The organism is Streptomyces sp. NPDC004752 (assembly GCF_053601275.1).
In genome coordinates this window covers 1-55,919 of the sequence record NZ_JBSGBN010000015.1, presented here as the reverse complement: position 1 = coordinate 55,919, position 55,919 = coordinate 1, and the positions used below count along the sequence as shown (strand labels likewise).

53 protein-coding genes and 7 pseudogenes (1 of these 60 running past the window's edge) are annotated in these 55,919 nt (G+C 67.6%); 37 read left to right on the top strand and 23 right to left on the bottom strand.

Going from position 1 to position 55,919, the window contains the following annotated elements; genetic code table 11:
* Nucleotides 1–22 carry the 3' portion of an integrase core domain-containing protein gene (locus ACWEKM_RS09130; protein ID WP_451620502.1) on the top strand. 485 nt of this gene lie to the left of the window's left edge, so the window shows 22 of its 507 coding nt (coding positions 486–507); the start codon falls outside the window, past its left edge; it ends in the stop codon at nt 20–22.
* Nucleotides 23–26: 4 nt separating this feature from the next.
* Here ACWEKM_RS09130 and ACWEKM_RS09125 read toward each other — a convergent pair whose 3' ends face one another.
* Together ACWEKM_RS09125 and ACWEKM_RS09120 are read right to left on the bottom strand one after the other, a co-directional pair.
* The gene (locus ACWEKM_RS09125) at nt 27–227 is read right to left on the bottom strand and encodes a hypothetical protein (protein ID WP_451620537.1); all 201 of its coding nucleotides are present in this window, start codon (nt 225–227) and stop codon (nt 27–29) included.
* A gap of 42 nt (nt 228–269) precedes the next feature.
* Nucleotides 270–1,160 carry a phytanoyl-CoA dioxygenase family protein gene (locus tag ACWEKM_RS09120; RefSeq protein ID WP_451620501.1) on the bottom strand — a complete coding sequence of 297 codons (891 nt, stop codon included), beginning with the start codon at nt 1,158–1,160 and terminating at the stop codon, nt 270–272.
* 43 nt (nt 1,161–1,203) lie between these two features.
* On the opposite strand from ACWEKM_RS09120, the gene ACWEKM_RS09115 reads away from it, so the two are divergent.
* Complete coding sequence (locus ACWEKM_RS09115) at nt 1,204–2,121, top strand: helix-turn-helix domain-containing protein (RefSeq protein ID WP_451620500.1); 918 nt, start codon at nt 1,204–1,206, stop codon at nt 2,119–2,121.
* A gap of 68 nt (nt 2,122–2,189) precedes the next feature.
* On the opposite strand, the gene ACWEKM_RS09110 is transcribed toward ACWEKM_RS09115, so the two are convergent.
* Nucleotides 2,190–2,384, bottom strand: coding sequence for a hypothetical protein (locus ACWEKM_RS09110; RefSeq protein WP_451620499.1), 195 nt, complete (start codon nt 2,382–2,384; stop codon nt 2,190–2,192).
* A 446-nt stretch (nt 2,385–2,830) separates the two neighbouring features.
* Between ACWEKM_RS09110 and ACWEKM_RS09105 the strand changes: the two genes are divergently transcribed.
* Nucleotides 2,831–3,070, top strand: a complete 240-nt coding sequence (locus ACWEKM_RS09105; protein ID WP_451620498.1) for a hypothetical protein — start codon at nt 2,831–2,833, stop codon at nt 3,068–3,070.
* 336 nt (nt 3,071–3,406) lie between these two features.
* Here ACWEKM_RS09105 and ACWEKM_RS09100 read toward each other — a convergent pair whose 3' ends face one another.
* From ACWEKM_RS09100 to ACWEKM_RS09080, 5 genes are all read right to left on the bottom strand, one after another.
* On the bottom strand, nt 3,407–5,668 hold the full coding sequence (locus ACWEKM_RS09100) for a discoidin domain-containing protein (protein ID WP_451620497.1): 2,262 nt from the start codon (nt 5,666–5,668) through the stop codon (nt 3,407–3,409).
* 85 nt (nt 5,669–5,753) lie between these two features.
* A complete protein-coding gene (locus ACWEKM_RS09095) occupies nt 5,754–6,641 on the bottom strand; it encodes a carbohydrate ABC transporter permease (RefSeq protein WP_451620496.1) in 888 nt (295 codons plus the stop codon).
* 5 nt (nt 6,642–6,646) lie between these two features.
* Nucleotides 6,647–7,636: a carbohydrate ABC transporter permease gene (locus tag ACWEKM_RS09090; protein WP_451620495.1), complete on the bottom strand. Its 990-nt coding sequence runs from the start codon at nt 7,634–7,636 to the stop codon at nt 6,647–6,649.
* Between the two features lie 34 nt (nt 7,637–7,670).
* On the bottom strand, nt 7,671–8,966 hold the full coding sequence (locus ACWEKM_RS09085; RefSeq protein ID WP_451620494.1) for an extracellular solute-binding protein: 1,296 nt from the start codon (nt 8,964–8,966) through the stop codon (nt 7,671–7,673).
* Nucleotides 8,967–9,038: 72 nt separating this feature from the next.
* Nucleotides 9,039–11,582 carry a beta-glucosidase gene (locus tag ACWEKM_RS09080; protein WP_451620493.1) on the bottom strand — a complete coding sequence of 848 codons (2,544 nt, stop codon included), beginning with the start codon at nt 11,580–11,582 and terminating at the stop codon, nt 9,039–9,041.
* A 154-nt stretch (nt 11,583–11,736) separates the two neighbouring features.
* Between ACWEKM_RS09080 and ACWEKM_RS09075 the strand changes: the two genes are divergently transcribed.
* Nucleotides 11,737–12,372 (top strand): TetR/AcrR family transcriptional regulator, encoded by a 636-nt coding sequence (locus ACWEKM_RS09075; protein WP_451620492.1) that lies wholly within the window; start codon nt 11,737–11,739, stop codon nt 12,370–12,372.
* A gap of 235 nt (nt 12,373–12,607) precedes the next feature.
* Here ACWEKM_RS09075 and ACWEKM_RS09070 read toward each other — a convergent pair.
* Nucleotides 12,608–12,783, bottom strand: a pseudogene (locus ACWEKM_RS09070) (ABC transporter ATP-binding protein); the annotation flags it as partial.
* 177 nt (nt 12,784–12,960) lie between these two features.
* Here ACWEKM_RS09070 and ACWEKM_RS09065 point away from each other — a divergent pair.
* The gene (locus ACWEKM_RS09065) at nt 12,961–13,032 is read left to right on the top strand and encodes a tryptorubin family RiPP precursor (protein WP_451620535.1); all 72 of its coding nucleotides are present in this window, start codon (nt 12,961–12,963) and stop codon (nt 13,030–13,032) included.
* Nucleotides 13,033–13,114: 82 nt separating this feature from the next.
* Nucleotides 13,115–13,300: pseudogene (locus ACWEKM_RS09060) on the top strand (cytochrome P450); the annotation flags it as partial.
* On the opposite strand, the gene ACWEKM_RS09055 reads toward ACWEKM_RS09060, so the two are convergent.
* Nucleotides 13,278–13,457, bottom strand: a complete 180-nt coding sequence (locus tag ACWEKM_RS09055; protein WP_451620536.1) for a hypothetical protein — start codon at nt 13,455–13,457, stop codon at nt 13,278–13,280. The pseudogene ACWEKM_RS09060 and the gene ACWEKM_RS09055 overlap by 23 nt on opposite strands.
* A gap of 303 nt (nt 13,458–13,760) precedes the next feature.
* Here ACWEKM_RS09055 and ACWEKM_RS09050 point away from each other — a divergent pair, with 303 nt between their 5' ends.
* From ACWEKM_RS09050 to ACWEKM_RS09015, 8 genes are all read left to right on the top strand, one after another.
* Nucleotides 13,761–14,969 carry a M20 family metallopeptidase gene (locus tag ACWEKM_RS09050; protein WP_451620491.1) on the top strand — a complete coding sequence of 403 codons (1,209 nt, stop codon included), beginning with the start codon at nt 13,761–13,763 and terminating at the stop codon, nt 14,967–14,969.
* Nucleotides 14,966–15,367, top strand: coding sequence for a cobalamin B12-binding domain-containing protein (locus ACWEKM_RS09045; protein ID WP_451620490.1), 402 nt, complete (start codon nt 14,966–14,968; stop codon nt 15,365–15,367). The genes ACWEKM_RS09050 and ACWEKM_RS09045 overlap by 4 nt, the downstream gene beginning before the upstream one ends.
* A 6-nt stretch (nt 15,368–15,373) precedes the next feature.
* Nucleotides 15,374–16,966 carry an acyl-CoA mutase large subunit family protein gene (locus tag ACWEKM_RS09040; protein WP_451620489.1) on the top strand — a complete coding sequence of 531 codons (1,593 nt, stop codon included), beginning with the start codon at nt 15,374–15,376 and terminating at the stop codon, nt 16,964–16,966.
* A 2-nt stretch (nt 16,967–16,968) separates the two neighbouring features.
* Nucleotides 16,969–18,126, top strand: coding sequence for a CaiB/BaiF CoA transferase family protein (locus tag ACWEKM_RS09035; RefSeq protein WP_451620488.1), 1,158 nt, complete (start codon nt 16,969–16,971; stop codon nt 18,124–18,126).
* 2 nt (nt 18,127–18,128) lie between these two features.
* Entirely contained in the window at nt 18,129–19,262 is a 1,134-nt protein-coding gene (locus ACWEKM_RS09030; RefSeq protein WP_451620487.1) for a M20/M25/M40 family metallo-hydrolase, read from the top strand.
* Between the two features lie 23 nt (nt 19,263–19,285).
* Nucleotides 19,286–20,290 (top strand): LLM class flavin-dependent oxidoreductase, encoded by a 1,005-nt coding sequence (locus ACWEKM_RS09025; protein WP_451620486.1) that lies wholly within the window; start codon nt 19,286–19,288, stop codon nt 20,288–20,290.
* Nucleotides 20,291–20,381: 91 nt separating this feature from the next.
* Complete coding sequence (locus ACWEKM_RS09020) at nt 20,382–21,251, top strand: hypothetical protein (protein WP_451620485.1); 870 nt, start codon at nt 20,382–20,384, stop codon at nt 21,249–21,251.
* Nucleotides 21,252–21,395: 144 nt separating this feature from the next.
* On the top strand, nt 21,396–22,082 hold the full coding sequence (locus tag ACWEKM_RS09015) for a GntR family transcriptional regulator (protein WP_451620484.1): 687 nt from the start codon (nt 21,396–21,398) through the stop codon (nt 22,080–22,082).
* 77 nt (nt 22,083–22,159) lie between these two features.
* Here ACWEKM_RS09015 and ACWEKM_RS09010 read toward each other — a convergent pair whose 3' ends face one another.
* The gene (locus tag ACWEKM_RS09010) at nt 22,160–22,531 is read right to left on the bottom strand and encodes a transposase (RefSeq protein ID WP_451620483.1); all 372 of its coding nucleotides are present in this window, start codon (nt 22,529–22,531) and stop codon (nt 22,160–22,162) included.
* Between the two features lie 140 nt (nt 22,532–22,671).
* On the opposite strand from ACWEKM_RS09010, the gene ACWEKM_RS09005 reads away from it, so the two are divergent.
* The 7 genes from ACWEKM_RS09005 to ACWEKM_RS08975 all read left to right on the top strand — a co-directional run bounded on the left by ACWEKM_RS09005 (nt 22,672) and on the right by ACWEKM_RS08975 (nt 30,535).
* On the top strand, nt 22,672–24,090 hold the full coding sequence (locus tag ACWEKM_RS09005) for an amidohydrolase family protein (RefSeq protein WP_451620534.1): 1,419 nt from the start codon (nt 22,672–22,674) through the stop codon (nt 24,088–24,090).
* A gap of 56 nt (nt 24,091–24,146) precedes the next feature.
* Nucleotides 24,147–25,136 (top strand): BMP family ABC transporter substrate-binding protein, encoded by a 990-nt coding sequence (locus tag ACWEKM_RS09000; protein ID WP_451620482.1) that lies wholly within the window; start codon nt 24,147–24,149, stop codon nt 25,134–25,136.
* 3 nt (nt 25,137–25,139) lie between these two features.
* Nucleotides 25,140–26,693, top strand: coding sequence for an ABC transporter ATP-binding protein (locus ACWEKM_RS08995; RefSeq protein ID WP_451620481.1), 1,554 nt, complete (start codon nt 25,140–25,142; stop codon nt 26,691–26,693).
* Nucleotides 26,690–27,778 carry an ABC transporter permease gene (locus ACWEKM_RS08990; RefSeq protein ID WP_451620480.1) on the top strand — a complete coding sequence of 363 codons (1,089 nt, stop codon included), beginning with the start codon at nt 26,690–26,692 and terminating at the stop codon, nt 27,776–27,778. The genes ACWEKM_RS08995 and ACWEKM_RS08990 overlap by 4 nt, the downstream gene beginning before the upstream one ends.
* A gap of 1 nt (nt 27,779) precedes the next feature.
* A complete protein-coding gene (locus ACWEKM_RS08985; protein ID WP_451620479.1) occupies nt 27,780–28,856 on the top strand; it encodes an ABC transporter permease in 1,077 nt (358 codons plus the stop codon).
* A 1-nt stretch (nt 28,857) separates the two neighbouring features.
* The gene (locus tag ACWEKM_RS08980) at nt 28,858–29,283 is read left to right on the top strand and encodes a VOC family protein (protein ID WP_451620478.1); all 426 of its coding nucleotides are present in this window, start codon (nt 28,858–28,860) and stop codon (nt 29,281–29,283) included.
* A 418-nt stretch (nt 29,284–29,701) separates the two neighbouring features.
* The gene (locus ACWEKM_RS08975; protein ID WP_451620477.1) at nt 29,702–30,535 is read left to right on the top strand and encodes a hypothetical protein; all 834 of its coding nucleotides are present in this window, start codon (nt 29,702–29,704) and stop codon (nt 30,533–30,535) included.
* 93 nt (nt 30,536–30,628) lie between these two features.
* On the opposite strand, the gene ACWEKM_RS08970 is transcribed toward ACWEKM_RS08975, so the two are convergent.
* Nucleotides 30,629–31,066 (bottom strand): winged helix-turn-helix transcriptional regulator, encoded by a 438-nt coding sequence (locus ACWEKM_RS08970; RefSeq protein WP_451620533.1) that lies wholly within the window; start codon nt 31,064–31,066, stop codon nt 30,629–30,631.
* Between the two features lie 140 nt (nt 31,067–31,206).
* Between ACWEKM_RS08970 and ACWEKM_RS08965 the strand changes: the two genes are divergently transcribed.
* Nucleotides 31,207–32,079, top strand: a complete 873-nt coding sequence (locus ACWEKM_RS08965; RefSeq protein WP_451620476.1) for an aldo/keto reductase family oxidoreductase — start codon at nt 31,207–31,209, stop codon at nt 32,077–32,079.
* On the opposite strand, the gene ACWEKM_RS08960 is transcribed toward ACWEKM_RS08965, so the two are convergent.
* Together ACWEKM_RS08960 and ACWEKM_RS08955 are read right to left on the bottom strand one after the other, a co-directional pair.
* Nucleotides 31,987–32,367, bottom strand: a complete 381-nt coding sequence (locus ACWEKM_RS08960) for a helicase associated domain-containing protein (RefSeq protein WP_451620532.1) — start codon at nt 32,365–32,367, stop codon at nt 31,987–31,989. The two genes, ACWEKM_RS08965 and ACWEKM_RS08960, sit on opposite strands and share 93 nt — an antisense overlap.
* Nucleotides 32,364–32,852 (bottom strand): hypothetical protein, encoded by a 489-nt coding sequence (locus tag ACWEKM_RS08955; RefSeq protein WP_451620475.1) that lies wholly within the window; start codon nt 32,850–32,852, stop codon nt 32,364–32,366. Before ACWEKM_RS08955 ends, ACWEKM_RS08960 begins: the two co-directional genes overlap by 4 nt.
* A 769-nt stretch (nt 32,853–33,621) precedes the next feature.
* Here ACWEKM_RS08955 and ACWEKM_RS08950 point away from each other — a divergent pair.
* From ACWEKM_RS08950 to ACWEKM_RS08935, 4 genes and pseudogenes are all read left to right on the top strand, one after another.
* A complete protein-coding gene (locus ACWEKM_RS08950) occupies nt 33,622–35,259 on the top strand; it encodes a thiol-activated cytolysin family protein (protein ID WP_451620474.1) in 1,638 nt (545 codons plus the stop codon).
* A 132-nt stretch (nt 35,260–35,391) separates the two neighbouring features.
* The gene (locus ACWEKM_RS08945) at nt 35,392–36,426 is read left to right on the top strand and encodes a hypothetical protein (RefSeq protein WP_451620473.1); all 1,035 of its coding nucleotides are present in this window, start codon (nt 35,392–35,394) and stop codon (nt 36,424–36,426) included.
* Between the two features lie 243 nt (nt 36,427–36,669).
* Nucleotides 36,670–37,125 (top strand): hypothetical protein, encoded by a 456-nt coding sequence (locus tag ACWEKM_RS08940; protein WP_451620472.1) that lies wholly within the window; start codon nt 36,670–36,672, stop codon nt 37,123–37,125.
* A gap of 457 nt (nt 37,126–37,582) precedes the next feature.
* Nucleotides 37,583–37,961 (top strand): annotated as a pseudogene (locus ACWEKM_RS08935) (pyridoxal-phosphate dependent enzyme); the annotation flags it as partial.
* Between the two features lie 229 nt (nt 37,962–38,190).
* Here ACWEKM_RS08935 and ACWEKM_RS08930 read toward each other — a convergent pair.
* The 4 genes from ACWEKM_RS08930 to ACWEKM_RS08915 form a co-directional block, all read right to left on the bottom strand.
* The gene (locus ACWEKM_RS08930) at nt 38,191–39,294 is read right to left on the bottom strand and encodes a Gfo/Idh/MocA family protein (RefSeq protein ID WP_451620471.1); all 1,104 of its coding nucleotides are present in this window, start codon (nt 39,292–39,294) and stop codon (nt 38,191–38,193) included.
* Nucleotides 39,291–40,037, bottom strand: coding sequence for a sugar phosphate isomerase/epimerase family protein (locus ACWEKM_RS08925; protein ID WP_451620470.1), 747 nt, complete (start codon nt 40,035–40,037; stop codon nt 39,291–39,293). The genes ACWEKM_RS08930 and ACWEKM_RS08925 overlap by 4 nt, the downstream gene beginning before the upstream one ends.
* Nucleotides 40,038–40,116: 79 nt before the next feature.
* The gene (locus tag ACWEKM_RS08920; RefSeq protein WP_451620469.1) at nt 40,117–41,037 is read right to left on the bottom strand and encodes a sugar phosphate isomerase/epimerase family protein; all 921 of its coding nucleotides are present in this window, start codon (nt 41,035–41,037) and stop codon (nt 40,117–40,119) included.
* 1 nt (nt 41,038) lies between these two features.
* The gene (locus tag ACWEKM_RS08915) at nt 41,039–42,184 is read right to left on the bottom strand and encodes a Gfo/Idh/MocA family protein (protein ID WP_451620468.1); all 1,146 of its coding nucleotides are present in this window, start codon (nt 42,182–42,184) and stop codon (nt 41,039–41,041) included.
* Nucleotides 42,185–42,301: 117 nt separating this feature from the next.
* Here ACWEKM_RS08915 and ACWEKM_RS08910 point away from each other — a divergent pair, with 117 nt between their 5' ends.
* On the top strand, nt 42,302–43,477 hold the full coding sequence (locus ACWEKM_RS08910; RefSeq protein ID WP_451620467.1) for an ROK family protein: 1,176 nt from the start codon (nt 42,302–42,304) through the stop codon (nt 43,475–43,477).
* Between the two features lie 49 nt (nt 43,478–43,526).
* Nucleotides 43,527–43,934 (top strand): annotated as a pseudogene (locus ACWEKM_RS08905) (aminoglycoside phosphotransferase family protein); the annotation flags it as partial.
* A 34-nt stretch (nt 43,935–43,968) separates the two neighbouring features.
* On the opposite strand, the pseudogene ACWEKM_RS08900 reads toward ACWEKM_RS08905, so the two are convergent.
* Nucleotides 43,969–44,614, bottom strand: a pseudogene (locus ACWEKM_RS08900) (IS5 family transposase); the annotation flags it as partial.
* A 264-nt stretch (nt 44,615–44,878) separates the two neighbouring features.
* Nucleotides 44,879–46,336, bottom strand: a pseudogene (locus tag ACWEKM_RS08895) (IS1380 family transposase).
* 346 nt (nt 46,337–46,682) lie between these two features.
* Between ACWEKM_RS08895 and ACWEKM_RS08890 the strand changes: the two are divergent.
* The 4 genes from ACWEKM_RS08890 to ACWEKM_RS08875 are packed head-to-tail and all read left to right on the top strand — an operon-like array spanning nt 46,683 to nt 49,637.
* A complete protein-coding gene (locus ACWEKM_RS08890) occupies nt 46,683–47,273 on the top strand; it encodes an RNA polymerase sigma factor (protein ID WP_451620466.1) in 591 nt (196 codons plus the stop codon).
* Nucleotides 47,270–48,196, top strand: coding sequence for a hypothetical protein (locus tag ACWEKM_RS08885; RefSeq protein WP_451620465.1), 927 nt, complete (start codon nt 47,270–47,272; stop codon nt 48,194–48,196). The genes ACWEKM_RS08890 and ACWEKM_RS08885 overlap by 4 nt, the downstream gene beginning before the upstream one ends.
* Before the next feature lie 38 nt (nt 48,197–48,234).
* Nucleotides 48,235–49,038, top strand: coding sequence for an AAA family ATPase (locus ACWEKM_RS08880; RefSeq protein WP_451620464.1), 804 nt, complete (start codon nt 48,235–48,237; stop codon nt 49,036–49,038).
* A gap of 41 nt (nt 49,039–49,079) precedes the next feature.
* A complete protein-coding gene (locus tag ACWEKM_RS08875) occupies nt 49,080–49,637 on the top strand; it encodes a hypothetical protein (RefSeq protein ID WP_451620463.1) in 558 nt (185 codons plus the stop codon).
* Here the strand turns inward: ACWEKM_RS08875 and ACWEKM_RS08870 are convergent.
* A complete protein-coding gene (locus tag ACWEKM_RS08870; protein WP_451620462.1) occupies nt 49,555–50,511 on the bottom strand; it encodes an IS5 family transposase in 957 nt (318 codons plus the stop codon). The genes ACWEKM_RS08875 and ACWEKM_RS08870 overlap by 83 nt on opposite strands.
* Nucleotides 50,512–50,670: 159 nt before the next feature.
* Between ACWEKM_RS08870 and ACWEKM_RS08865 the strand changes: the two genes are divergently transcribed.
* The 3 genes and pseudogenes from ACWEKM_RS08865 (at nt 50,671) to ACWEKM_RS08855 (ending at nt 51,875) form a co-directional block, all read left to right on the top strand.
* Complete coding sequence (locus tag ACWEKM_RS08865) at nt 50,671–51,501, top strand: IS5 family transposase (RefSeq protein ID WP_451620461.1); 831 nt, start codon at nt 50,671–50,673, stop codon at nt 51,499–51,501.
* 3 nt (nt 51,502–51,504) lie between these two features.
* A pseudogene (locus tag ACWEKM_RS08860) lies at nt 51,505–51,621 on the top strand (IS5/IS1182 family transposase); the annotation flags it as partial.
* A 107-nt stretch (nt 51,622–51,728) separates the two neighbouring features.
* Nucleotides 51,729–51,875: a hypothetical protein gene (locus ACWEKM_RS08855; protein ID WP_451620531.1), complete on the top strand. Its 147-nt coding sequence runs from the start codon at nt 51,729–51,731 to the stop codon at nt 51,873–51,875.
* A gap of 435 nt (nt 51,876–52,310) precedes the next feature.
* On the opposite strand, the gene ACWEKM_RS08850 is transcribed toward ACWEKM_RS08855, so the two are convergent.
* Both ACWEKM_RS08850 and ACWEKM_RS08845 read right to left on the bottom strand, forming a co-directional pair.
* Nucleotides 52,311–53,060: an SDR family oxidoreductase gene (locus ACWEKM_RS08850; RefSeq protein WP_451620460.1), complete on the bottom strand. Its 750-nt coding sequence runs from the start codon at nt 53,058–53,060 to the stop codon at nt 52,311–52,313.
* Nucleotides 53,061–53,217: 157 nt separating this feature from the next.
* A complete protein-coding gene (locus ACWEKM_RS08845) occupies nt 53,218–54,123 on the bottom strand; it encodes an AraC family transcriptional regulator (RefSeq protein ID WP_451620459.1) in 906 nt (301 codons plus the stop codon).
* A 143-nt stretch (nt 54,124–54,266) separates the two neighbouring features.
* Between ACWEKM_RS08845 and ACWEKM_RS08840 the strand changes: the two genes are divergently transcribed.
* Both ACWEKM_RS08840 and ACWEKM_RS08835 read left to right on the top strand, forming a co-directional pair.
* Nucleotides 54,267–54,584, top strand: a complete 318-nt coding sequence (locus ACWEKM_RS08840; RefSeq protein WP_451620530.1) for a putative quinol monooxygenase — start codon at nt 54,267–54,269, stop codon at nt 54,582–54,584.
* 102 nt (nt 54,585–54,686) lie between these two features.
* Nucleotides 54,687–55,655: an alpha/beta hydrolase gene (locus ACWEKM_RS08835; protein ID WP_451620458.1), complete on the top strand. Its 969-nt coding sequence runs from the start codon at nt 54,687–54,689 to the stop codon at nt 55,653–55,655.
* The last annotated feature ends 264 nt before the right edge of the window (nt 55,656–55,919 follow it).

Below are 55,919 nucleotides of genomic sequence, written 5' to 3'. Positions count from 1 at the left end.
CCAAGTCCCGCAGTCCGCCTGAACCATCAAGGTCGGACTCTGCGAAACTCGGGGCAGCTCACCTCGTCGTCATAGCGGGAGCAGGTCGCAACCCAGCGCATCATGGAGCGTACGTTGCGGTTGCCGACATTGAGGTAATGCGTCTCGTAGTCGACGCGTGCGGACAGCACGGCGTCGGCTCCGGCCGGGATCACGGCCGGCAGGATCAGCGGCAGGCTGCAGGGCACCGGGACCGCTCACTCCTTGGCGTCATACGCTGCCGGTTGGGTTCACAGTCCATCCTGGTCATGCCAGTGCTTCTGCCAGCGCTGGTCGATCGGGTCCGCCGCGGCCTGGTAGCGGAGATCGGTGGAGAGCCGGAACAGGCCATGCGGGTCGGTGTTGTCGAGAGAGGCGTGGATGATGTGGGCGTTGTGGACCATCAGGTCCCCGGCGGCGAAGTCCGTGATCAGCCAACGGCTGTCATACTCTTCGGCCAGCCCCGGCAAATCGGCCGTCATCGAGGCAGCGGGCCGCTTGAGTCTTCCTGCGGCCTCCTCTCGGAGCACTCGGTGGTGGCTGCCCTCCAGGTAGATCAGCGGCCCGCGTGCGAGTGGGACATCGCCGAGTGGGATCCAGGACGAGACTACGCGGTCGGTCCCTTCGCGGAGGTAGACCAAGTCGTAGTGTGCCTGGGTGGCAGTGCCGATACCGGTCTCCCCTGGACCAATGTGCCGAATGATCTTCCGCCTGTGCAGGTGAAGGCCCTCCGTGCCGAGGAACCACCGGTAGAAAGCAACCAGTCGTGGATGCCGGCACAGGGCCTCATACTCAGGGCCAGGCACGAGATCGTTGAAGAGGATCCGCCGCAAGGCGGCGCGATCGAGCCGGTCCGAGGTGCCGGCAACACCTTCTCCCGGGTCAGTACCTGGACGGGTAAGCCCGCTGGGAGCCAATTGGGCAAAGTAGTGGCGCCGGAAATCCAGAACAGTCTCAGCCTCGAAGAAGCCAGGAAACAAGAGATAGCCCTCGCGGCGAAACCGCTCGTGCAGGGCACCGAGGTCCTTGCGCTCCTCCTCGGGGACAGGCATCAGGCGACCAAGCCGACGAGGGCTCGGGTCGAGGACGTAGCCGTTCGAGGTCAGGACTCCCGTCGACCGGGATGCGTCGCTATTCTGCATGCCTGACATGCTGCTGCCTGTGATGTCATGAGGACCATGGAGTATGTCCCCCAGTACTTGGACATCTGTCGACAGGAGGCCCGTGGGTAGTCCAGTCCCGCCCTCCAGTCGCTATCTGACCCCGCCGGCGGAGGTACGGGCACTGGGTCTGGCTGTCACCGGAGTCGGTCGGATCCCCGAGCAGCGCCGGACCTGGTCACATCGCACCCTGACTACTTACGCCGGCGTCTATGTCACTGCGGGCTCGGGCCGACTGTCCCTCCAGGGCTTGCCTGGCTTTCGGGAAGTGAGTCCAGGCTCTCTCTTCTGGCTTCCACCCGGCATCCCTCACCACTACGGCCCTCTGCCGGGTACAGCCTGGGCCGAGTACTGGGTCCTCTTTGAGGGTCCAGCCACGACAGGATACGAGGCATTGGGCCTTCTCGGCTCCGGATCCCATCTCGTCGCTGCAGCCGACACCAAGCTGATCCAGGCCACCTTCGTGAAACTGCTCGAAACCGCCGGACAACCAGAGTCGGTGCCCGCACACGTCCGTGCCGCCGCGCTCCTGCACACCCTGATCGCTGCCATCGGCGCCTCACCGCATGCTGAGGGAACTCGAGTCAACAGCAGCATCGGCCGACGTGCACTGGAAATCCTGGCCCGCGATGCCCATCTGCCAGTCAGAATCTCGGCAGTCGCGGCCGAACTTGCCGTCTCGCGGGACACCCTGGCCACTGAGGTACGCCGCTGCACTGGCTCCACGCCCATCGAATACCTGACGCGATACCGCATGACCAGGGCCAAAGCACTGCTGGCCGGCAGCGACCAGTCCGTCGCAGCCATCGCCCGGACCGTCGGCTACGCCGACCCGGCGTACTTCTCCCGCGTCTTCACCCGCACAACAGGCGTCGCCCCAACCCAGTTCCGACAGCAGGAGCATGCACAGTCCGGCGTCCTGGATTCGGGCACCACCTCGTGAGGGTCAGCACAACCCCGGGTGGTTGGGGTTGATGACTCAATCTTGCGAGGGCGGTCGGCGAGGTTACGTCAGGGGTGGTGGGCCGACGCAGACGACGGAAACCGTTCCGTCCGGCGCGAGTTCGTTGAACAGGCCCGCAGGTCGCCCATCATGGTGGCGAAGTTGCGGACGTGGTGGGTGACGGCGTCGAGTTCGGGGTAGCTGGTCCGGATCTCCTTGAGATCGGCGGCATCATCGGCTGTCAGGTCTCCGAGGGCGGTCATGATCCAGCGGACGATGCGGCGGGGCTGTGGAGCCGGGCGGGGGAGTGTCCAATCGGGTCTTGACCCCGAATCCTGACGCGGGTTATGCGGCTGATGCCCAACACCGCGTAGTCAGGGGTTTGTTGACTTCGTCAAGGGGCGGATATCCAGGTGTCGGCACGTACGTATGTGCCATGGCTGATCTTACGGAGGAGTCCGTCGGCCACCCACTGGCCCATCTGTGTCGCAAAGCTGTGGGCGTTGCGGACGTGAAGGGCGGTCGCGACTGCGCGGGGAGTCCAGGTTCGGTCGGGATCTACGGACATGAAGTGCAGAACATCAGCACATTGCGGGGGTCCGGCCCGTGCCCGGCATTCAGGACAACCGCGTCGCGGGCGGTCTCCCGGGCGATGGTGAAACTGGCGCGGTCCGGATCCGTTCCTGGCCGTGACTCGACCGCGTCGACCATGGCCATCCGCAGGGCCACGCGTCCGCAGGACCGGCTCTCCCGTTGCCTGCACCTCAAGCGGATCGCGTGGAAGTTCCGGGAAGAGGGCGGCTTCTTCAACCCCCGTCGCGGAGTCGTCTGCGGCCCGCACTCCTGCGGCTACACCATGGTGGACGTCACCCGGGGCCTGGCCTGCACAGTTGACTCGTCCTGGCTCACATTGGCCTACCGGAAGCCCTCCCTTTTCGTTCGGCTGTGAGTTGTCACCCCCTGATTGCCGGCGCGGTTCTGCTCCGGTGAGCGAGGGCCACAGTGCTGGTGCGGTTCGACGATCTCAGCCTTGGACTTCTGGCCATCTTCACTGGCCCGTTCCTGTGCGGGGTACCCACCGCGCGTGACCCACCAGCCACGTCAGGCACGGACGTCGAGGAAGCGTGCCGGCTCGGTGACCTGACCCCGGACCGCCCGGCGCGGAGCGGGATGGGTCGAGTGTTCTTGGCCAGGCCCGCCGTGGGGACCCCGCAGGTTGGGCTGTCCAGTTCTTCCTCTCTGTGGTGGTTCCGGTGAACTTGCTATGGCAGCGTGGGGGGGCGGGTCAGGCTGAGCGGGTGGTGAAGATCGCGGCGGCGCCGGGGGGCAGTCGGTAGCTGTACGTCGTGTCGCCCCACGGGACGTCGAACGTGGCGGTGCTGTTGCCGGAGTTGTAGACAGCTGTCAGCTGGGTGCCGTCGGGCAGCGCCGCAGTTTTGCGCTGAACAGCCATGGTCTCGCTTGCACTTGAGGCAGTCTTGCCGCCCGGAGCGAGGACGGACAATTCGTGGATGGACCACCAGCTGCCGGAGCTGGTCTTGTTGGTCACCCGGAGGTAGCGGGCGGTGGTCTTGGGCAGCAGGATCCGGGCCACGGTGTTGCCCGCCCCGGTCGCGATCGGCTTGCTCCACGTGGTGCCGTCGTCGGAGGTGGACACCTCGTACTGGCGGACGTAGTCGCCGGACGAGGCGGTGGTGTCCAGGACGACCTGGTTGAAGGTCTGGGTGGAGCCGAGGTCGACCTGGAACCAGTCTTGCGACTGCATGGCGTGGCCCAGGCTCCAGCGCGTGGCCGGGTCGCCGTCGATGGCCTGGGACGGCGGGTCGTCCGGGCCGCTCGCGGAGGCTGTTGCCTGCCAGCCGTCGCGGGACAGGGCCGTCTCGCCGGTGGGCGGGGTGAGGGAGGCGCCGGCGGGCAGGGTGTAGCCGGCCCAGTTGCCGCCGAGGCGGACCTGGTGCTGCCGGGCCACAAGGCTGCTGTCGTAGCTGATCAGGGCCTTGCTGCCGTCAGGGTTGCGGAAGGGGATGTCGACGGAGCCGATGGCGGCGGGGGCGGTGCTTCCGCTCTGGTTGCCCGTCCAGGTGAACGTCGCGGCGGCTCCCGCGGCCAGCGTGTAGCTGAAGTGGCGGCTTCCCCAGCCGACGGTGAAGGTGCGGTCGGTGGTACCCGAGTTGTAGGTGACCAGTGCGGTGGAGCCGTCGGGGTTGGTGAAGGCGACGTCCTCGATGCTGCCCTTGCCGAGGGTGTTGGAGGCGACCCGGCGCGCGCCCGGCTGGACGAACTTGCTGGCCTGCGCCAGCCCCCAGTAGTCGGCCGTCGGCGTGTACGTCCACTTGCCGTCGGTGTTCGGTGCGACCGTCACCACCGGGCGGCAGTCGGTGCATCCGTTGTTGGTGGGGCCGCTGTCGGCGTCAAGGGCCATGTTCCAGCGGACGCTGCTCTGCGCCCAGTTCCGGGGGGCGTTGATGACGTTGTCCATCGTGCCGGCGAAGCCGTCCTGTTCGTCGCCCTCCCAGGCGCCGCCGGAGCACTCGGTCTGGAAGGCGGGCTTGTTGGGGTAGTCGTTGTGGGCGACGGTCTGCGCCGTCACGTCACCGGCGTAACAGTGCCAGGCCGTACCGGCGAAGCTTTGGGCTGCGGTCGGGTCGGTGTACAGGGACTCGGGGTAGCTGGTGACGTCCCAGTTGTGGTCGTAGCCCAGGATGCGGGTGGACAGGCCCTGAGCCTTGAGCGTCGGGGCGAGGTAGTCGGTGGCGAAGGTCTTTTCCTGGTCGGCGGGCATGGCCATGCCTGGGTAGGTGGAGGGCTCGTACAGCGGCTCGTTCTGCGGGGTGACGTAGCGCACCGGTACCCCGGCCGCCGCATACGCCTTGAGGAATTTCGCGAAGTAGTCGGCATACGCCTGATAGGCGTCCGGCTTGAGCTGCCCCGTGACCATCGAGCCGCTGGTCTTCATCCAGCCCGGTGCGCTCCACGGGCTGGCCATGACGGTCAGCTGCGGGTTGATCCGGCCGGCCTGCTTCAGCAGGGGGATCGTGTACGCCCGGTCGTGGTCGACGCTGAAGTGGGCGAGTGCGGGGTCGCTCTGGCCGGCGGGCATGTCGTCATAGGAGTAGTTGCCGCTCACGGTGAAGTCGCTGGCGCCCATGGGCTGACGCAGGAAGCTCAGGCCGATGCCGTCGCGGCGGCTGAACAGGTCGTGCATCAGGGCGTTGCGCTGCGTGGTGTCGAGTTTGGTGCCGACCAGCCAGGCGGAGGAGTCGGTGAACGAGGCCCCGAAGCCGGCTATGGACTGGTACGCGCGGTTGGTGTCCACGGTGATCGCCGAGCCGGAGGAACCGGCCGGTGCGGGGCCGGCCTTCCAGGTCACTGGTGACTGCTTGGCCAGGTGGGTGTCGGTGGACAGGTCGGTGAGCCAGACCTGTGCCTTGCCGGGTGCGGGAGCGGCCAGGACGGGTGTGGCTGCCGACAGGACGGAGAACGTGGTGAGCAGGGTCGTGGCGGCTGCGAGAGCGGCCCGGCGCCGTCCCCGGAGGGTGGGTTTCATGGTGCGGCTCCTTGCGTGGGTTGCAGAGGTGGACTGCGGTGTGCGAAACCGGCGGGTGGGGGCGGAAAGGGCGTCGGAGCAGGGGTCACTTCAGGCCGGTGGTGGCGATGCCGGCGACGAAGTGGCGCTGGAAGAGCAGGAAGACGATCATCACCGGGAGCAGGACGCCGACGCTGCCGGCGAGCAGGACGCCGAAGCGGGTGAAGTCCTGTCCGCTGCTGGCCAGGGCGAGGCCGACGGGGAGGGTGTACTGGTCCTCGTTCTGGGCCACGACCAGTGGCCACAGGAAGTTGTTCCAGGAGCCGAGGAAGGTGATGATGCCCAGGGTGGCGAGGGCCGGCCTGGTCAGCGGCAGAATGATCTTCCAGAAGATGGCCAGTTCACGGCAGCCGTCCACGCGGGCGGCGTCGATGAGTTCATCGGGCAGGGTGGAGATGAACTGCCGCATCAGGAACACCCCGAACGGGGCGGCCAGGAACGGCAGGATCAAGCCGAGCAGCGAGCCGGTCAGTTTCATGTTGGCCACCAGCACATACAGCGGCACGAAGGTGACCAGACCCGGCACCATCAGTGTGGCGATGACCAGCGTGAACACCGTGCGCCGACCGCGGAATTCGAGCTTCGCCAGGGCGTAGCCCAGCATCGAGCAGAAGAGCAGGTTGCCGGCGGTGACGGCCAGGGCCACGATCACCGAGTTGGTGAACATGGTCGTGAAGTCCAGGCTGCTGAACAACTGCCGGTAGTTCGTGAACGTGGGGTGCCTGGGGATCAGGTCGGGCGGGAACTTGCGGATGTCGGCCTCGGGCTTGAGGGAGCCGGACAGCATCCACAGGAACGGTGTGATCATCAGCAGCAGGCAGCCGAAGAGCGGCCCATACAGCCAGGGCCGGCCCCAGGCCTGTCGGATGCGGCGACGGCGCAGGGCCCGGTCGGTGTCCGCGGGTGCGGTGCGAGGGCGGGTGAGGGTACTCATGGCGGTCAGTCCTTGTCTCGCAGCACGCGGAACTGCAGGACGGTCAGAGCGACGATGAGGACGAAGACGACGTAGCCGGCCGCGGTGGCCATGTCGTAGTTGCCGTTGCCGAACTGTTTGTAGGCGTACAACGTGGCCGACAAGGTCGAGTCCAGGGGCCCGCCGTCGGTCATCACGAACGGCTCGTCGAAGAACTGCAGATAGCCGATGCCGGTGGTCACAGCGGTCAGCAGCAGAGCGGGGCGCAAGAGCGGGAAGGTGACCCGCCAGAACCGCTGCCAGGCTCCGGCGCCGTCGAGTTCGGCCGCCTCCATCAGGGACTGGGGCACGGACTGCAGACCCGCCAACATGATGATCATCACCGTGCCGAGGTTGCGCCACACCGCCATCACGATCATGACGGGCAGCGCGAATCGGGTGTCCGCCAGCCAGGCCGGCCCGTCGATCCCGAACCAGGCCAGCACGGTGTTCACCAGCCCCGCCCGCGGTTCCAGAAGCGTCTTCCACACCACGGCCACGGCCACGACGCTGGTGATCACCGGCAGGTAGAAGCCGACCCGGAAGAGGGCCCGGAAACGGCGGATGCCGCTGTTCAGAACGACCGCCGCGGCCAGCCCGGCGGCCAGCGTCAGCGGCAGACCCACCAGGACGAACACGGCCGTGTTGCGCAGCGCATGAACGAACTGCTCGTCCGCGAACAGCCGGACGTAGTTGTCGAGGCCGATGAATGACACGTTCAGCGGGGTCCGCAGGTCGGCGCTCTGCGTGTCGGTCAGGCTCATCAGCATCGACCAGACGACCGGCAGCAGCATGAAGGCGAGGAACAGGACGAGGAACGGGGCCGCGAGGGTCCACGCGGCCCGGCTCCGGCGACCCTGTGCGGCGCGCCGCAACCGCGGTGAGAGGGTTCGGCGGCGGGCCGCCGACTGCTCGCCGCCGGGGTCGCGCTTCTTGGTGCCCTGCCCGGCAACGGTGCTCGTGGGCATGGTTGTCATCCGTCCGTACGAGGGATAGGCGCGCGTCGCCGGTTCAGCGGCCGGTGCCGATACTGGCGGCCTTGGACTGCAGGGTCTTCTGCGTCTCGGCGAGGGTGGACTTGCCGTAGGCGAGCTTCTCCAGCTCGCTGTCGATCGTGTCGGCGATCTGCTGCCAGGTGGTGATGGACGGCGGGGCCTTGGTGACCTTCAACTGAGTTTCGAAGGCGGCCATCTTGGGGTTCTCGCTCAGCTTGCCCTCCGACCAGGACTGGGCGGCGGCGGGCAGGTTGCCGGTGGCGTCCGCGTACGTGGCGAGGTTCTCGGGGGCGGTGAGGAACTGGACGAACTTCCATGCCGCGTCCGGGTTCTTGGCGTCCTTGAACACCGCCAGGTCGCTGCCACCGGCCAGCCCGGCGGTCTGCTCGCCCTTGGGCAGGGGCATGGTCTGCCACGTGCTGTCCAGCGCGGGGGCGTTGAGGTGGAGGTTGCCGCTGGTGCTGGCGCCCTGCTGGACGGTGCCGATCAGTCCGTTCTGGAAATTCTGCCCGGAGTCGGTCTTGTCGTTCGGTGACAGACCGTCCTTGAAGATGCCGCTGTAGTACTCCAGTGCCTTGGTGACCGCGGGCGAGTCGAACGTGAACTTCTTGGTGCCCGGGTCGTAGATGTCCCCGCCCTGCTGCCACACCAACGGCAGCCAGAACAGCCAGGAGTTGAAGCCGGTCTGCAACTGCGTGGCGTGGCGCAGCTTGGGGTTCTGCTTGCCCGCGGTGGCCTGGATGGCCTTCAGGTCCTTCAGATAGCCGGCCCAGTCATCGGCCGGGGCACCCTTGATCCCGGCCTTCGCGGTGATGTCGGTGCGGTAGTAGATGACGGAGGTGTCGGCGATGAATGGCACGCCATAGGAGGCGTTCTTGTACTTCGTGGTGTCCCACTGGCCAGGGAAGAACGCGGATGCCTTGAACGAGGCGGGGGTGGCCTGGAAGCCCTTCATGGCCGCCATTTCGGCCATCCAGGTGGAGCCGATCAGCGACAGGTCGGGGGTGTTGCCGCCGGCGATCGCGGTGGTCAGCTTCTCGTGCGCGGCGTCCCACGGCACCGCGGTGACCTGCACCGTGACGCCCGGGTTCTGCTGCTCGAACTTCTTCGCCAGGCTCTGCAGGTCCTTGTCGGCCTTGTCGCCCATGGACCACATGACGAGCTTGCCCTTGGCCTTGCCGCTGCTGATCGTCGCCGGCGCGTCGGCGGCCGCGGAGTCGTCGCTGCGGCCGCAGCCGGTGGCCAGCAGGGCGGCGGCGACGGTGGCGCAGGCCATCTGGAGGGTTCTGGTGGTGGGACGGGTCGTACGCATGGGTGCGGCTCCTTGCCGTCGAGCTGGTGAAGAAGCAGGGGGTGGGGGAGGGGTGAGCAGACGACGGGTGGGTCAGCGGGTGGCGTGGAACTCGCCGTCGTGGACGGTCACTTCGGCCGTGAGACGCAGATCGCGGCTGGAGCGTCCGACGTGCAGCCGGTAACGGCCCGGCGGGGTACGCCAGCGCCTGCCGGTGTCCCAGACCTGAAAGGCGCGCGCGGGCACGTCCAGGTCGGCAGTGGTGCGCTCGCCTGCCGCCGCCTGGACGAGCGCGAAGCCGGCGAGCAGGTGCACCGGCCGGTCGAGCCCGTCCTGGGGCGGCTCCAGATAGACCTGGACGACCTCACGACCAGCCCGTGGCCCGGTGTTGGTCAGATGCACGGTGAGTGTGAGCCCGTCTCCGCCCGCGGGGTCGGGCAGATCGGCGGAGACGGACGACTGTGAGAGGTCCACGGACTCGTACGACCACCGGGTCCAGCCGAGTCCGTGGCCGAACGGGAAGGCCGGGACGAGACCGCCCTTGTCCCAGGCCCGATGGCCGATGTGGACGCCCTCGCTGTAGTGCACGATGCCGTCACGGGGGCGAGCGTCGGGGACGGGGACGTCCTCGGCGCGGGCGGGCAGCGTCCAGGGCAGCCGGCCGGACGGCTCGATGCGGCCCAGCAGGACGTCGGCGAGGGCGTGCCCGGCCTCCTGGCCCGGCAGCCATGCCCAGAGCAGGGCGGGTGCCTCGTCGGCCCAGGGCAGCAGTACGGGGGCGCCGGCGTTGACGACCACGATGGTGCGCGGGTTGGCGGCGAGCACCTTGCGGACCAGTTCGTTCTGGTGGGCGGGCAGGTCGAGAGTGGTGCGGTCCCAGCCCTCGGACTCGACCTCCTCATTGGTGCCCACGACGACCACAGTCGCATCGGCGGCCTGGGCCGCGGCGGCGGCTTCGGTGATCTCCTCGTACGGCGTCGGCCCCGGCGGGGCGTGGCGCAACTGAGCAGTGACGAAACGGTCGTAGCCGCCCGGTTCCACCACCGTGAGGTCGATGGCAAGGGCGATCCGACGGGGCTGCGGTCCCACCACGAGGTCAATGCCGCGCAGCGGCGGGTTGCTGTGGGTGGAGTCGAGGATCAGCTCCACGCCCCGGTCGTCGTCGCCCGTAAGGACCTCCTCGCCGTCGACGCTCACCTGGTAGCGGCCGACGCACCCGATCTCCAGGCGGTGCGTCCCCGGCTCGGTGAGGGTCAGCAGCGTGTGCAGCACCACGCGGTGCGTCTTTGGCCCGAAGCCGCGGTATCCGCTCCAGTCGCCGGAGGGGCGGATCTCGCCGCCGACACGGTTGCCGCCGACGGTGAGATGGTCGGCGCGCACGCCGGCGGCGCCGGTCTCGGGATCGGTGATCAGCGCGGCGGACAGGTACGGCGGGCGCTGACGGGAGTCACCGCCCCGGTGCACCCGCAGACGGACGTGCTCGGGGAGCGCGGCGCGCAGCCCGTCCTCGAACGACACCGTGCGCACCGCCGGAACGAAGGCGCTCCCGCCACCCTGGAGGTACGGCGCCACGGCGTTCGGGCCGATCAGCGCGACACTGCGGATGCCTTCCGGCGCCAGCGGCAGCAGGCCCGCCTCGTTGCGCAGCAGCACCATGCCGCGGGCGGCGACCTCGCGCAGGAGACGGAAATCGGCCTCTCCCGGTGCCTCCGGGACGGCAGGCGGTGGCGAGTCGGTCCTGGGTGCGCCGAGCCGGCCGGTGTGCCGGGCCAGGCGCAGCAGCCGTAACACCTTGTCGTCGATGAGCCGCTCGTCCACCTCGCCCGCACGGACGGCTTCGATCAGGGGCTCGCCCCACAGCGGGTCGGGTCCGGGCATCACCAGGTCGAGGCCGCCGAGCGCCGAGGCGACGGTCGAACGGGTGGCGGCCCAGTCACTGACCACGACCCCGGAAAGACCCCACTCCTCCTTCAGCACCTCGCGCAGCAGCCGCGCGTTCTCGGTCATCGGCGCCGACTCGATGCCGTCGTCGACGCCCGAGTAGGCGGCCATCACGCTCCACGGCTCAGCCTCGGTGAGGACCTGCTCGAACGGGGCGAGGTAGACCTCGCGCAGGGTCCGCTCGTCGAGCCGTGAGCGGTAGCGGGTGCGGTCGGTCTCGGAGTCGTTGGCCACGAAGTGCTTCAGGCACGCACCCACGCCCTGGCCCTGCAGACCGCGTACGAGGGCGGCGGCAAGGGTGCCGGTGAGGAGCGGGTCCTCGGATAAGTACTCGAAGTGCCGCCCGGCCACCGGGGTGCGCTGCAGGTTCACCACCGGGCCCAGGACGACGTCGACACCCTTGCGGCGCGCCTCCGTGGCGAAAAGCGTGCCCAGCCGCTCGGCGAGCTCGGTGTCCCAGGCCGCTGCCAGTGCGCTGGGCGCCGGGGCCAGCAGTCCGGTGGCGGCCGGATCGTCACCGGTCCCGCGCACTCCCTGCGGGCCGTCGGACATAGTCACCGCCGACAGTCCGAGGCGGGGCTCGGCCGGAAGTCTCCACAGGCTCGCACCCGTCAGCAGCCGGACCTTGGACTCGAGATCCAGGGCCCGGATGCGGTCGGACAGCTCGGTGTCATCAGGGAGGGCAGGGCGGCTCATGCTCGTCCTTCCAGGCCGCAACGCGGCACGCAGCGGGCGGAACGGGAGCAGGAAAGCACACTTACTAAGTACTTAGTAAGTCCTTGTCCGTAAGATATTTCCCGGGTTTGATGGGCACGTGAGCACTGATGGACAGCCCCGTAGACCCCGCACGATGAGTGAGAGCAGGACGAACGAGGAGCGGCAGCCCCGCACAGGAAAGAGCCTCAAAGCGCAGCAGCGGCGGCAGGAGATCCTGCGGATCGCCATGGACACCTTCGCCGCCCGCGGCTACAACAACGCCTCCCTGCAGGAGATCGCCGACCGCGCGGGAGTCACCCAGGCCGGCGTCCTGCACTACTTCCGCTCCAAGGCCCAACTGCTCACCAGCATCCTGGCACTGCGCGACGAAACCGACATCGAACAGCTCGGCCCAGAACGCCCCCAGGGCCTGGCCTTCCTGCGCCACCTTGTCGACACCGCCCGCCGCAACACCGAACGGGAAGGCATCGTCCGGCTGTACGCCGTCCTGTCGGCGGAGAGCGTGACCGAAGGCCACCCCGCGCAGGACTACTTCCGCGACCGCTACGCCGGACTGCGTATCTTCGTCACCGAAGCCCTCGCCGAAGCACGCGAACTCGGCGAGATCCAGGCGGACTCGAACCTCGAAGACGCGGCCAACGCGATCATCGCGGTCATGGACGGCCTGCAGGTCCAATGGCTGCTCGCCCCCCAGTCGGTCGACATGGCCGCCTCCACCGACCGCGTCATCAACGCACTCCTGGCAGACCTCACCGAGTCGGGCGGCTGAGAGCGTCGCCACCTTGACCATCGCTTCCGAGGTGGCGGTGAGCCGTCCTCACGGTACCGAAAAGATCACCAAGACCGGCCTGCTTGCCGTCGACCTCGGCGGTCCGGCGCGGTAACGCCCAGGGCCGCACAGGGGGCCGGTTCGGTGTGGTGGTCATGGCCGGGGTTCCCCGTGTCTCTCGGTGAGAGAGTCCCCTACGGATGGCAAACGTGTCGTCACAGAGGACGTCACCCCGGGTGTCCGCGTCCAGGGGGCCGTCGAGGATCTCGACCCTTCGGGGCAGCCGCCGGGCGATTTCCTGGTCGTGGGTGATGATCGCGATGGTGGTCCCTCGTCGTTCAGCGAGGTCAACAGGTCCGGCGCGGCACGGCCGTTGATGGTGTCGAGGGCGCCGGTGGGCTCGTCGGCGAGTCGCTGTTCACGGGGCACTGCCCTGCTGCCGCAAGAGCCATCAGGAACTACAGGGTCTGCCTGAACTGGGCGTATATCAATCGTGAATCGGAGAGATGAAGTCTCGAGGAGCCAAGCTGCGCACGATCTCGACAAGGGGGGCGTGCGTACCGTCTTCACCCTGAAAGGGGGTGCGTGATGAAGATTCTCTTCGCCATCCGCCACAAGGTGTCCGCTCGAAAGAGCCTCAAGGCCAGCGCCTGGTACTAAGCCGGCGTATCAAGCCGATTCGTACCCACAGGTACTGGTAGACATCGGTGAGGTCGTCCCCTCGGCCTTCCCGGAGACCCCCATGCGTACCACGGTGTTCCCACCTCGACTTGCCGCCCTGCTCCGGGATCACGCCGGGCAGGACGTCTTCCGCCTCGAACCCGACACGGTAGGAGTCGCCGGGCACGAGGTCGCCGACAGGATCCTCGTCGCCCGTCGGGCCACCGAGATCGAACGGCCCACATTCAAGCCGTTGCACGGACGCTCCACTGCTCTGCCGCGGACTCGGTGAGCGGGAGCCCGTAGGCACCGAACCTGTCGAAGCCGAGCGGGTTCACACAGCTGACGACGATCTTCCCGGCCAGAGCGGGCGCGATCGCTGTTATGGCCTCTTCGTGGCCGTCCCACGGGACCGCGACCTGCATGAGCTCGGACCAGGCCGCCGCTCTCAGGTGAAGCCATGGTTCACCCCTCGCATGTTATATTTCAGATACGATCTTTGGAAGCATACGTGTTGTCGTCATGTTTGCCCAGCCCTCAATGGGGCCGCCGGTCGACCGAAGCCCCCCCCCCTGCGAAGCCGTCCTTGCCGACTCAAGGGCTTTGCGTGCCAGATCGCAATCCATGCCGCGAGGGGTAGCGTGTTGGTTCGAACCTCGCTACATTGCATATCAGATCTCAAATCATAGGTTCTGTTCACCGCCTTCGACGTAAGAAGGGACCACCACATGACTGACGCCATCGACGCCGCGGCCCGGAAGGCTGTGGAAGCAATCAACTACGCACGGCTGAACGAACTCGTGCAGGAGGTGTGCCGCATCCCGAGCATCCTCGGAGATGAAGGCCCTCTCGCGAAGTTCCTCGCCGACTACATGAAGAACGCCGACTTTGAGAATGCCGGCCTCCAGGACGTCATCGGCGACCGGCCCAACGCCATCGGCGAGCTCAGCTTCGGCAAGGGCAAGCGCGTCGTGATGACCGGCCACCTGGACACCAAGCCGGTCTCCATCGGTTGGAGCAAGACCGAACCGTTCTCCGGAGAGATCATCGACAACGCCATCTACGGCCACGGCATCATGGATATGAAGGCAGCGCTCGTCTGCCAGATCGTCGCGATGGAGGCCTTGCGCGACTCCGGCGTTCAGTTGAACGGCACTGTCGGCATGGCGGCCGTCTCCGACCACATGGGCGACCAGCTTGGTTCGATCCGCTACTTCGACGAGTACAACGCCGACCTCGCCGTCCTCGGTGAACTCTCCGGCAACGAGATCTTCCTTGGCCACCGCGGCCGCTACTACTTCGACATCACCGTCCAGGGCAAGTCGGCGCACACATGCCACAAGCCCCTCGCGGTCAACGCGAACATGCTCGCCTCGCACGCGATCATCGAGCTCGACCTCTCTCGTCTCACCCCGGCTATCGAGGACTGGGTCGCCGACCTGTTCGGCGAGGAGACCTACATGGCTCCCGGTCGCGTCTACGGCGGCCTGCCGCCGGGCGGCCCGTCGATGATTCCCGACGAGTGCGTCGTCCGCGTCGACTGCCGTCCGCAGCCCGGCGTCACAGTCGAAGAGGTCCAGGCCGAGATCGAGCGCTGCCTCGCGGCCGCCCGCAAACGCGAGCCCCGCTTCCGTGCCAAGCTTGAGCTGGTCGACGTCAAGAGCGGCTACTTGGCCAAGCCCGGCGACGACGTAGTGGAACTGATGCGCGCCTCGGTCAAGTCCGTCCGCAATGGCGCCGAGCCGCCGCTGCAGGCCGCCAGCTGGCTCGGCGATACCGCGAGCTTCGGCCACAAGGTCCCGACCGTCATCTTCGGCCCCGGTGGCGAGCCGGTTTACTGCCCCGACGAGCACCTGTCGATCGACGACATCGTCGAGGCCACGCGCGTGTACGCCGAGTTCGCTGTCCGAGCACTCAGCCCTCAGGCGTCGGCGTGAACAGCTTTCGTCCGAGGATCCTCCTTGCCAAACCGGGCCTCGACGGGCACGACCGCGGCGTGAAGGTCGTGGGCATGGCGTTGCGTGATGCTGGAGCCGAGGTGATTTACCTCGGCCTCCAGCAGACTCCACAGCAGATCGTCGGCGCAGCGGTGGACGAAGACGTCGACGTCATCGGGCTCTCGGTGCTCTCAGGGGTTCACGTCGACGCCTCTCGGCAACTGCTCGACGCCTGTAGGGAGGCGCACCTGGACGACGTCGCGATCGTCGTCGGCGGGACTATCCCGCCGAGCGACGTCGTCCGCCTGCGCGAGCTGGGCGTCCGCGATGTGTTCCCCGTCGGGACCTCCATCGACGATCTCGTCTCCCGCATCTTCGACATCGCATCGGAGGAGTAGCGAGCAATGAACGACGAGGACAACATCGTCACCACCGACTCCGGCATCCCGGTCGACCCGATCTACTTCGCGAGCTCGGTCGCACCCGGACTCGAGGACCGGCTCGGGCTTCCGGGGCAGGCGCCCTACACCCGGGGTCCGTATCCGACGATGTACCGCGAGCGTCTGTGGAGTATGCGGCAGTACGCCGGCTACGGGTCGGCCGAGGACACCAATGAGCGTTACCGGTACCTGCTCTCCCAGGGGCAGACCGCGCTGTCGGTGGCGTTCGACCTCCCCACCCAGCTCGGCTACGACTCCAGCGACGAGCAGGTCTCCGCCGAGGTCGGCCGAGTCGGCGTCGCGATCGACACCGTCGAGGACATGGAGACCGTCTTCGACGGACTCCCTATAGACAAGCTGTCGGTCAACTTCACCATCAACGGCACCGCGCCCATCATCCTCGCGTTCTACCTGGTCGCCGCTGAGCGACAGGGCGCACGCATGGAGGACGTCGCCGGCACCCTTCAGAACGACATCCTCAAGGAGTTCCTGGCGAGGAAGACGTTCATCTACCCGCCCCAGCACTCCATCCGGCTCGTCGCCGACGTCGTCGAGTACGCCTCCGAGCACCTGCCTCGGTTCAACGGAATCTCCATCACCGGGTACCACGCCCGAGAAGCCGGCTGCGACGCCATCCAGGAAGTTGGCCTGACAATGGCCTCGGCCATCGCTTACACCGAGGCGTTCCTGGCCCGGGGCCTCGACTTCGACTTCTTCGCGCCGCGGCTCTCGTTCCACTTCTCCAGCCAGCTCGACCTGTTCGAGGAGACGTCGAAGGTCCGGGCGGCCCGCCGGATGTGGCATCACCTGGCCACCACTCGGTTCGGGGCGAAGAAGGAGAACTCGGCTCGCCTACGATTCTTCTCCGGATGCTCCGGTGCAACTTTGACCGCGCAGCAACCGCTGAACAACGTCGTCCGGTCCACCCTCCAGTGCCTCGCTGCGGTCCTCGGGGGTGCGCAGTCGATCCACGTGATGGGTTACGACGAAGCCCTTGAGATCCCGACCGAGGAATCGGTGCGGCTCGCGCTCCGGACACAGCAGATCATCGCGCACGAGTCCGGTGTAGCGAAGGTCATCGACCCGCTCGCCGGCTCCTACTTTGTCGAGGCCCTCACCGACGAGCTGGAGGCACGCGCCTGGGACCTGGTGAAGAAGGTCGAGGACGGCGGTGGCCTGGTGGAGATGCTCGCCAAGGGCATACCGCAGCGTTGGGTCGCCGAGTCGGCCTACCGGTACGAGCGTGAGGTCCAGTCCGGCGAACGCATCAAGGTCGGCGTCAACAAGTACGTGGACGACGACGAGGTCGCGCCGCCGCTGTTCGAGATCGACGCGACCGCGGCCGACCGGCAGCGTGAGCGTCTCGCTGAGCGGCTTGCATCGCGTGATGAGAACAAGGTGGCCGATGCTCTGGCGGCACTCCGCGACTCGCTCGTGAAGAACACGAACAGCATGCCGCACATCATGCAGGCCGGCCGTGTCGGCGCCACGCTCGGCGAGATCGCCGACACCATGCGTGACGTCTTCGGCGTGTACCGGGAGCCGCTGCCATGGTGAACATGACTCGTCCCCTCGAAGGCATCCGCGTCATCGACCTGACCAGGTTCGTTTCCGGTGCCTACACCGGCACGCTCCTGGCGATGCTCGGCGCCGACGTCATCAAGGTCGAGGTCCCGACCGAGGGTGACCCGTACCGCAATCAGGGCACCGCATTCGTCGACGGGGAAAGCGCCCTGTTCACCGCGCTCAACGTCGGTAAGCGCTCCGTCATGCTGGACCTCCGCTCGGTCGACGGGCTGTCCGCACTCGAGGCGCTCCTCGCCACAGCCGACGTCTTCATCGAGAATGGGCGACCAGGGTCGCTGAAGAAGCTGGGCCTTGACTCGGCAAGCGTCACCGCGCGCTACCCGAACATTGTGTACGGCTCCATCTCCGGCTATGGCCAGCACGGGGCCGACGCGGGGCGCGGCGGCTTCGATCTCATCCTCCAGGCCGAAGGCGGCCTGATGAGTGTCACCGGTGAACCCGACAGCGGCCCGGTCAAGGTCGGCGTCCCCGTCCTCGACATCGGCAGCGCCGTCTCCTGCGCTCTGGGCATCGTCGCTGCCCTCTACCGGCGGACCGCCAACGACGGCACTGGTGCGGTCGTCAGCTCCTCGCTGCTTGAGTTCGCGGTCTCGACTTTCAGCAGTATCGCCCCGGCCTACTTCGTCAACGGAGACGTGCCTGGGCGGATCGGCAGTCACTCGCCGACTTTTGCGCCCTACGGCGCTTACCGAGCCAGTGACGGGCACGTCGTCCTCGCCGGCGCGGGCAGCGAGGACCTGTGGCACCGGCTGTGCGAAGCCATCGAAGCTCGCGAACTGCTCGAAGACTCCCGGTTCACGACCAATGCCGACCGCGTAGGCCACCTTGAAGACCTCATCGCCGAGCTCGAGCTTCGCTTCGTCAGGCACAACCGGACGTACTGGATAGCCAAGCTCTCCGAGTTCGGCGTTCCCGCGGCAGAGGTCCGCGACCTCGGACAGGTCCTCGCCTCTGCCCAGGTCGAGGCTCTCGGTCAGGTCCAGGTCGACCCCGCGAACCCCGGCGGTCAGAAGATCATCGGTGCCCCGGTCCAGATCGACGGCCCGCTTCCCTTCCCCGGTCCGGCACCGCGCCTTGGCGAGCACACCGACCAGGTCCTGGCCGAGCTTCATGTCCTCAAGAGGCCCTGACGATGGCCAAGGCAGCACGCAAGCCCGATCGAGACCTTCTCGCCGCCTGCGAGAAGCAGGCGCCCACCGTACTTGAGCGGACGTTCGAGCTCTCCAAGATCCCGGCGCCCCCACTGGACGAGATCGACCGAATTCGCCGTGTCCGACAGTGGTGGGAGTCCGATGGCCTGACTGCGACTCAGCGCGCCGTCGGCAACCTCTGGGCTCAAGTCCGCCCCGGTAGCGGCGGTTTCGGACCGGCCATCGTCGTGGCCGCCCACCTCGACACCGTCTTCAGCCGCGACGTCCACCATGGCCTCCGCTACGACGCAGAAGGCCGGGTTGTCGGTCCGGGCTGTGGAGACGACACCGTCGCGGTGGCAGCTCTCTCCGTCCTCAACGAGCTGCTTCCTGCTGAGGTCGCGCTCCCGGTCTGGATCGTCGCGACCGTTGGCGAGGAGGGCCTTGGCGACCTCGCCGGCGCCCGGGACGCCCTGGCACACCCGCCGGTCGGGGTCGGCACCTTCATCGCCTTGGAGGGCAACTATCTTGGCCGGGTGAACACCATCGGGGTCGGCTCTGAACGGCGCCGAGTGAGGCTCACCAGCCAGGGCGGGCACGCCTGGGAGGAGTCGACTGCGCCGAGCGCGGTTCACACTGCGGCCGAGATGGTGCACGCCATCGAGCAGATCCAGATCGACCACACCGCCAAGACCTCACGCAACGTCGGCATTCTCAGCGGCGGCGAGTCGATCAATTCCCGTGCCATCAACGCCAGCTTCGACCTCGACCTGCGCTCCGAAGACCCCGATGCGCTCGCCGAGCTGGTTACCAAGGCTGAGGCAGTCCTCACCGCCGGCTACGAGGGCACCAAGGTCGATATCGAGCAGCTCGGATCGCGGCCCGCAGGTCGGATCGCCGCTGACCACGAGCTCGTAATTGCGTCGGCGGAGGCACTCGCCGAAGTCGGACTGACAGCCCGCTTCACTGCCGCCAGCACCGACGCCAACGTCGCGTACTCGGTCGGTATCCCCGCCGTGACTCTGGGCATTACCTACGGCGACGGCACCCACACCGAAGACGAGTGGATCGATCCCAACGCGATCAACTTCGGCCTGTACGCACTTGTTCGCACCATCATCAAGTGGTCAGCTTGACCATCGGATAGGAGGAAAACCCCATGCTTAGTGGCGTTGCGCTGCAGCCGGTCGACTCCCCAGTTGATTTCGAGAACGTGGTCGAGGAGATCGAACAGTCCGGCTTCGATGAACTGTGGCTCACGGACTCGTCCCTTCACGCTCGGTACGTCTACTCCTACCTGACGCTCGCAGCATGTCGCAGCAGTCGTCTGCAGCTGGGCACCGCGGTCACGAACCCGATCACACGTCACCCGGCCGTCACCGCGACCGCCGCGACCACGATCGACGACGTCAGCCAAGGTCGCTTCCGCCTCGGTATCGGTGCAGGCGACCGTCCCCTCCTCGCGCTCGGCTCAAAACCCGCGACCCTCGCGCGCCTCGAGTCATCCATCGACGCGATCCGTCAGCTCTGGACCGGTAAACACGTCACCATGGAGGGCACCGGCTTCAAGCTCGACGACGCCCACATGCGTGCGCCGGCCGAGCGTCAGGTGCCGATCTACATCTCCTGCAGCGGCCCGAAGACCCTTGAGCTCGCGGGCCGAGTCGCCGACGGCGTCATCCTGCTCGCAGGCCTTCACCCCGAAGGCCTGCAATGGGCGCTGAACCACATCGACCGCGGTGTCGACGCCGCTGGCAAGAGCGAGCGGCCCAAGATCACCGTCTTCGCCTATGGCGCCATCGACGACAACGAAGAGGCAGCGTTCGCGGCCGGTCGCACCATCGCAGCCTGGTTCCCACAGACCGCCCCGGGCTACTGCGAGATGGCCGGTCTCTCCGCCGAGCTGGTTGAGAAGGTCCGCAAGATGTACGAGGGCGGTGAGTTCCAAGAGGCCGAAGAAGCCGCCAAGTTGCTCCCCGACGACTTCGTCCACCGGATGGCCCTGGCCGGCGGTCCCGAACGCGCACGCCAGCACATCAAGAACATGATGGAACTCGGCGTCGACTGCATCTCCGTCTTCCCGCTCGGCGACGACCGGTTCAAGACGATGCACAACTTCAAGAGGACCTTCAACGAGGTCTCCAAGGTGAAGAATGCTTCCTGAACAGACTCTTTCCACGGTCCTCGACCAGTGTCTCGGGGTTCGTAGGCCGGAGGAGGTCATCCTCCTCATCGACGACGAAACCGACACTGCGGTGGTCGAGGGCCTGGTGCGCGGCCTCGATGACCGAGGCTGTGTCCCAGTCATCACCCGCATGCCGCGCTACGTCGTTCCCGGCAGCGAACCACCCACCGCGGTAGCCCGAATTCTTCAAGGCGCGACGGCTGCCATCGAGCTCACCTCGACCTTCATCGGGTCGAGTCAGGCACGCCAGAACGCAACCGCCGGCGGCACGCGCTATCTCTGCATGCCGGGGGTCGTCAAGGATACGTTCCGTCTGGAAGGACCACTCGACGTCGACTTCGACGAGTTGAAGGCCGTCACCGAGGCGCTCGCGACCGCCTGGGCCCGTGCCGATGTCTACCGCCTGACGACGCCGGCGGGCACCGACCTGTCCGGTTCGGTTCGAGGCCGGGATGGCCGTGCTCTGTTCGGCATCGCGAGAGATCGCGGCGCGTACATGTGCCCACCTGACGTCGAGTCCGGAACGGCGCCGGTCGAGGGCAGCACCAGCGGTGTCGCGGTCATCGACGGCGACTTCCTGTTCATGGGACAGGGACCGATCTCCGAGCCCGTCGCCCTTCACATCGAGCACGGTGAGTTCAAGGGCGCCGAGGGCGACGAGTCCGCCCGACTGCTGGAGATGATCGGCCGCTGCGGTGACACACGCATGTCGAACCTGGCCGAGGTGTCGATGGGTCTCAATCCGAACGGACGAGTGTGCGGCGTCCCGATGGAGACCGAAGCGACGCTTGGGAGCGCCCACATCGCGTTCGGGAATTCGATCGCGTACGGGGGAGCCGTCGATGCGGTGGCCCATTTGGACTGCGTGATGCAGCACGCGACGTTGGAGCTCGACGGTCGACCGGTCCTGGTTGACGGCGAACTCGTCCTGAAGGCCTGACCGCGCGGACTTGCAAGATCCGGCAGAGTCCGCGACACGCGCTCCGATTTTGGAATATCGTATGCTACTTACGAAGGTAAGTCGGTTACGCCATCCTGCGGCGTGACGCACGCCGCACCATCACCGTGGAGCGAGGTACAGAGAGTGACTGCTGAATCACCGGCCACCGCTGAGATCCAGCACGTGCAACTGAAGGACCGCGTCTACGAGTACCTGCGGCGCGCGATCATCAACGGTGACTTCGAGGTGGGGGCGGCACTCCGGGAGATCGACATCTCCAAGTCGCTCGGCGTCAGCAAGACTCCGGTCCGTGAGGCGTTCGTACGTCTGCAGAAGGACCGCTTCGTCGAACTGTTCCCTTACCGCGGCGCGATCGTCGCCGGCTACAGTCGGCGAGATCTCCGAGAGCTGTACGAGGTCCGCGAATTGGTCGAGGGTCGATGCGCCGCACGCGCGGCATCGTCGCGCAACGACGATCTGTGCGAAGCGCTCCAACGCAACGTGCGAGACAGTCGCGCGGCCATCGACAACGGCAAGGTTGAAGACGTGATCGCATTGTTCGAGCACTTCGACGGCTTGATCTACTCCCAGTCGGACAACAAGTGGATCAACGACATCATCTATGACCTGGAGGGGCATCAGCGCCGCATCGGGCGCCTCACGGTCGACATCCCGGGCCGGATCGAGCACTCCCTCTCCGAGCACCAGAAGATCTGCACTGCCATCGTCCGCCAGGACCCGGCAGCGGCTGAGAAGTACATGCGCGCTCATGTGATGTCGGTGATGAGCGACCAGCTCGAGAGCTTCGTCGGCGACGAGATCAAGCGCTGACCGAGCCGCACCGCGACAGTCACCTGCACTCCACTGGTGTTGTTGATCACCCGGGCGCACAACAGCCTGTCCAGTACCTACCCGTTCCTGAGTTGGGTGCATCCTGGCCGTCGCGCCACCCGCCCTTGAATCAGTCCCCATCTCGAGTCTTCTTTGCGCCGTATGTAGTGCACCCCGACGCGAGGACGCCAGCTGCAGGGCTCGAGTGACAACGCCGCCGAGGGCGTCGCGGCGGAGCGGCCGGTGTGGACAGTCGTTCGCAGGCCGTAGCGTTCCGGCGGGTCACGCCAGGAGATCCTGGTCCGGATCCTGTAGACCATCCCGTTGATGACCTGCCGGTCCGCAACGCGGGTACGGCCCGTTGTCGCAACCCGAGATATCGGCGGAGCGAGCAACTCCCGCTCCCGGTCACTGAGTTCATGACGACGTATCACCCCACCATGGTCCATCAGCCGATGATCTTTGAAGATGGGCCTTCCAGTGCGTCATCTGAAGAGACCTGTCCCAACCTATTGACCGTGGCGAGAGCCACGGTTAGCGTCGGCGCATTGAATATCAGATATAAAATCTGAGAAGGGTGGAGTTGAGCGTGCTGCCCGAGAACAATGCTATTCCGAAGCAGGTCGACGTCGTCGTCGACGGCGGCTGGGTTGTGACGGTCGACGGGACCCGAAAGATCTACCGCGACGGATTCGTCGCCGTCGACGACACCAAGATCGTGGCCGTAGGCCGCCGCGAGGACCTCGCAAGCCAGTACTGCGGCCGCAAGACTATTGACGGCTCGAACAAGGTCACCATCCCCGGCATGTCGAACGGCCACCGTCACCTGCTGTGTTGCGCGAAGGGCGCGATGCCCGAAGGCGGCACCACCCTGGAGGCACTCCGCCGATTCATCTACCCGTCGTTCTCCCGGCTCACTGAGGAGGACATGCACACCTACGCGCTGCACGCAACGGCCGAGATGGTCCGCTTCGGCACGACCAGCTTCGAGGAGCCGGGCTGCAACCACCTCGAGGCCGTCCTCGAAGCCGTCGCCACCTCCGGCATGCGTTGTCGCATCGGACCCTGGACCTGGGACCAGGCCGGCTCCGCCGGCGACACGGACCTCCCAGACTGGCTTCGGTTCACCGCCCCAGAAGCGGCCAAGCGTCTTGAGTGGGGCGTCGAGACCGTCAGGAGGTTCAAGAACCCCCGAATCCGGGACGCAGTCACCATCGAGGGTGTCGGAACCTGCTCGGACGAGCTCACCGTCGCCGCAGCGAACCTCGCCCTTGAGGCCGAGTCCCTGATGGTCCTCCACAAGTCAACCAGCGAGCGTGAGGTCGCGCTTGAGTTGAAGGCATACGGACACCGACCCATCGAGCACATGCACAAGATCGGCGCCCTCAACGAGCGAGTCTTCATGAACCATGTCACCAGCGTTGCCGACTGGGAAGTGGAGCTCATCGCCGACAGTGGCGCCCGCATCTCCAAGAACCCGAGCACGGCCCTGAAGCTCGCCAAGGGCACCACGCACTTCGGCAAGTGGCCCGAGCTCCTGGACGCCGGCGTCCGGGTCATGCTCGGCACCGACGCCGAGAACTGCTCCAACCACCAAGACATCACGCGGGCGATCTACCTCGCGGCGCTGCTTCCGCGTGATGCTCGGCAGGACCCGAACGCGGTCTCGGCCGAGCAGGCAGTGGAGATGGGCACCATCAATGGCTCCCGTGCGCTCGGGTGGGACGACGTTGTCGGTGGCATTGAGGTCGGCATGGAAGCCGACATCACCATCTTCGCGGCCGAGGACTTTGACTGGCGGCCGCTGCACAACCCGATCGCGAACCTCGTCTACGGCGCCACCGGCCACTCGGTCCACACCGTCCTGATCGCAGGCGAGGTCGTCCTCGACAACAAGCAGCTGACGAAGGTTGATGAGCTGGCCCTGCGTGAAGACGTCGAAGCCATCGACCGACGCGTGCTGAAGGAGATCGGGATCGACCCGGTCCCCGCCTGGCCAGTTCTCTGAGCCATCCCACGCCCTACCGAGAACCGTCCTCGGCATTGGAGAAAAGGAGATGTCAGGTGAGAGTTCGCTTCCTGGTCGCAGCCACGACAGTCGCGACCCTGACCCTGGCCGGAACCGCCGCCTGCGGCAGCTCCGACAGCAAGTCGTCCGACAGTGGCGCCGTCAAGGTCGGTGTGGCACTCGCGGGCCCCCGCAACGACGGTGCGTTTTACCAGACGTACCTCGAAGGAGTTCAGGCGCTCGAGAAGAAGCTCAACCTCAAGGTTTCGGTGGTCGACAACCTGACCGACCCGTCTGACATAGCCGACGCGCTCAACAACCTTGCTGCTGACAACGACCTGGTCATCGGCGGCGGCAGCGCCCTCGTCGCCGGCGCCAACAGCGTCGCGCCGCAGCACCCCGACACCACATTCGTCATGAGTGGTGTCGTCCAGGACGGTATCTCCAACCTGCACGCCTACCAGATGCTCCAGGGCGTGCCCGCCTACGTCGCCGGTGTCATCGCAGCCCAGGTGTCCAAGACCGGTGCGGTCGGCTTCATCGGCGGAGCAGCTATCCCGCCGACCAGCCAGTCCGACATCGACTTCGAGGCCGGCGCCAAGGCCAAGCGGGCCGACATCAAGTACTCGCACGTGACCGTCGGCGACTTCAGCGATGCTGCCAAGGCCAAGCAGGCCGCAGCCGCCCAGATCGCCGACGGTGTCGACGTCATCTACGCCTTCGTTGACGCCGGCCTCCCGGGCGTCCTGCAAGCCATTAAGGATTCCGGCAAGGACGTCAAGGTCTTCAATCCGACGACCGACCGGTGCAACGAGGGCAACCAGATCATTGGGTACGACTACCAGAACAACCAGCAGCTCGTGGAGACCATCCTCAACGACTACTCCGCCAAGAAGCTGCCCGCAGGCACGAAGAAGTATGCCCTAGAGGAACCGAAGATCCAGAAGCTGACTATGTGCCCGAACAGCACGGCGTTCCAGTCTGTGGCGGATCAGGTCACCAAGAAGATCAACTCGGGCCAGATCACGATGCCGGAGGGTGGCTGACCCATGTCCGATCCCGCATCCGCCGTTGACCATCGCCGCACGACCTGCCTTGAGCTCGTGGGAATCCACAAGGCCTACCCCGGTGTCGTCGCCAACAATAACGTCAGCCTCCAGGTTTTTGAGGGTGAGGTGCTCGCACTGTTGGGTGAGAACGGCGCCGGCAAGACCACCCTGATGAAGATCGTGGGGGGCGTGGCATCGGCGGACGCGGGATCAATCCGCGTGCGGGGGCAGGATGTGAGGATTCGCCGCCCACGCGATGCCCAGAGCCTGGGCATCGGCATGGTCCACCAGCACTTCATGCTCGTTCCGGACATGACCGTTGCCGAGAACGTAGCCCTCGGCGTCCAAGGCAAGCTCGCTGCCGGCTCCGACCTCGACCGGGTGCGAAGCCGAATTCGTGAACTCGCAGATGCCTACCAGTTCGGAGTGGACCCCGATGCGTTGGTGGAGGACCTGTCCATCGGCGAACGCCAGCGCGTCGAGATCCTCAAGCTGCTCTATACGGAAACTGAGATCCTCATATTCGACGAGCCGACCGCAGTGCTCACGAAGAGCGAATGGCAGCACCTTTCCAAGGTGCTGCGCTCATTGGCGGATGCGGGCCGTACGATTGTGCTCATCACCCACAAGCTCGACGAAGTCTTCAGCGTCGCCGACCGCTGCACCGTCCTTCGCGACGGACGACTTATCGGGACTGTGCCCACCGGCGAAACCACGCCTGACGACGTCATCCAGATGATGGTGGGCCGCGAAGTACGCCTCCGGCAGGACCGCCGGCCTCCCGAACTCGGCGCGCCCGCCCTCACATTCACCGACGTGTCCGTCACCGACCGCGACGGCCGGCTGCGCCTCCAGAATGTCTCTCTCGAAGTCCGCGACGGCGAGATCCTCGGAATCGCCGGCATCGAAGGAAACGGCCAGTCCCATCTTGTGGACGTCGCCTGCGGTTTCCGTCACGCCAACTCGGGGACCGTGGTCTTCGCCGGCCACGAAGTTGGCCGCTCGACACCCGCCGAGCTCGCGGCTCACGGAGTCGCGGTCATCCCCGAAGACCGCCACCGTAACGCCATCGCCCTCTCGCTTTCGGTGTCTGAGAACCTGCTCGTCAAGGAACTCAACAACCCGAGCCTCTTCCACCGCGGACTCCGCAGGCGTCGTGCCATACAGGAGCGGCATCAGCAGCTGGTCGCCGAGTACGACATCCGCGTTCCTCATACCGGCGTGCGCATGCGGCAGCTGTCCGGCGGCAATCAGCAGAAGGTTGTCATCGCTCGCGAACTCAGCCGCCACCCGCGCCTGGTCATCGCCTCCCAGCCGACCCGCGGACTCGATGTCGGCGCGATGGAGTACGTGTACAGCGAACTGAACGCACACCGGGCCGCAGGTGGTGCAACCCTCCTCGTCTCCTCCGAGATGGAGGAGCTCCTCACGCTCTCCGACCGTATCGCCGTCATGGCGCGCGGCCGCATCGTCGCCGTCCTCGACGCCGCCGAAGCGAGCGTCGAACGCATCGGACGCCTGATGATCACCCACACCGATGAGGTGCCGGCATGAGCCCGCGAACTCGGGATGCATTGACCTCCATAGCCATCTCGGCTGCTGCGGTCGTTGTCGCACTGGTCGCGTCGATGGCGATTGTTGCTGCGGCCGACAAGTCACCTGTCGACGCGATCGACGCGATGATCGACGCGAGCTTCGGCAGCCAGACCCAGTTCGGCGCCATGCTCGCCAAATCGGTGCCGCTGACCCTGGCCTCGCTCGGGTGGGTCCTGGCATTCTCAGTGCGACGGGTCAACGTCGGCCTCGAGGGCCAGATCCTCGCTGGTGGCGCATTTGCCGCCGTCATCGGCCTGAAGGTCACGGGACTGCCGGCCGTGATGCACCTGGCGCTGCTGGTCGTCGGCGGCGTCGTCGGTGGTGCCGTATGGGCTGGAATTGCCGCCTGGCTGTGGGCGAAGCGGCAGGTGAACGAGATCATCTCGACGCTGCTGCTGAACTTCGTGATGATCCAGATCATAAGCTGGCTGGTGACCGGGCCATTGGAGGAACCGAGCCACACCCTGGGGCAGACGGCGCCGATCGCGAACTCGGCTCGCTGGCCCATCATCGAGTCCCTCAACCTGCGCTGGGACATCATCCTCGTACCGCTCGCCACCATCGTGGTTGCCTGGGTGCTCTCCAGCACCAGGGTCGGCTACCGGCTCCGCCTCACCGGCGCCAACAAGGACTTCGCGTCCTACTCCGGCATCTCGACGACGAAGGTCGCCGCGCTCGCAATGGTTGCTTCGGGAGGTCTCGCAGGGCTCGCGGGGTCTTCGCTCATCTCGTCCAGCCCGGCAGGCAACATGGCCGACAACTTCTCGGCGAACTACGGGTTCGAGGGCATCGTGGTTGCCCTGCTCGCTCGCAACAGTCCCATGGGGTGCGTGCCCGCCGCACTGCTGTTCGCGTTCCTCAAGCAGGGCGGCGGCCTGATGGAGGCTCGCGTAGGTGTCCCTACTGGGCTGGTCATGGTGACTCAGGGTTTGGTCATCGTCTTGGTTGCCGGTTCGACGTTCCTGTTGCAGAAATCCCAAGCGCGCCGGGTCGACGCAACCAAGCCGCCGACGGCCAAGCTCGTTACGGCAGAGGTGATCTGAGATGAGCCCATTCGACGCAGCACTTCTGGGTGCCGCTCTGGCGCTCGCTGTGCCGATCCTGCTTCCCGCGCTCGGCGAACTCGTATCCCAGCGCGCAGGCGTTATGAACGTCGGCCTCGAAGGCATGATGCTCTTCGGAGCATTCTTCGGATTCCTTGCGGTCGAGCGGACTGGCTCGTCATGGCTCGGTCTGGTCGCCGGCATGTCCGGGGGCATCTCGCTCGCACTGGTCATGGCTGTGTTGTCGGTGACGTTCCGGGCAGACCAGATCGTGGTCGGTGTCGGAATCAACCTCATTGGTGCCGGCGTCGCCATCTTCCTCAACCGCGAACTGTTCCCGGACCGCGGCCAGGTCTCGATCGACCGGATGGGACCGGTTGCCATCCCCGGCCTTTCGCACCTCCCAGTCGTCGGCAAACCCCTGTTCGACCAGTCAGTCGTCACCTACCTGGCCTACCTGTTGATTCCTGCGATCGCGTGGGCCTTGTACCGAAGCAGGTGGGGGCTCGCAGTCCGCGGATCCGGCGAACTTCCCGAAGCGGTCGAGACCGCCGGCATCAACGTCAACATCGTCAGATATTCGGCCGTTCTCACCGCGGGTGCACTCGCTGGTCTCGCCGGCGCGTTCCTCACTGTCGTCCAGGTCGGCATCTTCATCGAAGGCATGACCGGCGGGCGAGGGTTCCTCGCGCTCGCGGCGGTCGTCTTCGGCAAGTGGACACCACGCGGCACAGTTCTCGCCGCGATGCTCTTCGGTGCCGCGGACGCACTCCAACTGCGCCTTCAGAGCGCGTCGTCGGTACCCGGGAGCGTCTGGTACGTCCTCGCCGCAATCGTGCTCGTCCTCGCGCTCATCTCCACCCGCCGCCGCGGCTTCGTGCCGATGAAGACCGCACCCCCGATCATCGGTGCGGTCGCCATCGCCGGCATCGCGGTCTTTGGTGTCCACCTGACCGTTCCGGCGCAGCTGTGGCTGGCACTGCCCTACCTGCTCAGCCTCGCCGCCTTGGCCGGCCTCGTCGGTCACGCACGCGTACCGTCGGCCCTCGCCGAACCATTCGACCGAAAGGCCATCTGACGTGCTCAACTCCACTCGAGTCCTTGGCCTTCACCACGTTGCGTTCGCTGAGGGCCAGGGCGCCAGTCTCGTCGAGACGTTCCAGCGCGTGCTCGGCCTGCATGTGGTCAACATTGAACAGGCTTCCGGGTTCACGGAGCGCATGATCGACGTCGGCAACTGCTCTCTTCAAGGGCTGGAGGCGACCAGCGACGGTGTCGTGAAACGGTCCCTGGACCGTCGTGGCCCCGGGTTGCACCACATCGCCCTCGAAGTCGACGACATTGCAGCAACGATGACCGAGCTCCGCGAGCACGGCATCGACTTCGTCGACCCCGAGCCCCGCACCGGAGGCGGAGGTCACCTCATCGCGTTCGCCCACCCGAAATCCTTTGGCGGCGTCCTCGTCGAGTTCGTTGAGGTCCACGCCCACCAGAGCAAGTCGTGACAAGGAGAACCATGAACCAGCAAGGCGCCGCCAGGTTGTTGGTGTGGCTGGTCGTTGAGGTGTGCTGAGGGTGTGGCCGGGCCTGATGGTCCCTCTCGTTCAGGCGGGGTTGGGCATGCCGGTGACGGTTTTCCAGATGCGGGACCGGTGAAGGACATCATGCGCTGCCTCAGCGATTCGTCGCCTGTGAGGTCTACAGGACCCTGACCAGCACACCAACCGAACGAATCATTCAAGCCGGCCTGGCCCCAGCGGCTTGACAGCCGTAGGAGCATCCCGGATACCGAACAGCGCATGCGTGCCCACCACGCGCACACCGCGAAGGCCCTGGACGTCCAGGTGGAGCCGGGAGCGGAGTTCTGGGGCTGGGCCGGGCGCACCCTGGGTGCCGCGAACCCGCACCGCTACGGGCACGCCCGTGTGGCTGCGCCTGGTGTCCGCGCCGGAGAACAAAACGTCGGGGAAGTCGTGGGACGGCGCCCTCGATGCCCAGCACGCCTTCGGCGACCTCGACGGGCACCGGCCCGTCCTCCTGGCCGTCCACGACGCCGTCGACGACACCACCGCCTACCGGGCGGAGCTGTCGGTGCGCGTCGATGAGCGGGTGCTGTCCGACGACCCGATCCTCCAGCACGAACTCCCGTTGCCTGACTCCTGGTGGAACGACCTCGCCGGGACACTGGAGAAGGTGTCGGCCGTCCGCACCGACCGCGTCGCCGTACGGCAGCAGTACATGGAGCGGGCCGTCCCCGAGTTCGTGGGCATCCCCGCACCGGCCGTCTCCTGCTGGACAACAGCCCATGCGGATGTGCACTGGGCGAAACTCACGTCGCCGCTGTGCCTGCCGGGCTGGGAGGGATGGAGGCAGGCTCCGGAGGGATTCGACGCCGCCACGCTGTACGCCTACTCGCTGCTCCAGCCGGACACCGCCGCCCGCGTCCGCGACGCCTTCCCTGTGCTCGGCAGCCCGGCTGGCCTCGCCGCCGAGCGGCCGTGTGCGCTCAGCTGCTCCAGACCGTGGCCCGCGGCGACAACCTGGTCCTCGAAGACCAGCTCGGGCACTGGGCTGAGGAACTCCGCCGCCGCTGACCAAGCCCCCTGCCCTCACGCGGCCGTGGCTTCCCTCCCGGATGCGAGGGGAGCCACGGCCGACGACGCTGGAACCATGAGGGCCACCGCTACCTGGTCGGGCACCATCGCTTTCGGGATGGTCTCGATCCTTATCCAGAACCGAATTGACCCCTCGGATTGACGTCCCCTGCCACATGTATATCAACCACTATGTGCGTGTTTGTAGTCCACAGAGAGAGCGATCCCGGCAATATAGAACGGTTGGACGGTTCGATCAGGACGTGCGAGCGTCGCAGTTCTCGCGGTTTGCGAGGACCTCGGCCATGTGTGTCTGCGCCCAGTTTCTGAGCCCACGCGTCATGTGATGGAGCGAGAGGCCGAGGCCGGTCAGCTCGTAGGAGACGGTGACGGGGACGGTTGGCGTCACGGTGCGGGTGAGCAGACCATCGCGTTCCAGCGACCGTAGCGTCTGGGTCAGCATCTTCTGACTGACCCCCGCCAGAAGGCGAGAGATCTCGGAGTAACGCATCGCCTTTGGAGCGTCTGCGTGTGCTGCACCGGGGGGTCCAGGGTTGTGGTCGCCGCCCAGCGCACACAGGATCAGGACGACCCACTTGTCCGAGATGCGGTCGAGCAGTTGCCGGCTGGGGCATTCTGCGAGGAAGGCGTTGTACTCAACCTTGGCCTGAGCCCTCTTCTGGGCCGCCTTCATCGTCGTCACTGATCGCACCTCTCACCGATGGGTGGGTTACGCACTTCCAAGTGCCTACTTCCCGACAGGAAGTTTCTCTCCAATGCTGGTGCGGGGAGGCAGCAGGCGCCACCCCCAAGTGCACGACGAAAGGCAGCATGATGAGCACACCCTCCCTCTCTCTTCCCGGCGGCACCTGGACTCTGGGTGACCTGACCGTCACCCGGTTCGGCTACGGTGCCATGCAACTGGCCGGACCGTGGGTGATGGGGCCACCGGCCGATCGCGAGGGTGCCCTGGCCGTTCTGCGTGAGGCGGTCGGACTCGGTGTCACCCACATCGACACCAGCGCCGCCTACGGGCCGCGCGTCACCAACGAGTTGATCCGCGAGGCACTGCACCCCTACCCCGGGACGCTGCACATCGTGACCAAGGTGGGCGCGACCCGCGACGCACAGGGCGGCTGGCCCACTGCCCGGCGGCCCGAAGACCTGCGCCGCCAGGTCCACGAGAATCTTGAGTCCCTCGGGCTCGACGTACTCGACCTGGTCAACCTCCGGCTCGGCAACGCCGAAGGCCCCCAGCCCGGCCCGCTCGCCGAGGCGTTCGAGACGCTCGTCGAACTCCAGCAGCAGGGCCTGATCCGCCACCTCGGGGTCAGCAACGCCACCGAGGAGCAGGTCACCGAGGCACAGAGCATCGCACCGATCGTGTGTGTGCAGAACATGTACAACCTCGCCCACCGCCACGACGACAAGCTCATCGACCGGCTCGCCACCGACGGCGTCGCCTACGTGCCCTTCTTCCCTCTCGGAGGCTTCACCCCGCTTGAGTCCTCGGCGCTCTCGGCGGTCGCCGCCCGCCTGGTGACGACCCCGATGTCTGTCGCACTGGCCTGGCTGCTGCAGCGATCACCGAACATCCTGCTCATCCCCGGCACGTCATCGACGGCACACCTGCGCGAGAACATCGCCGGCGCGGGACTCTCCCTCTCGCATGAGGACCTGACCGAACTGGACGACATCGGCCGCTGAACGGCCCAGAGCCGAACGCAAGCTTGTTGCCGATCGGGAGCTGCAGGGGTCGATGCCGTTGAGTGCTTCGATGTGGTCGCGGGGGAGGCGCTCGTCGGAAGCGTGCTGGCGTTTGTCGGTGAGCCAGGAGCCCAGTGGGTAGTTGTTCTCCCGGATGTTTCCGGGTACGGCAAGGTGCCGGTGCCGGTGCCCGGCGGCCCAGGCCCGCGCGTGAGTCAGTCCCGCGGTGAACGAGGCCTGCTGTGAGACGCGCTGTGGCCGTGCGCGGTGCGCGTGGTCTTCGGTTATGCCCGGGCAGGTGAGCCTGCGCTGCTGTTCGGGATGGAGCTCTGGCCAGGCCGGGTACTGGGTGTACAGGCACTGCCCGAGGGTTTCGGGTGTGCCGGGGAATCCTCGGGCCGACAGCAGTTGCAGGCCGCGACAGGCCAGTTGGCGGGCATGAATACCCGCCCCTGGTCCACCACCACCGTCTCCGGCACGATCACCGGCCGGGCCGCCGCCCCCTCCAGCCGCTCATCCAGCGTCAGCAGCCGCTCATAAGGGATCACCGACCGCCGCATCGCCAGCGCCTCGTCCCAGCCGGGACGCATCCGCATCGGCGCCACCATCTCGGCCAGCAGCACCGACGCGTCCGCCGAGCTGCTGCCGGCCGGTCGCAGCACCGCGGCACGGATGCTCCGCGTCGCCACGTCCACCGCAGCCGTCAGCTCCGGCCGCGCCAGCACCTCATCCGCCAGCATCACCGTCACATCCGGCACGGTGCTGTCCATCATCACCAGTTCCCGGGGCCGCAGCGCCGCTGTCGGTGTGAACGGCGGCTGCGGCCGCGGCGCATGCCGCGCACGCTGCGCTGTCCAGCAGTGCCTGGGGCCACCTGTGCCGCCGGGGCGGTGGCGGCGTGACACGCGGCAGGCTCTGCGTGAGCGACGTGCAGCTTCAGAAGGCTGTTGAGCCACTCCGGTCAGGATCGGCCGTGAGGCTGCTCTTGATGTCTGCCATCGGCGATCTCGAGGCTGCGGTGGCCGACGCCGAATTTCCAGCGGTCTTGGGCCTGTTCTGCGGAGATGCTCGTGGATTCGCCGGCATCGAAGCGCGTGGCGAGAGCGGGCACATGGGACGCGCCGCAGTGGCGGCCTGCAGAACTCAGCGGCTGCGGGGTCTGGTCGCCGGTGCAAGTTTCCGTGCGCGACGCTCAAGTGCTGGAGATTCAGCGCCGGTTACCGTAAACCCTTGGCCCCCGCGCTGTCCAGGGGGCGTGTGGACTGGCTGTTTCGTCTCCGCTGAGGACGAGACGTTTTGCGGGCTCCGGGTCGGCTGCCGGAGGGGCGGTCGGCAGTTTTGCTGCGGGCATGTTCGCTGGGCCTGGCACCCCTGACAGCTCTGCGACGTGACTGGTGTGACATGAGTGGCGACCTGCCGATGTCCGGTTCGCGTCGCCGTATTGCTACTTGCTGGTTCGATGGTGCGGCGCGGGCAGCGGGTGTGCGTGCTGTGGACTGCCGCGCCGCGTGCTGATCAGAAGCCGTCGAGGAGGATGAGTTGATGAGCAAGAGCGGGGACTTACAGACGACATCCACGCGGGACGAGGGCCGGACGGCCTGGGCGGTCCAGCGTGAGGACGGCTCGTGGGGCGTGGACTGGCCTGGTCAGGGCGGCGATCGTTTCCGGGTGGTGCGCCTGCCCGCGAGCGGCGGCGAGGAGACCGTCGCCGCGGGCGGCGACCTGGTGTCGCTGGATCTGCCAGCGGATATCGACACCGCTGCCCGAGGGCGGTACGTCGTCCGCGCGAACGCCGACGACAAGCTGGCCGGGGCCTCTGCGGTGGGGGCAGGGGAGCGGGACGGCAAGGCGGACCTGGCCGGTCACCTGAGCAAATGGAGCACCTGGAGCAAGATTGCCCCGCACAACCCCGGCGAGAAGAAGGCCACCGGCAGGAAGCAGGTGGACTACGTCCACGGCCGGCGGCGCACCCGGCAGAACTGGACCGTGACCAAGACGCCGGATGAGATCGTCACCTTCCACCCGAACATCGACATGCTGCACCCTGGGGCGATCGTGCAGGCGGACCCCGCCATCCACCAGGGGTATCTGGTCTCGGCGCAGATCGAGGACACCGAGCGGGCCCCGCTGCGGGTGTCGGTGGATGCGCTGTCGGCCGGTGAGAGCAAGGCCGTGCCGGTGCCGAGCCACAGTAAAGTCCTGGACGTGATCAAGGACATGGTGCGGGGCAAGCCGAGCCTCTCGCCGGACATCGTCTTCCGGAAGACCGAAGGCTACTCCAGCACCGAGACTGCGCTGCAGTTGGGGCTGTCGGGCAGCTACGGCGGGTTCAGCGCCTCCCTGGATATCGAGGGCAAGCTCAAGGAAGCCAAGAACACGTTGGTGGTGTACCTGCGCGAGCGCGCGTTTACCGCCTCCTGTGACCTGAGCACTCCTGGCGCCTTGATCAACGACACCTTCACCGAGGACCGCCTCACCCGGCTGGTCAACCTCGGCGCGATGGGCCAGTCCAACCCTCCGATGATCGTCTCCGATGTGATCTACGGGCGCATCCTGATGTTCACCTTCACCTCCACCGCCACGGAGAAGGAGATCAGCGCCGCGCTCAGTGCCAGCTACAGCGGCTTCGCCTCTATCAGCGCCGAGGCCAAGGCCCACTACAAGAACATGATCGGCAGCTCGGAAGTCCTGAGCATCAGCCGCGGTGGCGATCCCGGCGTGATTCAGGACATGCTGAAGGACGGGACGCTTGGCACCTACTTCAAGGACAAGCACACCCTGGACCAGTACTCACCCATCGGTTTTGTCCTCAAGACGCTGGACGGGTACCCGGCGAAGATGAGTGAGACGACCGACTACCAGGCTGTCAGCTGGGGAGACACCGACACCGACCTCGATGCGGTCTGCCATGTCTCGGACGGGTACTGGTTCTTTTCCGGCGACGCGGCGCTGAAGTACCCTAACAGCGGCGACACGCTCATTAGGCCGGCGGCCGGCACTGCCACCTACTGGCCTGGCCTGCCCGGGAAGTTCGCACAGCACGTTGATGCGGTCTGCCATGTCTCGGACGGGTACTGGTTCTTCTCCGGCGGCATGACGCTGAAGTACCCCAACACCGGTGACACCCTCATCGTGCCGATGACGCCGATCTCCTCCGTCTGGCCGTCCCTGACCTGGTGACCGAGCCTCCGCTCATCTGGGTTGCTGTCCCGGCATGGCGGGATGCCAAGCCTGGACAGCAACGGCTGAATTCCCAGAACCGCAAGCCCGAGCAGGCAGGCACGGAAAATACGCGAACTGGAGGAAGCTCTCATGGCAGACGAAACAGACACTGAGGGTTCCCACCCGACACCGCCAGACCCGTTCGTTCGCCCGTTCATCACGGCTGCCGGTGGAATACTCCAGGTGTTCCACCGGCGCGAGGACGAGGTAATCGCGCAGGACTGGGGCGCCGACCTTCATCGCAGCGGCCACTGTACCGACGCCAAAGCAGTGGATGGAAACCGGCATATCGCTGCCCTGATAGGCGATTTCGCCGGCCTGGTTTCCTATCCGTCGGGGGAGGTCGCTTTCCAGACTCCTCCCTGCACTATGGGAGAGCACGGAGTCGAACTCATTCCCGGCCCTCACCTGGTGCTGGCCTGCAGTTCGGAGGGCCAGAAGACTGGTCTCCGAGTATTCGACGCCCGTAAGGGGGACACCGGCAAGGACCCGGTCCAGGAGATTGACCTGCCGTCGGCCCACGCCCTGCGGTGGGACGAGGAAATGCAATCCCTCTGGGCCATCGGCACCAATGTCTTTCCCCTGGTCCACGACAATCCCCCGCTGGACGCGGTGCACGGGCTGCTGGCCCGGTACCCGTACACCGGCAACGTCGTAAAGCCGCTGGGGGATCCGGTCATCTACCGCCTGCGCGACTCGCCGAAGGTGCCCGGGTACGGCGCAAAGGACTGGCGGGACGGGCCGCACGACCTGGCGCCGATTCCCCGAAGCCGCCGGTTCCTTATCTCGACAGACCTGGACGTCTTCGAGTTCGACATCGACAAGGCGGATCCGAAGAAAGCACCCGAGGAAAACTTCACTCCCGCGTCCAAGGGCATCCTCGCCGGCTTCCGGCCGCGCCGGCCGGGAGACGGGCTGTCAAACATCAAGGCACTGAGCTTGTCGGAGAGCAACAACATCCTCATCGCGCAGGCGGACAAGGGCTACTTCTCCACCCACCTCGTCTCCTACAGTCCCGGCTCCCGAATTCGCAGCGACCTGCAACTCCCGCACGAGACGTACAAGGCACGCTGGCGCGAAGAAACTGTCGGCTGGCCCGCAGCTCGTTACAGCATGGATCACTGAAGGAGGTGCCCTCCGGCGGACCCCCCCCTGTACGAGCCCCGGCCACTCCACGGCCAGGTGCAGTCCGACGGGCCCATGGCCGATTAGAGGCCATGGCCTATGTGCGCTGTCGAGTCCGGGCCTGCCTCTCCGACAGGGTTTCCCGCCGGGGCGGCCCCAGGGAAGCGGTCATCGGCTCGTCTGCACCCACCCGATGGGGTCATCAGCCGCCCAGCAAGATCCCGCAGTCAAAGGAGCGATTCCGTGACATCCGCACAGGAAAAGAAGCCCACCACCACGCAACCGTCAAGAACAGCACGGCACCTGGCGAAGCACACGAATGACAAGGCCGGACAAGAAAGGATGCTGAAGGCGCTGAACGGCAAGAGGGAAGGCAAAACCACCGAGGCGAACGTCAAGCAGGCCGTGAACGCCGCCTACGACCATAAGGGCAAGGACAGCGGCACCTGCTTCATCGACGGGAAGAACCGCCAGGTGCTCCACTCCAGCGCGGGCAAGGCCGGCGCCGGTGGGGAAGGGGTGACGATCTTCCACTACTGGGACGACGACACCCAGCCGGGCACCACTTACCTCGGGGTCATTGGCATGGGTCACCACCTCGACAGCAGCCACTACAAGATCTATCAGGACTACGGCCAGAACCAGGACCCGTTCAAGCAGGGCACGAAGGTGAACGTCCAGGGCGACCCGGCCACCTGACCCTGCCGTCTATCCGTTTCGGCCCTTGGGAAGGACCGAAACGGTCAGCAGCAGCGGCTTGTCAACAGGCATTGGACCCGGTGCGCTCGTTCGCCCCCTCACCCTCGGTGGTGTCGGGCCATGGGTGCCGAGCACGCTCAGCTCCGGGATCCAGCCGGCTCCTCCCGCGGGGCCACACCACGGCACATGGTGACGCCGGCCGGCAAGGAACCTGTTGGGGAATCGACCGATTCTTGAGCAAGATCGGGGAGTGACGGTCCGCGACAGGACACGGCGCCGGTTGACGCGTGACAGCGATCTCGGGTCGGTTGTCACTGAAGCCGGGGCGATCGAAGTTTGTGTCGACAAAGACGGGTCACTTCGCTGTTTGTGACACTGACGTTGGGTCGATGGTCTGTCCAGCAGGCTTTGACAATTGCTCGTGGAGTGTCAGTCAGCGGCGCTAGGCTGCTGTGTCGTGCAGGAGACGCGCCTCGACACTGCTCGGATCCGAGCGGCTCGCCGGGTAATCGACCCGATGTTTCTCGACACTCCGCTGTACCGCTCGCTGTGAGGCGCTGGAGCCCCACCTCGGGTGCGCGGTGAGCGTCAAGCTCGAAACGGCGAACCCGGTCCGCAGCTTCAAGGGCCGCGGCACCGAGGTGGTCGCGAGCCGGCTCGCCGCCGATGACGGCCCGCGAGCCGTGGTCTGCGCGAGTGCGGGCAACCTTGGCCAGGCCCTGGCCTGGTCCGGTCGCGACCGGGGGCTCGACGTCACCGTCGTGGCATCCCGCTTCGCGACTCGGGCCAAGCTCGATCGCATCCGCGCACTGGACGCCCAGCTGGAACTGGTGGACGTGGAGCGTCCTGGGAACGGGCGTGGTTCAGCGTACGCGGCCGAGGTGGATGACGCTGATGCGGATTTGCCGGTCGTTGGTCTCGTACATGACGTGTTCTCCGAACCAGGAGATGACTGATCCGGTGGCCCGCGACTGCGGGAAAAGGGACCTGGCCGACCCATCCCCCACGGGTGGCCGACCAGGTGGCCGGGGGTCGCGCCCGGCCGCACAGTGGTGTCGGCGCGGGTCAGGTGAGCGTCGGCGACACCGGGTCCCAGCTCTCCGGCAGCGTCTCCACCGCCGGGGCCTTCGACTCCAGGCCCACGAAGCCGTGCTGCTCCCCGGAGTCCGTGATCGATGCCATCAGCTCCAGGACATGCTGGGCCAGTTCACCGGACGCTCGGTGCTGGCCGCCGCTGCGGACGGCACGTGCCATGTCCAGCACGCCGATACCGCGCCCCGCGGTGGTGCCCGCCACGGGCAGCTCCCGCCACTCCTTCTCGCCGAACTTCTGGATCCTCAGCGGGCCCTTGAAGGTGTTCGGGTCGGGCAGCGACAGGGTGCCCTCGGTGCCGGTGATCTCGATCATCCGGCGTGAGACCGCCGAATCGAAGCTGAACGTTGCCGACGTGCTGAGTCCGCTGGCGAAGTCCAGCAACGCGTGGACATGCGTGGGCACTTCGACGTCGAAGACGGTCCCGGCCTTGGGACCCGAACCGATCACCCGCTGCGCACGCGCCTGCCGGCAGGTCGCGGCGGCCCGCGTCACCGAGCCGAACAGCGAGACGAGCGCGGTCAGATAGTACGGTCCGATGTCGAACAGCGGCCCCGCGCCGTACTGGAAGAGGAACTCCGGGCTCGGGTGCCAGCTCTCCGGCCCTGGGCCCTGGGTGACCGCCGTCGCGCTGACCGGTTCGCCGATCAGCCCCGCGCGGACCGCGCGGGTGGCCGACTGCAGGCCGGCGCCCAGGAACGTGTCGGGCGCGCTGCCCACCCGCAGCCCGCGGGCCTGCGCCTCGGCGAGGATCTTCGCACCGTCGGACGGCGCGAGGGCCAGCGGCTTCTCGCCGTACACGTGCTTGCCCGCCTGCAGCGCCGCCGTGGCGACCTCGGCGTGCGCGGCCGGGATCGTCAGGTTGACGACGATCTCGACCTCGGGGATCGCCAGCGCCGACGCCAGGTCGCCGTGCGCCGGCACCCCGAACGCCTCCGCCTGCGCGCGGGCCCGCTCCACGTCGAGGTCCGCCACCGACAGCACCTTGACGTCGGGGAACGACGACAGTGTCGTCAGGTACGGGGTGCTGATGACGCCGGCGCCGACCAGCGCCAGGCCGACAGGACTGCCGCTCATGAACGCACCTGCAGCGCGGACAGGTAGGCGTGCGACTCGGCGACGGCCTCGAAGATGTCGCCCGCGCACGAGTCGAGTTCGACGATGCGCACCGCGTCGGGCGCGGCGGCCAGGATCGACGGCACGTCGATGGCGCCCTTGCCGGCCGCGGTCTGCGGCTCGCCCTTCACTCCGGGGCCGTCCTTGACGTGCAGGGCCAGCACCCGGTCGCCGAGCGTGCGCAGCAGCTCCGGTACGTCGGCACCGCCGACTGCCGCCCAGTAGGTGTCGACCTCCAGGAAGACCTCCGGTGCCAGCAGGCCTTCCAGCACCTCCAGCGCAGTGCGGCCCTCGAACCGCGGCTCGATCTCCCACCAGTGGTTGTGGTAGCCGATCCGGATACCGCGCTCGGCGGCCCTGGCGGCGAAGCCGTTGAGCAGGTCGGCGCTGCGCTGCAGGCCCTCGGGGGTGGTGAACTCCTCGTGGGCGATGCCGCCGGGGATGATCGCCAGGTCGGTACCCAGCGTGGCGATCGCGTCGAAGACCTCGTCGGCGTCCTTGTCGAACAGGGCGTAGGCGTGGGTGCTGCTGACGGCGATGCCCAACTCGTCGGCCACCTTGCGGAACCCGGCCGGGTCGGCGGTCGGGTCGAATGCCTCGACCGAGCGGTAGCCGATCTCGGCCAGCCGGGCCAGCGTGCCGTCGCGGTCGGCGGCGATCTGGTCCCGGAGGGTGTAGAGCTGAATGCTCAGGGGGTGGGTCATCGAAGGGATGCCTCCTCGGGAGTGCGGCAGGCGGCGCTGCGGTGTCGGGCGGGTGTGTGCGGATGCCGGGTGGTGGGAGTCAGCTGACGATGAGGGGACGAAGGGTGCGGTGGGCGATCTCCAGGCCCCGGGTGACTTGCTGGACGTCACCGCTCCAGACCGGGTCCTCGTGCTCCACGGACAGCACGCCGGTGAAGCCGCCCTCGTACAGGGTGTCGACGATGCGGCGCCAGTCCACGTCGCCGAGCCCCGGTACGCGGTAGCGCCACCAGCCGCTGTCCCAGCCGTCGTTGCGCTCGACGGTGCGGCCGAAGAAGCCGTACCGGTTCCGGGCGGCCGGATCGAGCTGGGCGTCCTTGGCCTGGGCGTGCGGAATGCGGTCCACGTAGGGCTTGAGTGCGGCGACCGGGTCGATGCCCAGCCACAGTAGATGGGAGGGGTCATAGTTGAGGTACAGGCCGAGGTCGAACATCCATTCCCACAGCTCGGGGGAGTAGGCGAGGTTGCCCGGGTACCCGTCCGGGTGCCACCCCTCCATCACGCAGTTCTCGATGATGATCTTCACTCCGCGCTCGGCCGCGTAGGCGACCAGCGGCGGCAGCTCGCGCTCGGCCAGCGCGATGTTCTGCTTCACCGACAGGCCCGGGTGCCGGCCGATGAACGTGCCCACGAACTCCACGCCGAGCAGCTGCGCGGCGTCCACATTGGCCCGCACGTGCGCGGCGATCTCGGCCCTGCGGGCCTCGTCGGGGTGCAGGTTGTTCTCGTAGTACGCGAGCGCGGACAGCGTCAGGCCGTGCTTGTCGAAGAGCCCGCGTACCTCCTCGGCCTCGCGCTCGCCGAACCCGGTCACGTCGATGTGGCTCGCCTCGAAGTCGCGGGAGCCGGTGGACGGCCAGGTCGCCACCTCCAGCGCCGCGTAGTCGTGCGCGGCCGCCCAGGAGGCGATCTCGTCCAGCGGCAGTTGCGGAAGGCAGGCGGTCAGGAAGCCCAGCTTCATGTCAGGAGACCTCTTTCCAGGAACGGTTCGCGGCGGAGTCCAGAACCGCCTCGGTGAGGCGCACCATGCGCGCGGCGTCGTGAAAGGTGGGGAACGCGCCCCCGGTGCCGTCTTTGCGGATCGCGGCGTGCACGTCGCGGACGAAAGCGGCGAAGCAGTCCAGGTAGCCCATCGGGTGGCCGCCGGGGACCACCGACAGCCGGGCCGCCTCGGGGGACAGGAGCGCCGGAGCGCGCAGCACCGCGGCGTTCTCGCCGCGGCTGCCGACGAACAGCGACTCGGGGTTCTCCTGGTCGAAGGCGAGCGCGGTGCGGGTGCCGTCCACCTCGAACCACAGCCGGTTCTTGCGGCCGGGAGAGATCTGGGAGACGGTCACCGACCCGCTGGCGCCGCGGTCGGTGCCGAACAGCAGCTGCACCACGTCCTCGGTGGCGGGCGTGCCGCCGTCGCGCGGCACGGTCTGGGTGAGCGCCGTCAGCTCGGTGATCCGGTGGCCGGTCACCCACTCCACCAGATCGCACCAGTGCGAGCCGATGTCGGCGAACGCCCGGGACGGGCCGCCGGCCGCCGCGTCCACCCGCCAGTTGGTGTCGCCGGGCTCGGACAGCCAGTCCTGCAGGTAGTGGCCGTGCACCAGGCGCACGTCGCCGGACCGGCCGTCGCGGACCCGGGCCCGCGCCTCGGCGGCCATCGGGTGGTACCGGTACACGAACGGGACCGCGGCCACCCGCCCGCTGTTCGCGGCCAGCGCCGCCAGCGCGTCGGCGGCGGCCGCCGAGGTGGTCAGCGGCTTCTCGCACACCACGTGCTTGCCCGCGCGCAGCGCCAGCTCGGCCAGGCGGGCGTGCACGTCGTTGGGCGTGCACAGGTGGACCACGTCCACCTCGTCGCTGGTGACCAGCTCCTCTGAGGAGTCGAAGGCCCGGCCGACGCCGAGCGCGGCGGCGGCCTCCTTGGCACGGGCGGGGGTCGAGGCGCTGATCCCGACGACCGGCTCGCCGGTGCGGCGCACCGCGTCCAGGTGCACCCGGCCGATCATGCCGACGCCGGCGATGGCCGTCCGCAGCGGCGCCGGGGGCGACCCCTGCGGCGGTCCTTGCGGCGACGCACCCGCCGATGCGTGCGAGTTGTGGCCCGAAGCTCCCAACGCGGCCTCCCTTTCGGTTCACCTGCGACGCTAGCCACCCGGGTTTCGGTTGACAATGGCAATATTTCGGCTAACTTCTGTCATAAATCGGTGGACGGTACGAGGGGCGAGGGACACGTGAGCGCAGCAGGCGAACGGCAGTTGACCGCACTGAGCGAACTCGCCGGGCTCGTCGCGGGCGGCGCCACCCGGCGCAGCCAGCTCGCCACCGCCACCGGGCTTTCCCGGGCCGCCGTCGCCCAGCGCGTCGACCTGCTGATCACCAAGGGCCTGCTGGTCGAGACCGGCACCGTCGCCACGGAACGCGGCAGGCCCCCGCTCACCCTGCAACTCGCCTCGGACACCTCGGTGGTGTGCGCCGTCGACCTGGGCGCCACCCGCGGCACCGTCGCCGTCGCCGAACTGGGCGGCGCCGTACTGGCCGAGGCGACCGAGGAACTCGACATCAACGACGGGCCCGAGGCCGTCCTCACCCGCCTCCACGAGCAGCTCGGCCGTCTCCTCGCCGATGCCGGCCACCCCGCCTCCCACGTGCGGGCGATCGGCATCGGCGTGCCGGGACCCGTCGAAGCCAGCACCGGTACCGTCATCCGCCCGCCGATCATGCGCGGCTGGGACGGCTACCGCGTCCCCGGCTTCTTCGAGGGCCGCTACGACGCGCCCGTGCTGGTCGACAACGACGTGAACATGATGGCGCTCGGCGAGTACGCGCACCGGCCCGCGACGTCCCATCTGCTCTACGTCAAGGTCGGCACCGGCATCGGCTGCGGCATCGTCTCCGACGACCGCGTGCACTGGGGCGCGTCCGGCGCCGCGGGCGACATCGGGCACATCAGGGTGCCCGGGCACGACGACGTCCTCTGCCACTGCGGCAACACCGGCTGCGTGGAGGCGGTCGCCTCGGGCGCGGCCGTCGCGGCCACCCTGCGCGAGGCCGGCCTGCCCGTCGAGCACGTCGCCGACGTCGTCCGCCTGGTCACGGTCGGCGACCCCACAGCGCGCCGCCAGGTGCGGCTGGCCGCGCAGCGCATCGGTGACGTGCTGGCGTCCCTGGTCAGCTTCTGGAATCCCGACACCATCGTGCTCGGGGGCAGCATCGCGAGCCTCCACGATGATCTGCTCGCCGACATCCGGGCGGCGGTGTACCGCCGGGCCCTCCCTCTGGCGACGCGCACGGTCGCCATCGAGACCACGCTTCTCGGGCGGCGGGCCGGTATCGAGGGGGCGAGGCGGCGGGCCGTCCACCACCTGCTCTCTCCCGAGGGGATCGGCCAGTTCCTCTCCACGTCATGAGGGTTCGCCTCGCACGGTGGGAAGCCCACTCCCCCGAAGGACAACCCCCATGATTTCGCCGCAGGGTATCGAGGTCCCTGACGCCCTGGTCGCGTCGTACACGAGGAACGGTGGTGAAGAGGAACGGACCTGGATCGCCCGGCTGCCCGCGCTGGTGGCGGAGCTGCTCGACCGATGGGCACTGGAGCGCGACGGCGGCATCGGGTCCGGCGATGCCTCACTGGTGGTACCGGTGCGCCGCACGGACGACACCCGCGCCGCGCTCAAACTCCAGATGCCCCGCGAGGAGACGACCGCCGCGCTGATCGGACTGCGGGCGTGGAACGGTGACGGCATCGTACGGTGGCTCGACCACGCCCCGGACGGCAGCGCCGTGCTGCTGGAACGCCTGGACGGCTCACGCACCCTGGCTTCCGTCGAGGACGACGACGTAGCCATGACCGTCTTGGCCGGACTTAGATCCCCTAACAAAGTGGGAGGTTTCTCGGGCGTCACCAGCAGATGATGCCGCGGGCCAGGCTGAGGAAGGCTTCGTGGATGTCGTCGCGGATCTCCCAGCGGATGTGTAACCGGCGGAACCAGTGCAGCAGCGCGAAGCTCTGCTCGACGACCCAGCGGTGGACGCCGAGCCCTGAGCCGTGTCCGGTCCCACGGCGGGCGATGACGGGCGTGACACCGACCGCCCGGACCTGCTTGCGGTACTTGTCATGGTCGTAGCCGCGGTCGGCGTAGAGCTTGTCCGGGCGTCGGCGGGGCCGTCCGTGTCGGCCGCGCACCGGCGGAACGGCCTGGATCAGAGGGATGAGGCGGGTGACGTCGTTGCGGTTGCCACCGGTTCAGTGGTGCCGTCGGCGGAATGCCGTGCGCTTCGGTGATCAGATGGTGCCTGGAGCCTGTCCGGGCACGGTCGACCGGGCTCGGTCCGGTTCTGGGCCGCCTTTCATGGCCCGCACGTGGGAGCCGTCGATCACCGCCCCGGACCAGTCCAGAGCGCCGGCGGCATGCAGTTCGGCCGGCAGCGATTCGTGCAGGCGCTGCCACACGCCCGCCCGCGCCGTTCCAGTTGCGCAGGCGCCGCCAGCACGTCATGCCGGAGCCGAAGCCCAGCTCCTGCGGCAGGAACTCCCACGGGATTCCGCGCCCACAACTCATCCGACACGATCCACGGCAGCTGCTCACCCCTTCTCATGTGCAGGCTAATAACCCATCAGACCCCAACATTCCAAGCCGCGTTACGACATTCTGTTAGCCTCGCCGTTTCGGCTGGTGTGATGAGACGTCGCGGATCGTCAGCCGTCGGGTGGGCGACGCGATTTCAGAGCTCGGGCATGGTGGAGGCCCGGCGCGGTGGTCGGGTTCTTCAGGTCCTTCGAGTCGTGGGCGGTCGGGTGATGTTGCCGGTCAGCTGGCCGGGCGGGGCAGGGTGGCGAGGTGACGGAAGGCCGTGGCGAGTTCGTCTCTCCAGGGCCAGGTGGCCGATCTCCGCGAGTGCAGACGGTGACCGCCGCGGGTGAGGCGGGCGGCGACGTGCAGCAGTCGGTAGCGGAGCTTCTTCGGCTCGGCAGCCGCGAGTTCGCCGTCCAGCAGCAGGAAACGCATCCAGGCGAGCAGGTCGATCGCCGCGCGGCTGGGTTCCAGCCGGACGGCATTGACACGGAAGTCGCGGGAGGGGAACCGGCCGAACCCGGTGGTCTTGCCGCACCGGATGCGGTCCTCGACAGTGGCATGCCCTCGGTGGCGGACTTCCAGGAACTGGGCCGAACCACCGTCAAAGTAGGGGGTGTCGGTGAGGAACACCTGGTGGCGCAGGTTCTTGTCCTGGTCGAACAGGGACAGCTGGGCGCCGGGGTGGGGCCGCTCGAGGCGCACGATGATGCGGGTGCCGGCCGGATAGCCGCCCGGATCGATCATGCCGGTCAGCTCGGCGACCTCGGCGCCGTCAGGCAGTGTCCCGTCCTGGTTCGGGGCGGGATGCCGGAGGCGGTCGGGCATGGCCCGAATGGCGCGACGGACCGGTTTGGTGATGGCATATCCCACCGAGAAACAGGTACGGAATTTTCGTTCCCGCAGGTCGCGGATTTGGGTGAGGAAGGCTTTCGCTGATCCGGCACTGTCGGTGCGGATGAGGATGTCGGTGCTGTGCCGGTGGGCGTCGGGGATCTGGGCGAGTGCCTGGTCGAGCACGGTGGTGTGGTCGCTCGCGGTGTTGGCGCCGGCGTTCCCGGGCCGCAGCCGACCGGACCGTGCCTCGCCGGTGTTGGCCAGGGAGCACAGCAGCGAGTGGAACCCGAAACCGCCCTTATAGGTGGGTGCCGCCGCCTGTTTCTCGGAGTGGCAGGTGTTCAGCGTGGCGTCGAGGTCCAGGACCAGACCGGGCAGCACGCGTCCCGCGGCGCGGACAGTGGGAATGCCCTCACCGTGGTCGGCGGCCTGCAGCCAGGCGACCTCCCGAGCCGAAGCACGGGCAGCCGCCGGCGAGGCGGGGGCAGTCTCGTCGACATCGGCGAGCAGCCGCCAGGCCGTCGGTGTCGAGGCGGCAGCGCCGAACACTTCTGCCTGGTCCCGCAGCACGGCCGGGTCCGCGATGGCCTCGCCGCCGTCAGCGATCATCACCGCCGGGTCGGTAGCGATCCGGCCTGGATCATGTCAGGTCCCGCGCGGCCGAGGCGGCCTGAGAGCGGTGGAGTACGCGGCGGTCAGCCCGGTGGCATCAGCGAGATCCGCCAGCAGCCGTGCCCCGGCATGCCCGACCACCCCCGAAGCATCGGCACTGACCTGGACCCTGGGACGCAACCCGATAGCCTGCACGTAGAAAGTGCCCTCCGCCTGGACCGACAGAACCCTCTCAGCAAGGTTCATCGTCCCAGGCCGGAAGGGCACTTTTGTTTTTCCGCCTCAACAGCAGTCGTACCCAAGCCAAACAGCGAGGTTAGGAGTTCTAAGTTCAGAGCTCTCACCCTTCACGTAGAGATCTGCGCCGCCACTGGCGCGCGCGGCCGGGCCTTGGTGTGCGCCGCTTTCCAGAGCCGCCCCGCCCGCAGTCCGAACCGACGTGCGATGCCGTCGCGATGAGGCGGCGATGCGCCGGGCGACATGACGCCCCATCGTTGTTGCCGCCCTTGCTGGGGTGGGGCGCGAACGCAATCGGCGCGGTGTGACAAGTACGGGGTGAGACCGTCGTCCGGCGGTCGGAGAGGGAGCTTCCGTGGAATCGGAGCACGACGCGTACGGCGATCGTGACAGTGACACCCAACTGTCCATGTCCGCCGAGGATCCGGCGGAGTTCACGCCCCTGGTCGAGAGGTACTCGGCGGCCCTGCACGGCTACTTCGCGCGGCGGATGCCCGGCGCGGCGGACGATCTGCTGGCCGAGGCCTGGCTGCAGGCGTTCGCCGCGCGGCGCACCTTCGACGCCTCGCGCGGATCCGCGCGAGGCTGGCTGTTCGGGGTGGCCCGCAACGTCCTCGCCGGCACTGTGCGGCGGGCCGCGCGGACAGAGGTCCCGCCGGGGGAACAGGTCACCGACCCGTGGCAAGCGGTGGACCAGCGGCTGGACGCGGCGGCGCTGGCGCCCGCGCTGCGCGGCGCGCTGGCCGAACTGCCCGTAGAGGAGCGGGAGGTGATGCTCCTCGTCAGTTGGGAGCAACTGACGCCGGCCGAGGCGGCCGCCGCCGTGGGCATCCCGTCAGGGACGGCCCGCTCGCGGCTGCACCGGGCCCGGGGCCGGTTGCGCGAACGGCTCGGGCCGGCCCGCCAGGCGGGCCGGCGCCCTGCCATGACAGGAGACCTGGCATGAGTACACACGACACGGAGGAGACGGGCATGACCGAGCGGCAGGCACTGATGGACTTCCCGGGCGCCAAGGCGCTGCAGGCGGCGGGCCGGGTCGAGCCCCCGTCGGCGCAAGTGCTGGCCCGGGCGCTGGCGGCGGTCGAGGAGGCCGTGCGGGAGGACGCGGGCCAGGCCGCCCCCCGGGTGGAGGTACGGCAGGACGCCGTGGTGACGCCGTTGCGCAAGCGCCGTCGCGTTCTCTCCGTCCTGGCGTTGGCCGCGGTCGCGGCCGGCGTCACGGTGACGGGCGTGAACATGGGAGCGGGCACCCGGCACGGGACACAGGCGCAGTCCGCGTCGGTCTTCCTGAACAACGTCGCCGAGGTCGCCGCCACGCGGTCGGCCGGCTCGGGGAGGTACTGGAAGGTCCAAACCAATTCCGCCGAGTCGTACATCACGCGCTCCATGGACGCTACCTACGTCACCTCCGGCAAGACCCCCCGCAAGACACGGTTTCCCGGCTGGAGGCTCGGGTCGAAGACCTACGACTGGAACGGTCTGGACAGGCTGACCACGAACCCGGCGCAGCTGCTGCGGCAGATCGAGACCACGACCAAGGCCTCCGCTGACGAGGACGAGGACGCGGGAACGCTCGGCTTCGTGCAGGCGATCACCCTCCTCGCCAACGCCCCCGCCAGCCCGCAACTGCGCAGCGGCGTGTTCCGGGCGCTGGCCGAACTGAAGAGCGTGACCGTCGTCGGCACCGTCAAGGACAGCACCGGGCGCACCGGGACGGAGCTGGCCTACCACGGTGGCGTCGGCACCACCAAGGTGATCATCGCCCCGAAGACCGGCACCCTCCTGGAACTCATCGAGCCGTGGCGGAGTGAGAAGGAGGAGCGCCAGGTGACATACCTGTCCGCCGGCCTGACCAACACGATCGGCTGACGGACGACGCGGAACGGCGCACGGCCCCGCCCTGGACCGTGCGCCGTGGCCCCGGGGCCTGCTGGCACCCCTCACATGTGCCCCGGGGCATCCACCAAGCACGGCATGACCGGCCCATACCAGCAGGACGCTTCCGACGGCTCGACACCGACGACACATTGGTCTACCTGGACACTCAACCGCAACGGGATACTCGCCCCGTGACTACCGCTGCGTTCGTTGTCGTATCAGGGCTGCCAGGAAGCGGAAAGAGCACTCTGGCCCGCTGTCTGGCCCGACATCTGGACCTCCCGGTGATCGACAAGGACGTGATCCTGGAGTCCCTCTTCGACTCCCTCGGAGTCGGCGACGAGGCATGGCGCCACAGGTTGAGCCAAGCAAGTGACGACATCCTGTTCGCACTGGCCGCGGATGCCAGCCGTGCCATTCTCGACAACTGGTGGCACCACGACACCGCCCCCGGAAGGCTCACGAGCCTCGCCGACCTCCTGATCGAAGTTCACTGCGACTGCGACGCCGCCCTCGCTGCCGAACGATTCCGCACGCGCACCCGGCACCCCGGCCACCTGGACCCGCAGCTCACCTCTGCCCAGGTCGCCGAACGCGTGGCAGCCATCCGCGCCACCTACACAGGGCCGCTCCGCTTGGGCGGCCCCCTGCTGACCCTCGACACCAGCCACCACGTCGACACTCTCGAAATCGCCAAGACGGTCGCACAGATCTTGACGGCCAGCTCAGAACCTGAGCACAGGAATGGCCAGCTCAGAGCGTTGTGGCAAACGGAACTCCTGCCCGATGAGCAGGGGTTTCTTGCTGTTCGGGGCATGATCGCGAAGGGGTAGGGGCAGGCAGTGGACGGTTGTTGTCGGGCCTGGAGGGCGCGATGCCGTCGGTGATCGGTCTGCTCGAACAGCGTGAGGCGCGGGCGCGGGAGGAGCTGGAGTCGTGGATGGAGGTGCTGAGCCAGGCCCAGGAGGAGGTTGCCGCGGCCACGGAGCGGGCCGAGCGTGCCCGGGTGGCCCGGGAGGAACGCGTGCAGGCGCTCGCCGAGGTGGGGGCGGGCGGTGTCGCCGCCGTGCCGGTCGACGCTGGTACCGAGGTGGGGCCGGGGCCTGTCCGCGTGGAGCCTGGGTATAACGAGCGTCCGCCGCAGTGGCATCCGGGTCTGGGCGAAGAGGCGTTGTGCGGGCTGTATCGCGAGGTGTTCCGCGTTGTCGCGGCCGCCGGGGATCCGCTGTCCGGCGCCGAGTTGACACACAGGCTCGGGCGACCGGCGGAGAAGAACGAGGTGGAGAAGGTACGCCATCGCGCCTACACGCTCGAGGCGCGCGGCTGGCTGGTGCGCGAGAACGGGCTGTTCAGACCAGCGCCGCAGACGACCGATGGGCCCGTTGCTCCGGCCAGCGTGGAGCGTCCCCGGCCAGGCGGCGGGTCAGCCTGATCGAGGCGGCCCACCACACCATCTGCTCGTGGTGGTCGCTGCGGCGCTCGTGATCACGGTTGAGACGACGTGAGCGGGACAGCCAGCTCAGCGTGCGCTCGACCACCCAGCGGCGGGCCGGCACGGTGAAACCGCGCTGCCCGTCGGGGCGGCGCGCCACCTCGACGCGCACGCTGTGACGAGCGAACGCCTCGGCCAACGCCTGGCCCTGGTGGGCGGAGTCGACCCACACCAGCTTCAGCAGCCGGCCCGGCTCGGCCATGAACTTCTCCATCAAGGCGGGGGCGGCCTTGGAGTCGTGCACGTCGGCCGGGGTGACGGTCACCTCGAGCAGCAGGCCCTCGCTGTCGGTGAGGACGTGGCGCTTGCGCCCGTCGCGCATCTTGCCGCCGTCGTATCCGCGGCTGTTCTCGCCGACGGTCTCGGAGCCGTCGACCGACTGGGAGTCGATGATCCCCGCACTCGGCTCGGTGTTACGTCCGCGCCGCGTGCGCGCGCTGCGGCGCAGGCGTTCGTACAGTTCGCGGATGTTGTCGTAGCCCCGCCAGCGCCGGAAGAAGTCGTAGACGGCCCGCCACCAGGGATGATCCGCGGGCAGGGCCGGCCACTTGACGCCGTTGTCGACCAGGTGGCGCACTGCGTTGATCATCTCGCGGTGGCAATGCTCCTCCGGCCGTCCGCCCCGGCCCTCCAGCCAGGCCGGCACCGGCATCGCCGCGCACACCTCGGCCCACCCCGCGTCCGTCATGTCGCTCGGATACCGGGGCAGCCGGCACCCCGGCGCGATCGCCCCGAACCGGTGGACGTAGCAGTCACACTCCGGGGTGACCGAAGTGGACTCGCCGACGGCGTCGGCGGTGAACTGGCCCGACAACGGGCCTCCTTGGCGAGATCGGCCGACTCAACCGCGTCTCTACCAAGGGGCCCGTTCCTTCATGCACATCTCGCAAATGGCACCCGTGACCGAATGATCACCCACGCAGTTGCCTCGAACACCGCTCGGTTGGCCACAACGCACTAACTCCCTGGCCTTGTGCTCGAACCCCTGTGGGACCAGTTCGCCGCGCTCCTGCCCGCGCGGGCGGCGTTCGTTGCCGACCATCCGCTGGGCTGCCACCGCCGCCGAGTCCCTGACCGGACCGTCTTCGAACATATCGTGCTTGCGCTGGTCCACGGCTCCGGCTACGAGCGCATCTCCAGTCCCGGATGTTCCGACCGCACCATCCGACGGCGTGTCAAAGAGTGGGCCCAGCTAGGGATATCCGAGAAGGTTCATGCCCTCGCCCTGGAAGCCTACGACCGCGTGATCGGGCTGGGACTGACCGAGATCTCGGTTGACGGCTGCATCACCAAGGCCCCGTCCGGTGGCGAGAAGGCGGGGCGGTCACCCGTCGACCGGGGCAAGCAGGGGCTGAAACGCCCGGTCGCCTCCGACGCCTGCGGCATCCCGGTTGGCCCCGTCTCCGACGGGGCCAACCGGCATGACTCGCCCCTGCTCGGCCCGACCTTGGCGGCGGCCCGCACACAGCTCGGCGCGATGCCCGAAGACGTCAACGTCAACCTGGACCGCGGCTACGACAGCGCCACGTCGCGTGCACTGATAGCCGAGTTGGGCTTCACGGCCGAGATCGCCCGCAAGGGCGTCCCGACTCCGGTCCAGGCCGGGAAACGCTGGGTGGTCGAGCGCACGCATTCCTGGATGAACGACTACGGCAAGCTGAGACGCTGCACCGAGAAGCGCGGTGAGGCCGTGGATTTCTACCTCTACCTCGCCGCCGCCCTCGTCACACTCCGCATGCTCATCCGACGCGCGACCAAGCGCTACCGCTGGGATGGCCGTCCCACCACCCGACGCCTCAAGTGATCCATTTGCCGGTCGGTCTTATCGGACGAGCAGTGGCCGTTGATCGAGCCGGTGATCACCGCATGGAAGGACCGGCACCGCTCGGTCAGCGGCCACCAGGGTGCCTACGACATGAGGGAGACAGCTCTCCGTACCGGCCTCCGGGAGACAACCGGTCGGCGCAAACCCCCTCACGCCCCGCGAGACTGAGCTGACCCGGCTGATCGCACGCGCGCTCCAACGCCGACATCGCGGCCGAGCTGTTCATCTCGATCGACACCGTCAAAACCCACGTTGCCAATCCAGGCCAAGCTCGGTGTCGCGAACCGCGTCGGCATCGCCGCCTGGGCCTGGGAAACCGGCCATGCCCTTCCCTGCCCACCCACATGAACTGACCCCGGCTTCGTGGAATTCCCGCGGTGCCCCGGCCTGATGAGGGGGCGGTGTGCCGCATGGAAACGACTGCTGGGGCGAAGTACGGCTCGAACGTGACCTGCGGGAGGCCCTGCTCGCCTTCAGCCCGATGGCCGCTTCGACGAGGTCATCCGCACCGAGGCGGTCATCGCTACCCGTCCCTACAATGCCATGGACGTTGGGGGGATCCAGCGCGAATGATCCTGAGCCCCGTGCCTTGGCCGCCGATGCCTGGCGCCCCTCCGTGCCGGACCTTCGGCCAGGCAGTGTTCGTCTCCCGTACTACAGTCCGGCTTCTCGTCGTTGGTTCGGGTTCCCGTTCGTCGGTGTGGGCGCCAGACAGCGAGCCGGCCCCGTGCGTGTGCGCGGGGGCCGGCTCGTGACATCAGAACGACGTTACTTTTCCTGCTGGTTGATCACTTCGCCTGGGCGAGCCAGACCGCGTCGGGACCGGCCGGGAATCGCAGCTGGCCGGTCGTGTCGTGCACGGCTCGCCACACCGTCTCGGCGACGTCGCTCTCCTCGGTGAACAGGTCCTGGCCCGTGAAGTCGTCCATGGCCTTCTTCGCCCACGGTGCGTAGGGCGCCGGGACCAGCTCGTCCAGCGAGGCGCCGTTCGTCGCCCTGGCTGCGAAGTTCGTCGTCAGGCAGGCACCCGGTTCGACCGTCTTCGCCTGCACGCCGAAGGGCGCGAGCTCGAGCGCGAGGGATGCGGTGAACCCCTCGATGGCCATCTTGCTCGCCTTGTAAACGGCCGAGAGCGGCATGTGTCCCAGCACCACGCTGGAGGTCACGTTGACCACCACGCCGGAGCCGCGCTCGCGGAACTGGGGCAGCACCGCCTGGGTCGTCGCCATCACGCCGAACGTGTTGGTCTCGAAGATCTCCCGCACTCGGGCCATGGGGGTGCCTTCGAACACGCTGATCGAGGGGACGCCCGCGTTGTTGACCAGGACGTCGATGGGCCCCGCTGCCTCAAACGCGGCGGTGATGGACTCGGGCTTGGTCACGTCGAGCTCGACGACGCGGAGCCGGTCCGGCTCGGGAAGGACGCCCGCACGCGGGGTGCGCATCGTGGCGATGACGTTCCACCCCTGCGAGTGGAAGTAGAGGGCGGTTTCCCGCCCGTATCCGGAGGAGGCTCCAGTGATCAGAACTGTCTTCATGCCGTGACCCTTGCGATGTTGTGGGATCCGCGGATAGACAGGCATTTTCCTGTCCTGCGGAAGAACTGGTGATCCCATTGAATCGCTCTGACCTGCGTAAATGATAGAACTATCCTCGCCTCCTCTTGCACGATCCTCCTGCGCCGTGCCGCCTCACTCAGGACAGGACGCCTGCGGGGGTGCGCACCGTGTTCCGCAGGCGCGCGGCGTCCTTGCTGGGGGGTGCGCCGAACTGGCGGCGGTACTCGCGGCTGAACTGTGACGGGTTGTCGTAGCCGACGCGGTGGCCGATCCCGGTGACGTCGCCCGGGTGGGTGGCGAGCAGCAGCCGGGCCTCCTGAAGCCGGATCTGTTTCTGGAACTGGATGGGGCTCATCGCGGTCACCGCCTGGAAGTTGCGGTAGAAGGCGGAGACGCTCATGCCGGACATGCGGGCCACGTCTTCGACCCGGAAGGGCTCGGCGTAGTGGTCGCGGATCCAGCGCACGGCCCGGGAGACGTGGCTGAGGCCGCTGTCGGCGAGGCCGAGCTGGCGCACGGCCGCGCCCTGCTCGCCGGTGATCAGGCGCCACAGGATCTCTCGTTTGACCAGCGGGGCCAGTACGGCCCGATCACGAGGTTCGTCCAGCAGGCGCAGCAGCCGGACCGCCGCGTCGAGCAGCGCGGGCGGCGCGTCGCTGACGGCGATCCCCGACGGCGTGCCTCCGCCGGCGCGGGGGGTGTCTCCGGGCCCGGCCTGCAGCAGCAGTTCGGCGACGGCGGACGGTTCCAGCGTGAGACCGAGCCCCAGCGCCGGCTGCTCGGGGTCGGCCTGGGTGAACTGTCCAGTGACGGGCAGGTCGACGGATGCGACCAGGTACTGCCCGGCGCCGTACTCGTAGACGCGGCCGCCCAGGGCAAGGCGTTTGGCGCCCTGGGCAATGACTGCGAGCACCGTGCCGGACATGGAGGGCGTCGGCGGGTCCGACCGGTCGACCTTCGAGATGAGGACGCCATCAATGGCCGTGGTCCAGTCGGGGCGGGCGTGCCGGGCCAGCAGGGTGCGGAGCTCTTCGAGGTACATGCCTCCATTGCAGCACCATTCCTCGCCGCGGATCCTGTGACTGCGAGGATCGTGCAAGTAGAAGCGAGCATCATTCTAACGTTTCCGCAGGTCAGAACGATTGAATGGAATCACCTCACTCCACCACTGAGAAGAAGGCATCCATGATCGCCAAGTACGGCTTCAACGCCACCCTGACCGCCAAGCCCGGCATGGGCGGCCGGCTGGTCGACCTGCTACTGACCGGCCTGAACGAGGGCAGCCCCGGCGCGAGCGAACACTGCATCGTCTACCTCGTCTGCCGTTCCGCGTCCGACCCCGACGTCGTTCACGTCACCGAGGGCTGGACCAGCGAGGAGGACCACCACCGGATCTTCGCCGGCGAGGCCGCCCAGGCCATCGTGGCGCAGATCGACGGACTGCTGGCCAAGGAGTCCGAGTACACCGACTACGTCCCGGTCCGTGGCAAAACCGCCTTCTGAAGCCCCCGGATCGATCCCCACCCTCCTGTCGCCTCGGCGCCTGCCGAGGCGGCCCCCGTCCTCGTCCGACCGTCCGGCATCATCCCGCGAAAGGCCCACGACATGACCATGCCACGACCCGCCCTGGACCCTGAACTGCGTGAGCTGCTGGCCGACATGCCGCTGATGTCCCAGCTCAGCCCGGAAATACTCGCGCAACTGCGCCAGCTGCCCTCGGCGCCAATCGAGTCCCTGCTCGCACACCGGCCAGTCGACCGGCGCGAGATCATCGTGCCCGCCAGGGACGGTGCCCCGATCCCCCTGTCGGTCTTCAGCCCCGCGAACACCGACCGCACCACCGCCGCACCCTGCATCTACTGGATGCACGGCGGCGGGATGGTCATGGGCGACCGCTTCTCGCAGATCGACATCCCGCTGGAGTGGCTCGACACCTTCGGCGCGGTCGTGGTCTCCGTGGACTACCGGCTGGCGCCCGAGGCCACCGGAACCGCCCTGGTCGACGACTGCTACCAGGGACTGCTCTGGATCGCCGAACACTCCGAAGAGCTGGGCATCGACCCCGCCCGGACAGTCGTCGCCGGCGCCAGCGCGGGCGGCGGCCTCGCGGCCGGTGTCACCCTGCTGGCCCGCGATCTCGGCACTCCGGCAATCGCGGCGCAGATGCTGATCTGCCCCATGCTCGACCATCGCAACACCAGCACCTCCAGCCGCCAGTACTCTGGCGAGCCCGGCGTCTGGACCCGCGAGATGAACGAGTTCGGATGGGGCGCCGTTCTCGGCGGCCTCACCGACGACGAGGTGTCCCCATACGCCTCGCCCGCACTGGCCGACGACCTCTCGGGTCTGCCGACCACCTACATCGACACTGGTTCCGCCGAAGTCTTCCGCGACGAGGACACCGACTACGCCACCCGCATCTGGGCGGCCGGCGGCCAGGCCGAACTTCACGTCTGGGCGGGGGGCTTCCACGGGTTCGACGCCCTGTACCCGCAGGCGAACATCTCAGCCACAGCCCGCCGAACCCGCACCGACTGGCTCGCCCGACTCCTGCCCCCGAACTGCACCGTATGACGCCGCCGACGCCTTCAGGCGGCGAGCAGACTGGCTCGCCGCCTGATGCGGGCGGCGGGATGCCAGACGGGACTACCGAATGGACCCAAGACAGGGTCTGTCCAGCCGACGGCTCTGGCCCGTAGTCGGTGGTGACGTTGAGTAGCCGTCTTTGATCATGGTCTTGTGGTGGATGTCAACTCCCTTGTGGGGACGGTGTTTTCCGGGCTGTCGGCCCTGGTCGTCGAGGACGTGGCGGACGGCGGTGACTCGGTGGTGGTCGCG

Bases quoted from the DNA above. Each gene is read 5' to 3' on its own strand.
- ACWEKM_RS09080 (WP_451620493.1), bottom strand. From the start codon at position 11,582: ATGAGCCGCCCTGCCCTCCCTGATGACACCGAGCTGTCCGACCGCATC.
- ACWEKM_RS08955 (WP_451620475.1), bottom strand. From the start codon at position 32,852: ATGATGGACAGCACCGTGCCGGATGTGACGGTGATGCTGGCGGATGAG.
- ACWEKM_RS09115 (WP_451620500.1), top strand. From the start codon at position 1,204: ATGTCCCCCAGTACTTGGACATCTGTCGACAGGAGGCCCGTGGGTAGT.
- ACWEKM_RS09040 (WP_451620489.1), top strand. From the start codon at position 15,374: ATGAACGACGAGGACAACATCGTCACCACCGACTCCGGCATCCCGGTC.
- ACWEKM_RS09050 (WP_451620491.1), top strand. From the start codon at position 13,761: ATGACTGACGCCATCGACGCCGCGGCCCGGAAGGCTGTGGAAGCAATC.
- ACWEKM_RS09120 (WP_451620501.1), bottom strand. From the start codon at position 1,160: ATGCAGAATAGCGACGCATCCCGGTCGACGGGAGTCCTGACCTCGAAC.
- ACWEKM_RS08950 (WP_451620474.1), top strand. From the start codon at position 33,622: ATGAGCAAGAGCGGGGACTTACAGACGACATCCACGCGGGACGAGGGC.
- ACWEKM_RS08885 (WP_451620465.1), top strand. From the start codon at position 47,270: ATGAGTACACACGACACGGAGGAGACGGGCATGACCGAGCGGCAGGCA.
- ACWEKM_RS08850 (WP_451620460.1), bottom strand. From the start codon at position 53,060: ATGAAGACAGTTCTGATCACTGGAGCCTCCTCCGGATACGGGCGGGAA.
- ACWEKM_RS09090 (WP_451620495.1), bottom strand. From the start codon at position 7,636: ATGACAACCATGCCCACGAGCACCGTTGCCGGGCAGGGCACCAAGAAG.
- ACWEKM_RS09075 (WP_451620492.1), top strand. From the start codon at position 11,737: ATGAGTGAGAGCAGGACGAACGAGGAGCGGCAGCCCCGCACAGGAAAG.
- ACWEKM_RS08845 (WP_451620459.1), bottom strand. From the start codon at position 54,123: ATGTACCTCGAAGAGCTCCGCACCCTGCTGGCCCGGCACGCCCGCCCC.
- ACWEKM_RS09105 (WP_451620498.1), top strand. From the start codon at position 2,831: ATGGCCATCCGCAGGGCCACGCGTCCGCAGGACCGGCTCTCCCGTTGC.
- ACWEKM_RS09085 (WP_451620494.1), bottom strand. From the start codon at position 8,966: ATGCGTACGACCCGTCCCACCACCAGAACCCTCCAGATGGCCTGCGCC.
- ACWEKM_RS08990 (WP_451620480.1), top strand. From the start codon at position 26,690: ATGAGCCCGCGAACTCGGGATGCATTGACCTCCATAGCCATCTCGGCT.
- ACWEKM_RS08970 (WP_451620533.1), bottom strand. From the start codon at position 31,066: ATGAAGGCGGCCCAGAAGAGGGCTCAGGCCAAGGTTGAGTACAACGCC.
- ACWEKM_RS09055 (WP_451620536.1), bottom strand. From the start codon at position 13,457: ATGCAGGTCGCGGTCCCGTGGGACGGCCACGAAGAGGCCATAACAGCG.
- ACWEKM_RS09025 (WP_451620486.1), top strand. From the start codon at position 19,286: ATGCTTAGTGGCGTTGCGCTGCAGCCGGTCGACTCCCCAGTTGATTTC.
- ACWEKM_RS08925 (WP_451620470.1), bottom strand. From the start codon at position 40,037: ATGACCCACCCCCTGAGCATTCAGCTCTACACCCTCCGGGACCAGATC.
- ACWEKM_RS08985 (WP_451620479.1), top strand. From the start codon at position 27,780: ATGAGCCCATTCGACGCAGCACTTCTGGGTGCCGCTCTGGCGCTCGCT.
- ACWEKM_RS08930 (WP_451620471.1), bottom strand. From the start codon at position 39,294: ATGAGCGGCAGTCCTGTCGGCCTGGCGCTGGTCGGCGCCGGCGTCATC.
- ACWEKM_RS09030 (WP_451620487.1), top strand. From the start codon at position 18,129: ATGGCCAAGGCAGCACGCAAGCCCGATCGAGACCTTCTCGCCGCCTGC.
- ACWEKM_RS08835 (WP_451620458.1), top strand. From the start codon at position 54,687: ATGACCATGCCACGACCCGCCCTGGACCCTGAACTGCGTGAGCTGCTG.
- ACWEKM_RS08840 (WP_451620530.1), top strand. From the start codon at position 54,267: ATGATCGCCAAGTACGGCTTCAACGCCACCCTGACCGCCAAGCCCGGC.
- ACWEKM_RS08875 (WP_451620463.1), top strand. From the start codon at position 49,080: ATGCCGTCGGTGATCGGTCTGCTCGAACAGCGTGAGGCGCGGGCGCGG.
- ACWEKM_RS09100 (WP_451620497.1), bottom strand. From the start codon at position 5,668: ATGAAACCCACCCTCCGGGGACGGCGCCGGGCCGCTCTCGCAGCCGCC.
- ACWEKM_RS09035 (WP_451620488.1), top strand. From the start codon at position 16,969: ATGACTCGTCCCCTCGAAGGCATCCGCGTCATCGACCTGACCAGGTTC.
- ACWEKM_RS08995 (WP_451620481.1), top strand. From the start codon at position 25,140: ATGTCCGATCCCGCATCCGCCGTTGACCATCGCCGCACGACCTGCCTT.
- ACWEKM_RS09095 (WP_451620496.1), bottom strand. From the start codon at position 6,641: ATGAGTACCCTCACCCGCCCTCGCACCGCACCCGCGGACACCGACCGG.
- ACWEKM_RS08945 (WP_451620473.1), top strand. From the start codon at position 35,392: ATGGCAGACGAAACAGACACTGAGGGTTCCCACCCGACACCGCCAGAC.
- ACWEKM_RS08920 (WP_451620469.1), bottom strand. From the start codon at position 41,037: ATGAAGCTGGGCTTCCTGACCGCCTGCCTTCCGCAACTGCCGCTGGAC.
- ACWEKM_RS09010 (WP_451620483.1), bottom strand. From the start codon at position 22,531: ATGGACCATGGTGGGGTGATACGTCGTCATGAACTCAGTGACCGGGAG.
- ACWEKM_RS09110 (WP_451620499.1), bottom strand. From the start codon at position 2,384: ATGACCGCCCTCGGAGACCTGACAGCCGATGATGCCGCCGATCTCAAG.
- ACWEKM_RS08965 (WP_451620476.1), top strand. From the start codon at position 31,207: ATGAGCACACCCTCCCTCTCTCTTCCCGGCGGCACCTGGACTCTGGGT.